The organism is Synechococcus sp. H60.2, from assembly GCF_047462315.1.
GTDB lineage: Bacteria > Cyanobacteriota > Cyanobacteriia > Thermostichales > Thermostichaceae > Thermostichus.
Map to the genome: position 1 here is coordinate 1 of NZ_JANSIZ010000010.1, position 49,354 is coordinate 49,354.

Here is a 49,354-nt window from a genome sequence, read left to right on the forward strand (position 1 = left end):
AGATGTGTATATGAGACATACAAAGAGCGCGTCAACAACCCGCTCGTGGGGCTGGTAACGCCCGAGAACGACCCCGACGCCGGCCAAAAGAAAAAGCGCTACGCCTACGACCCCCACCTTGACCCGCAACTCGTCTGGGCGGGCAAGGCCGAGCATACCTCGTTCGAGGTGCCGACCGTCTCCCTGCACGTCCACGAGCGCATCGATCCGCGCACCATCATCGAAGCGGTACGGAAGAAGAACGGCCAAGCCGAACCCGTGCAACTGGGGCTATTCGAAGAAGAACGTAAGGAACCGTTGCGCCAGGCCATTGAGTTCTACCAGCACAAGCACGGCTGGACCAACCGCCTGATTGCCGGCGATAGCCTGCTCGTGATGAACTCACTGCTGGAGAAGGAGGGGATGGCCGGCAAGGTGCAGATGATCTACATCGACCCGCCCTACGGCATCAAGTACGGCTCCAACTTCCAGCCCTTTGTGAACAAGCGCGACGTCAAGGACGGCAAGGACGAGGACCTGACCGCTGAGCCGGAGCAGATCCGCGCCTTCCGCGACACCTGGGAGCTGGGCATCCACTCGTATCTCACGTACCTGCGTGACCGGCTGCTGCTGGCGCGGGAACTCTTGACCGAAAGCGGCAGCATCTTTGTGCAGATCAGCGATGAGAACGTGCACCGGGTGCGGTGTTTGATGGATGAGGTGTTTGGAGCGGGGAATTTTGTGCGACTTATCACGTTCGCTAAAACCGGCAGCATGGTATCCAACGAGTTAGGCCGGACGAGCGATTATCTGATCTGGTATGCCAGGAATAAAGAACATCTGAAATATCGCCAGTTGTATTCTGAAAAGCTACCTGATGCCTTCTATAGTAATGTGGAGCTACCCGACGGTACCGTGCGAAAGATTACCCGGGCCGAGATGGTCGATCCGTCGCTGTTGCCAGCAGGAGCAAGGGTCTTCCAGCTTGTAAGCCTAGAGGGCTCGGGGCCGCCGGGTGAAGATACGCCACTCCAATTCGAAGGAGAAACCTTCAGGCCCAACAAGAACAGCCACTGGAAGCTGACCTATCCCGATGGCATGGAGGCGTTGAAACAAACAGGGCGCATAACTAAGGATGGCAGCAAACTTCGGTGGAAATATTTCATCGACGACTATCCGCTCAAGGTGCTGTCTGAAGTGTGGGACGACACTGCCGGCTTCAATCCAGATCAGAAGTATGTGGTTGAGACGCGCACCAAAGTCATCGAACGCTGCATCCTGATGACCACCGACCCGGGCGACCTGGTCTTCGACCCCACCTGCGGCTCGGGCACCACCGCCTATGTCGCCGAGCAGTGGGGACGGCGCTGGATCACTTGCGATACCTCACGCGTCGCGATCACGCTCGCCCGCCAGCGGCTGATGACCGCCGTCTTCGACTACTACGAGCTGGCGCGTCCCGAAGAGGGTGTGGGCAGCGGCTTCAAGTACAAGACCGTGCCGCATGTAACACTCAAATCGATCGCCAACAACCCGGAGATTGACGGCATCTATGCCCGCCTGCATCCGGCGGTGGAAAAAGCCCTGGCTGAGCTCAACGCGGCATTGAAGGGTCATCCTGTCCAATTTAAGGTTACCCAGGGCGGCCGGTCTGGCCACTTCGTGGACTTCGCCGCGCCCGACACGGCAACCTTCACCATGCCCGCCGGCCAGGTAGTCAAGGTCAACGAACTGGTGGAATGGGAGGTGCCCTTTGCGTTTCCTGCCGACTGGCCGGAAAAAGCGCGCGATCCCTTCGAGCGTTTTCATCAGGCGCGTCGTACGCTCCAAAAGGAGATCGACGCCGCCATTGCCCGCCACGCGCCGCAGGAGACGCTTTACGACCAGCCCTTTGTGGACCGCAAAAAGGTGCGCGTCACCGGCCCGTTCACCGTCGAGGCCGTGCCTGCGCCTGTGGTCAAGTCGGTGGATGAGATTTTAGAGGAGAAGCCGCAACCTGCCGACATGTCCATTGCCCGCTCCGGCGAGACCCTGCGCCAGGCCGAATGGCGCGACGAGCTGCTACGCACCGGTATTCGCGGCAAGAAGGGGCAATACATCCGCTTTGCCCGCCTAGAGCCGCTTCCTGGCTGTCGCTGGCTGCATGCCGAGGGGGAAACGCGGCCAAGCGACGAAGGGGCAAATACCGTGCGCGAGTCGGCTCCAGCCTATGACCCGATGCGCGTGGTCGTCTCCTTTGGCCCGGAATATGGCCCACTTGAGCAGCGGCAGGTCGAGCATGCCTGGGAAGAAGCACGGATGCTTGTTCCCAAACCCAAGCTGCTGATCTTTGCCGCTTTCCAGTTCGATCCCGAAGCGGCCAAGGATATTGACGAGATGAAGCCCGAGCTGGCCGGCATGCAGTTCCTCAAAGTCCAAATGAACGCCGACCTCTTGACCGACGACCTCAAGAAAAAGCGCGCCAGCAACGAATCGTTTTGGTTGATTGGGCAACCTGATGTGGAAGTGCAGCGGATCACCTCGGGTCCCGACGAAGGCAAGTTGCGCGTCGTGGTGCACGGTTTTGATTATTACAACACCAAGACCGGGCAGATTGAATCGGGTAGCGCAGACAAGATCGCTCTTTGGCTGCTCGATACCGACTACGACGGACGCAGCCTCTATCCCCGGCAGGTCTTTTTCCCAATGGCGGGCGAGAAGGATGGCTGGGCGAAGCTGGCGCGCAACCTTAAAGCTGAAATCGACGAGGAGCTGATTGAGGCGTACCGCGGTACAGTCTCGTTGCCCTTTGCACCGGGCGAGCACAAGCGCATTGCCGTAAAGATCGTGGATGACCGGGGCATCGAGAGCCTGAAGGTCATAAGAGTGGAGACATGATTGACGAGCAAGCTCTGCAAGAAATTGTTCAACGGATCGTGGCAGTGGCACAGCCCAGCCGCGTACTTTTGTTTGGCTCCTATGGCCGCGGCGACGCCGATGCTGGCTCTGACCTGGATCTTATTGTGATTGAACCAGAAGTGTCCGACCCGTATAGCGAAATGATCCGCTTGCACAAAGCTGTGGGCTCGATTGGCCCAGGGCTTGATCTGCTGGTTTATTCGGAGGCCGAATACCAACGGCGCAGTCAGGTTCCGGGCACCGTACTGTACTGGGTGCGCAAGGAGGGAAGAGCCCTCTATGAAGCCCCATCTTGAAGAGGCCTGGCGATCCCTGCGCTTGGCCGATCGCGACCTCAAGGCATTTGAAGTGTTGAAAAAAGATCCGGAGGTTCACCCTTCTATCCTCTATTTCCATGCCCAGCAAGCGGTCTTGTTTGCCCAACAGATCGAATTTACACGCACCCATGACCTGGTCAAGCTGGCGCGTCTGCTTGGTGACCGGGGCATCTTGTTGCCGGTTGAGGAAGATCAACTCCGCCAACTCAACCCTTTTGCTGTTGCCTTTCGCTACGACGACACAGAATTTGCCCCTGTTCCCCAACAAGAGGTGGCAAGTCTGCTCACAGCGATTCGCCGTTGGGCAGCGGAAGAAGTCAGTGCAGCAACGGAACGGGAGAAAAGCAATGGCTCGGACTACCATTGACCGCCTGATCATCAACTCGCCCTACGAGGAGCCGCGGCAACACTGGCGCTACAACCGCGAGACAAGGCTATTTGAACTGGTCGGAGGCCGCCGCCCGGCAGGGTACGTAGTGGCAACGCCCGGATCAAAGTCTTTCGACGATCCCGGGATCTTTGTGGAGATTCCGCTGGTCAACCAGATCCGCCCGCGCGTGAAGGCTTGGCGTGAGGCAGGCTACCCGGGTGTGACCAGTATCACCAAGCGGCTCTTGGATCACTGGCGTGACCCTGAGGAGTTCGACAGACGTCGCTTTTTCTTTTGCCAGTTGGAGGCTGTGGAGACGCTCATTTGGCTAACCGAGGCGCCGCCTGCCGAGCGGGTGGGCATTGAGATCCCTGGCGACGGTGGGGACTTTGATCGGCGGTGCTGCAAGATGGCAACTGGTACGGGCAAGACCATCGTCATGGCGATGGTGATTGCCTGGCACATCCTCAACAAGGTGGCGAACCTACAGGACGCACGTTTCTCGAAGAACGTGCTGGTCGTTGCGCCTGGGCTGACGGTCAAGAAACGGCTGGCTGTTCTAGAACCGGCGGGCGCAGGCAACTACTACGAGGCCTTCGACATTGTGCCCTCTGCCCTGCTGGACAAACTGCGGCAGGGCAAAGTGCTGATTCGCAACTGGCACGCCCTAGCCTGGGAGAGCGAGGAACAGATCAAGAAGCGCAAAAGCGTAGACAAGCGCGGCGCAAAGAGTGACGAAGCTTACACCCGCGAGGTGCTGGGCGAGATGGCGAATGCCCGCAACCTGCTGGTGATCAACGACGAGGCCCACCACGCCTGGCGCGTCAACTGGGAGGCGGAAGGTAAGTATCTGCGCCAGCATGGCTTAAGAGACAGCGCCGCAGAAGCCACAGTTTGGGTAGGCGGACTGGATCGTCTGCATCGCTCGCGAGGCATCCTGACCTGCTACGACTTTTCTGCCACCCCCTTTGCGCCGTCGGGAAAGAAGAGCAGCGAGGAGGCGCTCTTCGGCTGGATCGTCAGCGACTTTGGGCTGAACGACGCCATCGAATCGGGGCTGGTGAAGACCCCGCGCGTGGTGGTGCGCGACGACGCCGTGCCGGATGCCAAGACCTACAAGTCGCGGCTCTATCACATCTACAACGACCCCGACGTGAAGGACGACCTGAACCGCCAGGCCAAGCCAGAGGAGCCGCTGCCCGACCTGGTGCTGAACGCCTACTACTTGCTGGGCTACGACTGGCGTGAGACGTGGAAGGCCTGGAAAGCGGCTGGCCTGCCCACGCCGCCCGTGATGATCACCGTCTGTAACCGAACCGAGACAGCGGCGCGGGTGAAACACGCCTTCGACTCACGGCGCATTCCCATCGACGAGCTCTGCAACCCAGAAGGGATCCTGCACATCGACTCGAAGGTGTTAGAAGAGGCTGAGGCAAAGGAGGAGCCCACTGCAGTGGTGGAAGCCTCAGACGAGGCTGAGGATGGAGAAGAGGAAGACGCACCAGTCGAACGTCAGTTGACCAAAGCAGAGCAGGCAGAACGTTTGCGAAAGATCGTAGATACGGTGGGTAAGGTAGGGCAGCCCGGCGAGAAAATCCAGAATGTCATTTCCGTCGGGATGCTGAGCGAGGGCTGGGATGCCAAAACCGTGACGCACATCATGGGGCTACGGGCCTTCACTTCGCAACTTCTGTGCGAGCAGGTTGTGGGTCGAGGCTTGCGCCGCACATCCTACGAGGTCAACCCACAAACGGGGCTGCTCGAGCCCGAATACGTCAATATCTTCGGTGTGCCTTTCACTTTCTTGCCGCACGAGGATAGCGGAGATGGCCCGCCGCCACCACCAACACCCAAGACCGCGGTGGAGCCGGATCCGACCAAAGCAGAGTTTGAGATCCGCTGGCCAAATGTGGTGCGCATCGAGCGCGTACTTCAACCAACGTTGACTCTCGATTGGTCAAAGGTGCAGCCACTAGAACTAAACGCTGCCCAGACACCGCAGGTGGCAGAACTGGCACCAGTTCTTGAAGGCAAGCCAGACGTGACCCAGATCAGCCGCATTGAGCTAGAGCGGTTGGCGCGGGAATTTCGCACCCAGCGCATTATCTTCGCAACTGCCCGGGATGTGTTCGATCAGATGAAGCCAAGCTGGAAAGGCAGTCGCGAAATCTTGCTGGCGCAGTTGGTGCGGATTGTCGAGCAGTTCATTCGTTCTGACCGCATCTTGATCTCCCCACCTCTTTTTTATCAGGATGAACTGCGCCGCCGCCTGATCATCACCCTCAACATGTCACGAGTTGTGCAACATGTCTGCGAGGCGGTGCGGCAGGAGAACACCGAGCGGCTTACTCCAGTCTTCGACCGCGATCATCCCATCGGCTCGACAGGTCAAATGCGCACCTGGTACACGAGCAAACCTTGTGAACGCACACGCAAGTCGCACATCAACGTCTGCGTCTACGACAGCACCTGGGAAGCATCAGATGCCTACGTCCTCGACAACAGCGACGCCGTGAGCGCCTGGGCAAAGAACGATCACCTGGGCTTCGAAGTCCTGTATGTGTATGGTGGCGTAGTACGCAAGTATCGGCCAGATTTTCTTGTGCGGCTATCCAACGGCGACATGCTCATTTTGGAAACGAAGGGACAAAACACCGAACTAGACCGGGTGAAGCAGCGCTATCTGGACGAGTGGACGCAGGCCGTCAATGCCCATGGCGCGTTCGGTCGCTGGCGGTGGAAGGTGGCACGTCACCCTGGCGAGATACGGGACATTCTCTGACTTCCCTCTCCCAGAGGGAGAGGGGCTGGGGGTGAGGGCGTCAGCGGCGCGGAGCGCTGTGGAGACATCTCCGAATTTGAAATGACTATAAGATTGCAGCTTTCGCGTTCGGCTTCCCACTAGGCTAAGAGTAGTCTCAAAGCCGTTTTGCAGCAGGTGACCCATGTCCAAGGCAAAGATCGCACTGGACTTTCAGGCGCGGATCCCTCCCGGTTATCTCAACCTGATGGGATATGTGGACGAATCGGAAGTGAATGGGCCAGGCCGGCGCGCCGTGGTCTGGGTGCAGGGCTGCCTGCGGGAGTGTCCGGGCTGCTTCAACCCTGCTTCTTGGCCGTTTGAGGTCAACCAACTGGTGAAGATCACCGATCTGGCCGAGCAAATCCTCAGCAACCCCAGAAACGAGGGAGTGACCTTCTCAGGAGGGGAGCCCTTCTGGCAGGCTCCCGCCCTGGCCAGCTTGGCGCGGCTCCTGAAGGCGAAAGGGCTAACGGCGATGGCCTTCAGTGGATTCACGCTGGAAGAGTTGCGATCCCCCCAGGCTCCCCCCGGCGCCCAAGAGCTGCTGCAGGAGCTGGATATTTTGGTGGACGGGCCCTATCTGCAATCCCAGGCCATTCGCTCCCCCCACTCGCTGGTCTCTTCCCGCAACCAGCGGGTACATGTCTTTAACCCTGCCTTGGAAAACCAACTGAATTGGGCTAGCGACCAGGTGGAAATCCATATCCTCAAAGATGGAACCCGCATCGTCACCGGCTACGGCGGGCAGTTTCTCTTCGACGAGTCCGAGCGAGGCTAGCGCGCCTCCCCAGGGATCCCCTATCCCCCCACCCGCAACGGCTCGCGGCGATAGGCGGGCAGTTGCCAGCACATCTCCAGCCAGTTTTTCAGCTCCTCCGGCTGGCCCATGAGGCTCATTTCCACCAGCAAAATGGCAGCTCGATCGCCAGCTCCTTTGGATCCCAGACGAATCAGGGCAGACAGACTTTCTTCCCCCCAGCAGACGGATACCCCCTGCCGGATCAAGGCCCGAGCTGCAACGGCAATGCAGGAGGGTGGCACCTGGATATCTCGCCGCTCGTAATCGATAGTAGGCAGCATGAACGGCAACCCAAATCTTTATTATGTTTTAATCTTCTTCCCTTTTTGCCGGCTTATCCTGGGTCTTTGCGAATTGTGAAGTGATCTTTTGTAAACTTTTTGATACCGAGTAACATCATCTGGGGGTCTGAGAAAAAGGACGGGGATCCCTGCAGAAAGCTTAAAAGATAGCAGCCGTTTCTCAGCTCGACCTTCTCACAGCCGCGAGAATGGCTGCATTGGCAGGAGATGGAGAGATGCGAGCAGAAGGTTGGGAAAGCCGGGTGGGTCGCTGGTTGCCCAAAGCTACCCTTGTGGGAGTGGCGTTGATCCTGGTGGCGGCGGGCAGGCCGCTGCGCTTGGTGGGCAACGGCGAGAATATGGTGCTGTTTACCTGGGGTGGGGGAGTGAGCCCGACTGCTTTGCAGCCAGGGCTGCATTGGGTGCCGCCTTTTGTCTCGCGCACCGTTACCTTCGACGTAAAAACGCAGGCTCTGACCTGGAAGGACAACGACCCGACCGCCTATGCGCCGCGGCTGGTGGCCCTCTCTCAGGATGGGCAGCAGATTGCGGCTGAAGCGACGCTGCAATTTCGTATTCTCGATGCCCCCAAGGTCTACACCCAACTGGGGGAGAACTACTTGGATCGCATTGCCCCCATCGTCCGGTCGGTCATCTTGAATGAGACCAGCGGCTTTTCCGCCCAAGCTCTCTATTCCACCGAACGCCCGCTGCTTCAAGGACAAATTCGCGAACGGGTGGCCCTTTTGCTGAAGGAATACGGCATCGAGGTTTTGGACTTTCTGCTGCGGGATGTGGATTTCGATCCCGATTTTGTAGCCGCTATTGAAGCAAAAACTATCGCCGAAAACCAACTGGCGCAAAAACAATTTGAGATCGAGCAGGCGCGCCAAGATGCCCGCAGCATCATTGCTCAAGCCGAGGCAGAAGCCGGCCAATTGCGAGCCAAGGCCCAGGCCCTCACCCAGAATCCCAAGTACCTAGAGGTGGTGAAAGCCTCGGTTCTGGGATCCCGGCTGGAAACTTTGATAACCAAATAGAAAACCTAATAGAAAAAGGACTCCGTCCCGCTGACGCGAACAGTTTTCGGGCCTGGCCCCATCTGCTCCAGCTCTTCCCTCAGACCTCAAAACGGGATCAGCCACTATGTATTCAACAGAAGAAGCACACCAGAGTAAAGTTGGTTGGCTAACTTTGGGCGGGATTGCCCTCTTGGCAGCTTTGGGGATGCTCCGCGCCTGCCTGTATGTCACTTTGCCCGGCCATGCCACGGTGGTGTTTAATACCTTTTCTGGGTTGCAAAAGGGGCGGGTAGAATTGCCGGGAGTGATGTTCCGGATCCCGGGGATCGAGACGCCAATCACCTACAGCGTGCTCACCCGCGTTTGGGAGTTTACCAACAACCCCAACTCGGCCAATGCCATCAGCAATGCCATCACGGTAAACACTGCTGACGGGCAGGCTTTTGCCGTCGATGTGGCCATTGCCCTCAGGCCCAACCTTGCCACTTTGGACGAGCTGCACGCCACCATCGGCGAGAACTATCTTGTGACAGTGGTGGTGCCGGTAGTGCGCTCCAAGATCCGCGATATCTCTGCTTCTTTCGATTCCGAAGATTTTTACCGCAAAAGCCAACGCACAGCCATCGAGCAGCGGGCCCTGGACTTGATCCGCCAAGAGATGCCCACCGTCAACCGCGATGGCCAAGCCCTGCCCCTGATCCAGGTAGAGGGCCTCTTTCTGGGCAACCCCGATTTTCCACAAGCCCTGCGAGATTCCATTGAACGCAAACAGGTGGCCTCGATTACGGCACAAACAGCAGCAGTGCGGGCGCAAATTCAACAAAAAGAAACCGAGCGGCTGTTGATCCTAGCGGCAGCCAACCAGCGGGCCATCGAGCTAAAGGGACAGGCGGCAGCGGAAAACGCGCAACTGGCGGATCTGCTGTTTTACGAAAAGCTGCAGGAGCGCATCCAAAACCCGGCGGACTCACTGCCACCTCTGCGCATCATTCGCGTCGAGGGGGATGCCACCGTGTTCCTCAACGTGGATCCCCGACAGGCAGCCGCGCAACAGGCCCAATAGTCAGGCCTGGCCACGCCGTCGGAGCTCCCAGGGCAGGGTGGGGTGGTGGGCAGCCGGCTGCGCTTTGGCCACAACAATCACCCCGGCCACCGGGATCCCAGCGGCAACCAAGACCTGCTGCGCCGCTTGAACGGTGGAGCCGGTGGTGTAGATGTCATCCACCAACAGAACTGGGGTGGCGGGAGCGTGCTGGAGGGCAAAGGCGCCTGCCAGATTTTGCTGGCGTTGCAGCGGGTTGAGCTCATATTGGGCCGCCGTGGCCCGCACCCGCACCAAAGCTTCAGGTAAATGTCTTAGACCCGTCCGCTCACAAAAGGCTTGGCTGATCAGGGCCGCTTGATTGTAGCCCCGTTGCCGCAGGCGCTCCGCATGCAGCGGGATAGGGACGACCGTATAGTCCGAGCCGTAGGCCCTACGAGAGCCTGAAGAGGGTTGCCGGCTTTCGAGCCAACGGGATCCCAGCCATTCCCCCAAAACCGTGCCTATGCGCCGCTGTCCTTCATATTTCAGGCAATAGAGAGCCCTGCGCAGCGCTCCCCGGTGGATCCCCCAAGCATAAAGCGGCCAAGGCGAAGTGGTGACCGGCCAAGAGTCGAGCCGCTCCGCCTGCAACCGCCTCTGGCAATCTCGACAAAACACACCCCTAGCGGGGCGCTGGCAGAGCGGACAGGGAAGCGCAATCCACCAATCCAGCCACTCCATGGCCAAGTTCCACGGCTAGCCTCAGTCTAGCCGCAAGGGGAGGGCTAGAGAGCTGACAAAGTTGACGGCGGGATCCCTGCTTGCTAGGATTAGGTACTGCTGAATCATCAAGACTAGCCCTTGTAGCCAACCCATGCCCACCATTCAGCAACTCATTCGCGAAGAGCGCAAGGCTGCCACTCGCAAGACCAAGGCACCTGCCCTGAAAGGATGTCCGCAGCGGCGGGGAGTTTGCACCCGAGTGTACACGACAACGCCCAAGAAGCCCAACTCGGCTTTGCGGAAGGTGGCACGGGTTCGCCTCACCTCTGGCTTTGAAGTTACTGCTTACATCCCCGGCATTGGCCACAACCTACAAGAGCACTCGGTGGTTATGATTCGCGGCGGGCGGGTCAAGGACTTGCCTGGCGTGCGCTATCACATTATTCGGGGCACGCTCGACGCCGCAGGAGTGAAAGACCGCAAGCAAGGCCGCTCCAAATACGGGGCAAAACGGCCCAAGCCTGGCCAAGCGCCGGCCGCCACTGGCAAGAAGAAATAATAGCTTCCTCTAAACGTCAGCCTTTGTATCCTGCCTTCAGCTTCTAAGCAAGTTCCACAGCTCCTATGTCTCGCCGCAACCGTGCCCCTCGTCGTGACGTACCCCCGGATCCCAAGTACGGGAGCCGTTTGGTTACCATGCTGATCCGCAAGTTGATGATGAGGGGCAAGGCTTCTCTTGCCGCCAGGATCCTCTACGACGCCCTAGAGATTGTGCGAGAGCGCACCGGTCAGGATCCGCTACCTGTACTGGAAAGTGCTGTTCGCAACGCTACCCCCTTGGTGGAGGTGAAAGCGCGGCGGGTGGGTGGCGCTACCTATCAGGTGCCTGTGGAGGTAAGAGCAGAGCGAGGAACCTCGTTGGCGCTGCGCTGGCTAGTCACCTTTTCCCGCACCCGTCCAGGGCGCACCATGTCTGCCAAGTTAGCCAATGAGATTATGGATGCGGCCAACGAAACCGGCAACGCCATCCGCCGGCGAGAAGAAGTCCATCGCATGGCCGAGGCCAACAAAGCCTTTGCCCACTACCGCTACTGAGCCCTGCTGGCCGAGCGAAGGAGGATGTTGCTGGGATCCCTTCCCATCTGCTGAGATCTGGGCTGGATCTGGAGGAGAAGGGGCAAAAAAAGACTAGAATTGTAAAGGTTTTTTTAGTTTGCCCGAGTCGCAGGGCGACGAGGATTGGGAGGTTGACGTGGCACGCACAGTTCCCCTGGAACGAGTTCGAAATATTGGTATCGCGGCCCACATCGATGCCGGCAAGACCACGACCACAGAGCGGATCCTCTTCTATTCCGGTCTGGTGCACAAGATTGGCGAGGTTCATGAGGGAACCACGGTAACCGACTGGATGGCTCAGGAACGGGAGCGGGGCATCACCATCACGGCCGCGGCCATCACCACCCGTTGGACCAAGCGGGATCCCAAAAACCCCTCCCAACCTCTCGCTGGCGCGCCGGAATACACCATCAACATCATCGATACGCCAGGGCACGTGGACTTCACCATCGAGGTGGAGCGATCGATGCGGGTGCTGGACGGGGTAATCGCCGTCTTCGACTCGGTGGGGGGCGTGCAGCCGCAGTCGGAAACCGTCTGGCGGCAGGCCAACCGCTACAACGTGCCCCGCATCGCCTTCGTCAACAAGATGGATCGCATGGGGGCCAATTTCCTTAAGGTTTATAACCAGATTCGGGAGCGCCTCAAAGCCAACGCCGTGCCCATCCAACTGCCCATCGGGGCCGAAGACGAGTTTCGCGGCATCGTCGATCTGGTGCGCCTGCAGGCCAATATCTACATGGATGAGATCGGCAAGGACATTCGCCCTGCCCCTATCCCCGAAGAGATGAAGGATCTGGTGGCGGAATACCGGGCCAAGCTGGTGGAAGCGGTGGCCGAGACCGACGAGGCCCTAATGGAGAAATACTTTGCCGAGGAGGATCTGAGCGAAGCCGACCTCATGGCTGGTCTGCGCAAAGGCACCATCAGCGGCCAAATTGTGCCCCTGCTGTGCGGCTCTGCCTTCAAGAACAAGGGTGTGCAGATGCTGCTGGACGCGGTGGTGGACTACCTCCCTTCTCCCATCGATATTCCCGCCATCAAGGGGGTACTGCCGGACGGGTCGGAGGTATCGCGCAAGGCCAGCGATGACGAGCCCTTCTCCGCTCTGGCCTTCAAGCTGATGAGCGACAAGTACGGAGACCTCACCTTTATCCGCGTTTACTCTGGGGTGCTAACCAAGGGCACCTATGTGCTCAACTCCACCAAAAACAAAAAAGAGCGCATCTCCCGCCTGGTGGTGCTCAAAGCGGACGAGCGTCTAGATGTAGATGAGCTGCGAGCAGGCGATCTGGGAGCTGTGTTGGGCCTGAAAGATACCACCACCGGAGACACCCTCTGCGACGAAAACGCGCCGGTAATCCTGGAGTCCCTATATATCCCCGAGCCGGTGATCTCGGTGGCCGTCGAGCCCAAGACCAAGGCTGATATCGACAAACTCTCCAAAGCGCTGCAGGCCCTGGCCAAGGAGGATCCCACCTTCCGCGTCTCGGTGGATCCAGAGACCAACCAAACCATCATCTCCGGCATGGGCGAGCTCCACCTGGAGATTCTGGTGGATCGGATGCTGCGGGAGTTCAACGTAGAAGCTAACGTGGGCAATCCCCAAGTGGCCTACCGCGAAACCATCCGCAAGCCAGTTAGCCGCGTGGAAGGAAAGTTCATCCGCCAGACTGGCGGCCGCGGCCAGTACGGCCATGTGGTCATCGACCTGGAGCCAGCAGAACCAGGTACGGGGTTCGAGTTTGTCTCCAAAATTGTGGGTGGTGTCATCCCCAAAGAGTACATTCCGCCTGCCGAGCAAGGGATCCGCGAAGCCTGCGAGTCCGGGGTCTTGGCTGGCTATCCTCTGATCGATATTCGCGTCACCCTGGTGGACGGCTCCTACCACGAGGTGGACTCCAGCGAAATGGCCTTCAAGATCGCCGGCTCGATGGCGCTGAAGGAGGCTGCTCGCAGAGCCAACCCCGTCCTGCTGGAGCCAATGATGAAGGTGGAGGTGGAAGTTCCCGAAGCCTTTGTCGGGGATGTTATTGGAGACATCAACGCCCGTCGCGGCCAGATGGAGGGGATGAGTACAGAGGGTGGCATCTCCAAGGTCAATGCCAAGGTTCCCTTGGCGGAGATGTTTGGATATGCCACCGACATCCGCTCCAAAACCCAAGGGCGGGGCATCTTTACGATGGAGTTCAGCCACTACGAGGAAGTTCCTCGCAGTATTGCCGAAGCCATCATCGCCAAAAGCAAAGGAAGTGGAGTAACCAACTGAAATTAAAAGGAAGTGACGATTCATGGCACGCGCTAAGTTTGAACGTACCAAGCCGCACGTCAACGTTGGCACCATTGGTCACGTCGACCACGGTAAGACGACGTTGACCGCCGCCATCACTATGACCTTGGCTGCTTTGGGTCAGGCCACAGCCAAGCGGTATGACGAGATCGACGCGGCGCCAGAGGAGAGAGCCCGCGGTATTACCATCAATACTGCCCACGTGGAGTACCAGACGGAGAAGCGTCACTACGCCCACGTGGACTGCCCCGGCCACGCTGACTACGTGAAAAACATGATCACGGGCGCGGCCCAGATGGACGGGGCCATCCTGGTGGTCTCGGCGGCCGATGGGCCAATGCCGCAGACGCGGGAGCACATCCTGTTGGCCCGTCAGGTGGGGGTACCCAGCTTGGTGGTCTTCCTCAACAAGGTGGACATGGTGGACGACGAGGAGCTGCTGGAGCTGGTGGAGCTGGAGGTGCGGGAGCTTCTCTCCAAGTACGACTTCCCCGGCGACGAAATCCCAATTGTCAGGGGATCCGCTCTCAAGGCTCTGGAAAGGATGCAGGCCAACCCCAAAACCCAGCGGGGTGAGGATCCCTGGGTGGACAAGATCTACGAGCTGATGGATGCGGTGGACTCCTACATTCCGACGCCGGAGCGGGATGTAGACAAGCCCTTCCTGATGGCGGTGGAAGATGTCTTCTCGATCACCGGTCGCGGTACGGTGGCGACGGGCCGGATCGAGCGGGGCCGCATCAAAGTTGGCGAAACCGTGGAGCTGGTGGGATTGCGAGAAACCCGTTCCACCACCGTTACCGGTCTAGAGATGTTCCAGAAGACCCTGGACGAGGGGATTGCTGGCGACAACGTCGGCGTGCTGCTGCGGGGTATTCAGAAGAACGAGGTGGAGCGGGGTATGGTGCTGGCCAAGCCCAAGACCATTACTCCTCACACCCAGTTCGAGTCGGAGGTTTACGTCCTCAAGAAGGAAGAGGGCGGACGTCACACTCCCTTCTTCGCTGGCTATCGTCCTCAGTTCTACGTGCGTACCACCGACGTCACCGGCACCATCACTTCCTTCACGGCTGACGACGGCTCTAAGCCGGAGATGGTGATGCCCGGCGACCGTGTCAGGATGACGGTAGAGCTGATCCAGCCCATCGCCATCGAGCAAGGGATGCGCTTTGCCATTCGCGAGGGCGGTCGTACCGTAGGGGCCGGTGTGGTCTCTAAGATCCTGAAGTAAGCGGCTTTCTCCTGGCAGGGATTGGGCGCTGGTCACTCCAGGCAAGCTCGATCCCTGCCATTTTTTTGAGTACACCCTACCTTCTCTCTGACTATGGCTACCTTGACGCAACAGAAAATTCGGATCCGCCTAAAGGCCTACGACCATCGGCTGCTGGATACTTCCTGCGACAAAATTGTGGACACAGCCCGCCGTACGGAGGCTGTGCCGGTTGGCCCGATCCCTTTGCCGACGCGGCGTCGCCTCTACTGTGTGCTGCGTTCCCCCCACACGGATAAGGATTCGCGGGAACATTTTGAAGTTCGCACCCACCGCCGCATTATCGACATCTACTCCCCCTCTTCCAAAACCATCGATGCTTTGATGAAGCTGGATCTGCCGGCAGGGGTAGACATCGAGGTGAAATTGTGAGGCTCCGCTTGGGGATCCAGCGCTAGGTGAGGCAAGGGGGCAGGTGGTGACAACAGCGGTCGAGCAAGAAGGACGAGAAGAGGGCGCCGCCATTGGTGAGGGGACGGCGGCTTCTGAGCCTATCCCGGTCTTGGTGGTGGGAGCTTTGGGCAAGATGGGGCGGGAGGTGGTGCGGGCGGTGGCCCAAACCCCCGACATGAAGTTGGTGGGGGCGGTGGCCCGTTCCCAGTTGGGCGCGGACATTGGTGAGGTGTTGGGCCTGGGATCCCTGGGAGTAGAGATTACCGAGGATCTGGCAGGTCAGTTGCTGCGGCTGTCGCAGCGGAGTACCCGAGGTGTCATGGTGGACTTCACCCATCCGCGCTCCGTGTATGAAAATGTCCGCTCGGCCATTGCTTTTGGGGTGCGGCCGGTGGTGGGGACGACGGGCCTGACGTCGGAGCAGGTGGAGCGGCTGCGGGATCTGGCAGACAAGTCCGGTGTGGGCTGTCTAATCGCGCCCAACTTTGCCATCGGCATGATCCTGCTGCAGCAGATGGCTCTGCAGGCGGCCCAATATTTCGATCACGTGGAGATTGTCGAGCTGCACCACAACCGCAAAGCCGATGCCCCCAGCGGCACGGCTCTACAGACAGCGCAACGGCTGGGACAACTGGGCAAAGCCTTTAACCCGCCCGAGGTGGAAGAAAAGGAGCTGCTCCCCGGCTCGCGGGGAGGGATCCCCGGCCCCAATATCCCCATCCACAGCGTTCGCCTGCCGGGGCTAGTCGCCCACCAGGAGGTGATCTTCGGCGGCATGGGGCAGACGTTGACCTTGAGACACGACATCACGGATCGGGTGGCTTTCATGCCGGGAGTGATCCTGGGCATTCGCAAGGTGCTGCAGCTCAAGGGGCTGGTCTATGGCTTGGAGCAGGTGTTGAGCTAGCTGCTTAGGGGCGGGATCCCAGCCTCGTCCAGGATGTGCGGGATGAGGTGTTCGGCCTTGACGGCCATGAGGTGTACGCCGTGACAGATCTGGCGAGCCTGGCGCACCTGTTCGGCAGCAATGCGGATCCCTTCTGCCAGGGGATCGGGGGCATCGGCCAGCCGCTGGATGATGGCGTCCGGGATCTGCACCCCCGGCAAGTTGCGGTTGATGAAAAGGGCGTTTTTGGCGGATTTGAGCAGGAAGATGCCCGCCAGGATAGGCTTGCCGGCGGGGCGGCCCAGCTTGTCCATGAAACGCTCCAGTTGCTCGAAGTCGGTCACCATCTGGCTTTGGAAAAACTGGGCTCCGTTCTCCAGCTTGCGGTGGAAGCGCCGCTCCAGGCCGGAAAAGCTGCCGGACTGGGGTTCTACCGCTGCTCCGGGGAACAGGCAGGTGCCACCGTCGGGGAGGGGCTTGCCGTTGCAGTCGAGGCCGTTGTTGAGGCGTTGGATAAGCTGCAGCAGGCGCACCGATTCCAGGTCAAAGACCGGGCGGGCGTCGGGACAATCGCCGATGTGGATGGGATCCCCGGTGAGGGCCAACACGTTGCGCAGGCCGAGGGCGGAAGCTCCCAACAGATCTCCTTGCAGAGCCAAGCGGTTGCGATCCCGACAGGCCAGTTGCAGGATGGGCTCAATGCCCGCCTGATGCAACAGCAGTGAGGCGGCCAGGGGGCTCATGCGGGCCATGGCGCGGTTGGAGTCCGTGACGTTGATGGCATGCACCCGACCCTTGAGCTGCTGGGCAAGAGACAGCAAGGTGCTGGTGTCGGATCCCTTGGGGGGGGTGATCTCAGCCGTGAGCAGAAATTCCCCCCGCTGGATGGCTTGGGCAAAGCGCGACGGCGGTGAGCAGGTCAGGGCCACAATTCTGGGAAGACCGAAAGAAAAAGCAGTGGGTTGGCCTATTATCGACTGTTTTGGGAGGGTTTTTCCAGCCTAGGCGCTGCTCCATCTTTTCTCAGGGCTTGGCTGAGGGCGAAGGGCTGGGCAGGGGTTGCACCCGCATTTCTCCCAGCCAGAGGGGGGGATCCCCTTGGTGCAAACGCTGCTGCCAGTTTGTCGCCGCCGCGGGCGGGATCCCCTGCGGACCCAGGGCCCAGCTCCAGCCAATCACCTGGGGCCACCGCCGGGCTTCCAAGCCTTCCAAAAAGGACTGGGCAGCTTCTGCGTCGGGGGGCAGGCCGCTGAGAATCAGGGGCAACTGGGGGTTAAAGGCCACAAGGCGACAGTAGAATGCTTCAAAAGCCTCAGGATCCCCCTTCACCTCCAGGCTCAGCCAGTCCACCCCTGGCAAGGCGGCCCAGGCAGACGCTGCCTCGTTATCCGCTCCCTCCAGCTCTAGAACCCAGAGCAAATTGGCATCAGAGCGCAGGGTTTGTATCAGGTGACGGTAGGCCCGTCGTTGCAGCTCGGTATCCCCGTCCCCAGCAGCTATGGCCAGGATAATCGGGGTAGCAAAGCGCTGGATGCCCCGGGCCCAAGAGCGCAAGGTCTCATCCTGTTCGCCCGCAGCCAGGGAAGAGAGGTGGGCCGGCTGCAGCCGCAGGCGCAGGTAGGGAACGGAGCCGCTCTCCCGCAGCCGATTGGCCAGGGGCTGGGGAAAATCCTGCCGCGGATCCCAGAGGTGCTCCACCGCTGCCCAGGCAGGGGGCTGGCCGATGGCCTGGCGATAGGACAAGAGCTGCTCCCAAGTTGGCATGCCCGACCAAATGACCCCATGATAAAGCCGGCCCGTGGGGGGCGGCAGCGGCCTGCCCCGCTGAAAAGGGGCAGAATCGGGCGGGATGGGGGAGGTGAGGACAACCTGCAGCCGCAGAGACGGTGAGGGGGCAGGGGCGTCGGCCTCCGGTAGGGAGAAAGGGAAACTCCACGTGCGCTCCTCGAACCGACCTTGAGTAATCTGGCGGGCATAGAAGTCCTGAGGGGGCGGCAGCGGCTCGAGAGCCTCTTCCCCTAAGAAGGCTTTTTGGACAGCTAGGCGCACCCCCTCGCCAGGGTGAATCAGAGGCGTGGTGGTATCCAGGTGAAAGCTGCCGCTGAGGCGGGTAAAGGTCTTGTGGGGCTCAACTCGGAAAGAGAGCGTGAGCTGGTCAGGCCGATAGGTGCCCACGGCGGGGGAGGAGGGGGTGGGGAGCGGGGATCCCGGCTGCTCTGCCAAGCTCTCGCAGTCGGTGCAGGGAAGGAGAGCCTGCGGGTGGAGAGCGATGGGAGCCTTGCGGGCGGATTGCAACTGCTCAGATGTGATCACAAAGCTGGCCCAAAGGTGCTTCAAGCGGGGATCCCGGCCGGGTGGAATATCGGAGAAAGTTCGCCCTGGGGGTGTAGCCGTGCGTGTGCCGGCAGCCGTGCCATCTAGGGGCACCGTGGAGAATGCGTCGCTGGAACATCCCCCCAGCAACACCAGCGACAGGATTAGCGGCAGAGTCCCTAGGAGCAGGGGCCTAACGCTGGGTTGTAGCGGCGGCGATCCCCAAACCATGAACTCACCTCAATACACCACCCCTCCGCGTCCGCTTGGCAGCGGCTAGAGGGATTCTCGCCCAGCAGCCTCAGCCTTGGGTTTGATCCCGATCACAACTTGGCCACAGCAGAGCCCGCCGGCACCGCCCAAAGGCGAGCTCAAGGGGTTGAGCTCCGGCAACAGCCGGCTACCCCTGCGGCACTGCCGCCGCTTCCGGGTAGATGACCAACATTCCCTCGTAGAGGATTTGGCCGGGCTGCAACTCCAGGCGATCGATGCGCACGCCTGGATCCAACTGAATGGGAAAATCCGCCAGGCCGGGGATGGGGATCTCCTGCCCTTCGCTCACCCACAGGGGATTGACCAGCCGCAACTGGTTGGGGCCCTGGGCCTGTAGCCCGGTTAGCACCGTAACCGGCACCTCCACCCCCTCGGGAGTCACCAATTGGGCCTGGATGCGCAGCCGATTTTGCTCCAAGGTGACCTGGGGCTGGCGGATCAAGAAGGGCACCGCTTGACCTCCAAAGGGCAGTTGCACCTGTGCCTGGGCCAGTTGAGACTGGATGAGGGGAGCCTGAAGGGTGCGGTTAAGATCGTCTTCGGTGAGGCGCAAGCTCACCTGCACCGGCACGGGCGCCAACAGTTGCAGGGGGCTACGTCCTTGGATGGCTTCCCCTACATTGAGGCGAATATCCTGGCCCTGCAGCCGCAGGTGGCTGACCTGGAATCCCTGATAGATAAGGTTGTCTCCCGACACCTGGGCCTGGGGGATCTGGCCGTTCAAAATCTGGGCGTCGGAACCGGCGATCTGCACCTGCAAGTTGTCGACCTGCTGCACCTCAGAGCGAATCCAGGCGGCCACCAAAGGGCTGAGCAGGGATCCGGCAATCTGGGCAAATCCGGGCCAAGACCAAAACATAGTGGGCAAGCCAAGCAGCAGTGCCAATCCTAGCCGCTGCCCTGCTGGCGAGAGCCGCTGGCGGCGACGGGCTGCAAGAGAAGAGGGATCCGGGGCAGGCCGACGGCAAGACGGGAACAGCACGGGGTACCTCAGGAGCGACAACAGGCAACATTTCTCTGGCCAAACTATGACTAGGCTAAGGCAGGACTGCTCCACCGAACAGAGGGATCCCCCGCACACTTGGAGGAGCTACCCATCCGTCAACTGCCACCAAAGATACCCCAGCCGCAGGTAGTGAAGCCGCAGCCAGGGGAAAGGGAAAACGCGCGGCGGCTGGCGAAAGAGGGCGCTAATCTGGGGTCGGACGCCGGCCACCTCCTGGGCTAGGATTTTGCCCGCCCACACCGCTGTGGCCACGCCGCTGCCATGGTAGGCCAGGCCATACCACAAGCTGGGATCCGTCGGCGAAGAACCGATATGGGGGTGAAGCTGCCGCGAAAGGCAGACCAGGCCGTTCCAAGCGTACTCGATCTCCACCCCCTCCCAGGCGGGAAAGAGACGGTAAAGCTGCCGAGTCATCCAAGCCTGCAGGCGCTGTCGTTCTGCCGGAGTATTGCGGGTGCCGCCCCGCCCCCCAAACAGCAGGCGCCCGTCCGGCAGGAGACGGTAGTAGAACAGCAGCCGTCGTGTGTCGTAGATTGGCGTCGGATCCCACCAGCCCTGAGCCCTTCGCTCTGCAGGCGTCAGAGGCCGGGTGACCAGAATGTTGGAAAGCACCGGCAGGAGGGATCCCGCCAGTTGGGGATACAGAGCCCCTGGAGTGTAGCCATTGGTGGCGATAACCAGGTGCCGCGCCCGCACCGTTCCCCCCGGCGTATGGCAGAAGTGTTGGGATCCCGTCTTTTCCCAAGCGACAACAGGGCTGGCGCTGTGCAATCGCGCCCCCCACCTTTGAGCTGCCTGGGCTAGCCCTTGGATAAGCTTGAGGGGGTTGAGGCCAAACCCCACTCCGATGTGCAGAGCGCCATGGTTCTCTTGGCTATCGAAGCCCCGTTCTCGCAGCTCCTTGGGACTGAGGAGCTGGGCCGGGTAGCCGGCCACTTGGGTGTAGATTTGGTACTCGGCCTCCAATTCCCGCCAAGCGCTGGGGCGGTGGGCCACCGCGTACCAACCTTGACCCTGGGCATCTAGGGAAAAGCCCTCGGTAGTAGCCAGCTCTTGGACGGTTTCTACTGCCTGCCGCTGATCCCGGTAGTAGCGCTCCGTCTCTGCCAGGCCTATCCGCCGTACCATCTGGGTGTGGGTAAGGTAGCTCGCCCCCACGCCGCAGAAACCGCCGTTGCGCCCCGAGGCCCCCCAGCCCAGGGATCCCGCCTCCAGCAGACAGGCCGAGATACCGTGATCGCGGGCTAGGTGCAGAGCCGTCGACAGCCCCGTCAATCCTCCCCCCAGGATAGCCACCTCGGCCTCAACCGAGCCTTGCAAAGGCGCCGGATATCGCCAACTGGGATCCGCGATCGTGCTGTCCCAGTAGCTGCCAACCGGATAGGAGGGATCGTAAGTGCTGGCCGGATAAAGAGTTGTTTTCAAGCCAAAAATCATACAATCAGACAAAAGCAGCAGCTCAGCAGGTGGTCAGAGATGATGGCGCGGAGGGTACTCCCGTAGGCCAGGGCGGATCCCAGCCAAACCACCGCCACCATGGTCAGAAGCAAAGATATCCAGGCTCCTTTTTCCCGCAGACAGCCCTTGCCCTCCGGCTCAGAGCTCTCGGAAAGCAGTACCTCTACCCTTGGCTCGGAAAATCCAGAGGCCAGAACTAGCACCTACAGCCGTGGGTCATTTGCCAAGTAGCTTCACCAGCAGAATGCCGAACAAGTACAGGAACGTCACGGCGCCAGCCAAGAGACTTTGGGTGAGGGGATCCGTCGAAGGGGTGAGAACGGCTCCTGCCACCACCGAACCCAGGACAACATAGCGCCAACCCTTGAACATCTGCTCAGCAGTTACCAGACCCAAGGCTCCCAGCAGCGCCTGCAAAATCGGCACCTGAAAGGCCAAGCCAGTGCTGAACATCAGCAGCAGCACAAACTCAAAGTAGCGGTCGATGGACCAGGCCTGATCCACCACCCCTTCGCCATAGCGAATGAAGAAGTTGAGCGCCGCCGGAATGAGGAGGTAATAGGCGAAGACCAAGCCAGCCACAAACAAAAGGCTGGATCCCAACACCACCGGCCCCAGCAGCCTGCGCTCCTTCACGCTCAGCCCCGGCAAGACAAAGCGGGCAATTTGGTAAAGCACAAAGGGCGTGGCCAAGAGCAGCCCCGAATAGGCCGCCACCTTCATAGACACGAAAAAATACTCGCCCGGCGCCAGTTGCAAGAAGGTCACCCCTTGAGCAGGCACCTCCAGCAGGGCGACGATGCGGTTCACCACCAGAAAACAGGCGACGATACATAAGGCCACCGCAATTACACTGGCCAAGAGGCGGCTGCGCAACTCCTCCAGATGCTCCATCAAGGTCATCTCGACCTCGTAGGGAAACTCCGGATCTGGCACCCGAGCAGGCTCAGGCGTTGACGGAGCTTGCTGCGAGGATTCGGTCTCAGAGGCAAGGGTCATGGGCCGACGGGTAACGAAACCTTTCCCGCTATCTTAGCCCTGCCCCCCCCTCAAGGAAAAGCGCCCGCCCACTACATGCTTCTCTTGCCAAGATGCTCCTGGCAGGGACATCCTCTGCCGCTAAGCCCTGCCAGGCGGGAGCTGCCACTGCCCAAAGTTTCTGCTTCACCAGACTAGCATCCTTCCTAGTCAGAAAACGGTTGCCCCACGGCCCTGAGCCATCTCCCTGGCGCAAGCAGCCGCAAAGTTCCCCCTTCAGGTGTCATGCCAGGTCAGCAAGTCCGTCGTTCCCGCGAGCGGTTCCTAGACTTGCAGTAATCCTCTCTTTTTGGACTGCCCACCCGGCATCTACAGCCCCTTTGAGTCCAGCTAGCTGAGCTTTTGAATGGGCGCGATGCGGGGATCCAAAATTTTTCGGCCAACGGCGGGAAATTTCACGGCCAAGGTAACCTGGTCGCCACTACCAAAGATGTGAGTAATTTGCCCCTGGCCAAATTTGGGGTGTTGCAGGCGATCTCCCACCGCCCACTGCTGGGGGCCCTGACGGCGAGCGGTCTTGGCCTTGGGCGTGGCCGCAGCCATGTTGTCCGCGGAGAACGAAAGCCCCCTGGCTCTCTCCCATTGGATCAGCTCTTGGGGCAGCTCACTCAAAAATAGAGAGGGGATGGCAGATTCGCGGTTGCCGTAGAGCCGCCGTTCGCTGGCGTGGCAGATAAACAATTGCTCACGGGCGCGGGTGATGCCCACGTAGCAGAGGCGCCGTTCTTCTTCCAAAGCAGCGGGATCCTCCAAAGCCCGAAAATTGGGAAATAGTCCCTGCTCTACCCCCACCAAAAATACGACCGGGAACTCCAGCCCTTTGGAAGCGTGCAACGTCATCAACGAAACTTTCTCAGCTCCCTCCTGAAGGTTGTCCAAATCGGAAGCCAAAGACACATTGCTCAAGAAAGCCTCAAGGCTGGCCTCCTCCTGTTCTTCTTCAAATTGACGGGCGGCGTTGTAGAGCTCCATTACGTTGGCGACTCTTTCCTCAGCCTCTCCCTGGGCCTTGAGATCTGCCAGATAGCCAGAATCCCGCAGCAATGCTTCCAAAAGAGTGGCAGCAGAAACCTGAGCCACTTGTTTGTGCCAATGTTCGATGAACCGGACAAACTGGATGACCGGCTTGGCGGAACGCCCCACCAAGTTGGTTACAGCAGCCTCGTCGCTGAGGAGAGTCCACAGGGGCACATTTAAGGCAGCCGCCGCTTCGGTTAGCTTGTCCAGAGTCGATTTGCCGATACCCCGCCGCGGCACATTGATAATGCGCAGCAGGCTAAAAGAGTCAGCAGGGTTGAGCACAGCCCGCAAATAGGCCAGCACATCCTTAATTTCTTTGCGATCGTAAAATCGCGGCCCGCCCACCACGGTGTAAGGGATCCCCCAGCGCAGCAGAACCTCTTCAAAGGGGCGAGACTGGGCATTGGTGCGGTAGAGAATGGCAAAATCTCCCCAGGAAAAGTTGGGATCTTGGCTGTGTAACCTGCGGATGGTGTTGACTACAAACTCAGCCTCAGCGATCTCGTCCTCCGCTTGGTAGCAAACGATGGGATTGCCCAAGGGGCGAGTTGGCCGGAGAACTTTATCAATGCGCTCGGTGTTTTTCTCAATGAGGACGTTAGCTGCCTGCAAAATAGTAGCTGTAGAGCGATAGTTTTCCTCCAGCTTGATCAGGGTGCGGGTATCGTCATCTGGGAGGCCATCGCCAAAGGTCTCTTGAAACTCCAGCAAAATGGTGAAGTCTGCCCCACGAAAGCGATAGATGCTTTGATCTGCATCTCCCACGACAAAGATCGACCGGTTTTTCCAATCCAACTGAGATCTGCGGGTCTCGCCGTTGGTGACCAGCAGCCGGATCAGCTCATACTGGGTGCGGTTGGTGTCTTGGTACTCGTCCACCAGAATGTGCCGGAAGCGCTGGTGCCAGTAAGCCAAGACCTGCTCATTTTGGCGAAACAGCTGTACCGGGATCCAAATTAAGTTGTCGAAGTCGAGGGCGTTATTGGCCGCCAGTTGATCTTCGTAGAGCTCGTAAACCTGAGCCAGGATGCGGCCCCGGAAGTTGGGCTGGTGGCGCTCCAGATCGGCGGGAGTCCAACCCTGGTTTTTGGCCTTGCTGATGGCGTACCGCACCGATCTTGGATCGAACTGGCGCTCATCTAAATTGAGTTGCTTAGTTACAATCTCTTTAACCAGGGATTGGGCGTCCGACTCATCGAAAATTGAGAAGTCACGAGTCCACTTGCGTCCCTTGGGATCCTGGTACTTTTCAATCTCCAGGCGCAAGACTTGGGCAAATAGGCTGTGGAACGTGCCGATCCAGAGGGGCTTAATCCAGCGGCGGTAAACGCTGGACTTCAAGCGCGTTGCCTGGGCCGGCTCCAGTTGCGCAAGTGGGATCCCAAACTGCTCCTGTGCCTCCTGCTCGGCAAAAAGCTGCTCGATGCGCTCCTTCATTTCGCGGGCGGCCTTGTTGGTGAAGGTAACAGCCAAAATCTCCTCCGGATCCACCCGATAGTGGCGGATGAGGTAGGCGATGCGGTGGGTAAGGGTGCGCGTCTTGCCGGAACCTGCCCCCGCCACCACCAGCAAGGGGCCGCAAAAGTGTTGCACCGCTTGGCGTTGAGAAGGATTGAGGCCATCCAACAAGGAGCCAGAAGTCATATCTGCCGCCAACGAGAAACTGCTTTCCATTATGGGCGCAGCCTGGCTGGCAACCCAACAGGCTTGGGAAGCCCAAAAGGTACTCTAGAGCGCCAAAGCTAAAGATGAAGATTGGTTAAGATTTGGCCAGCTCACCCCAGAACTTGCTGCTATGAAACGAGTTTTGCTTAGTTGCGGGGCCCCACCTAATTGCTGCCCGCTTGGCTTTCCAAAAAGACTGGTCGCTTTGGGGGTTGCTACCTTTGCTCTCCTCTCCGCGGGCCCGTTGGCTCCAGCTCAAGCCGGCAACTGCCCCAGCAACGGCAACCCCAACGCCCCTCTTACCCTGCAGCTGGAAAGCATTGCTGGGGATCGGCTCGACTTAAGTCAGTACGACGGCCTGCAGGTGGTGATCTTGACCAACAGCCAAACCCGCTCCCAAGCGGAGGCCCTCTCCAAAAGTTTGGCCCTGGAGTTTGGGCAAAATCCCCGCCTGCGCCAGATCGTGCTGATAGACGGCAGGGGGCTGCTGCTGGTGCGCAATTTGGTTTTGCAGGCCATTCGAGACAGCGTGCCGACGGATCCCCGCTTGGTTTCTCCGTTTGTCTATGTCTCGGTCGATTTCGAGGGATCAGCCATCCAAAAACTGCAGGAGGTGGCTGCCGAGGTGCTGCCCGGGATCGATTTTCGCCGCCAGGCCGCCTTGCTGCTTTTGGACAGTCAAGGCACCCTCCTGAGCGGGTTCGCCGATCTGGAGCAATCTAACCTCCGCATTCGCCAGTGCATTCGCACGCGCGTTTGACGGCCTTGGATCCCGCTTTTCCCCTGCCTCTTCCCAACCGCTAAACTGGTTTAGCAAAGCTATGGACAACCTTAAAACGGCTGGGTGCCGGGATCCATGCGCCACCAGCTCAAGACCTTAAACCAAATCCTCGACTACAAGCTAGCCGATCTGCGGCTGTTTGGCCGCGCCGAGCTGAAGGGTCAGGTGCTGAATGTGCTGCTGGAACGGCTGCCCGGCGATGTGGTGGACACGCTGCAGGTGATGGAGGTGGTGCGCAGCGCTGTCGAGGCCTCACTGCTGCAGGGGTTGCGCAAAGTCAACGTCTACCTCTGGTGCCGTGGTCAAACTGAAGCAGCGCCGGAGTGGAGTGAAAGCTTTGTGGTTGAGCCGTTGACCCTGAGCAGGCCGGAGGGAGCTTGGAGCCGCGCCTCCAGCTACCGGCAAGACTATCCCACCATGCGGGTGCTGCTTTTTGGCTTGGGCCTTTGCCTGGGTGGCCTCTACCTGCTGGGCTGGGAGCGGACGAGCGGGATCGACTGGATCCCAGTGGCGTTGGCCTTCGGCTTGGGGGTGATCTTCCCCTGGCTCAAACGCTCCCTCAACCAGTGGGTTCATCCTCTGTTCCTACGCCTCGGCCTGGGGCTGGGGCTGGTCTTGTTGGGCCTGGCAGTGGCGTTGATCTGGCGGCAGGGTTGGAGCACTGCCTATGGGATTCTCACCCTGCTGGCTCTTCTCCTGCTGGGGCTGGGATCCTGAGACCTCTCAATCGGCGGTGGTGCCGCTGAAAACGGGCAGGGCTGGCCCTGTCATCCACACGTGTTGGGTGTCAAGATCCCAGCGAACCTCCAGGCTGCCTCCCGGCAGCTCTACCGTGGCTTGGGGCTTGGCCCGCTCTTCCAAGACGGCAGCTACTAGGGCGGCACAAGCCCCTGTTCCACAGGCCAGCGTCGCCCCTGCCCCTCGCTCCCAAACCCGCAGCCGCAGGCGGTTAGGGCTGAGCACCTGCACGAATTCGGTGTTGGTGCGCTCCGGAAAGGCGGGGTGATGCTCAAACAGGGGGCCTACCCTTTCCAGATCCAGCTCTTCCAGGGATCCCTCCTCCTCGAGAAAGACCACGCAATGGGGGTTGCCCATGCTCACCGCCGTCACCGGCCACTCCCGCCCGGCCACTGGGAGCGGTTGCCGAATCACCTTCTCCTCTGGCCCGGCCAGCGTGGTGGGAATCTGCTGGGCCAACAGGCGAGGGATCCCCATGTCCACTGTCACCAGGCCATCGGGCTGCACCCGCGGCACAATCCGCCCCGCCAAGGTGTGGATCTGGTAGGCACCATCCTGAGCGGGGATCCCCAGATCCTGTAAAAAGCGGGCCAAACAGCGGATCCCGTTGCCGCACATTTCCGCCTCCGAGCCGTCGCTGTTGAACAGGCGCATGCTGAAATCGGCCCCCGCCTGCCCCGGCAGCAGGAAGATAACCCCATCTGCCCCCACGCCAAAGCGGCGGTTGCACAGGGCAACGGCCTCTTCTGGAGTCAGACAGGGCTGGGACTGGTGGCGGTTGTCCACCAAGATGAAGTCGTTCCCCAGGCCTTGGTATTTGTGGAAGGGGAGACGAGAGGGTAACCGAGCAGGCATGCACTGGAACCGCAAAACGACCGGCTTCAATCCTCGTGCATCTCGTAGGGATCCTGCAAGTTTTTGGCAGGGGGGCCAAAGGCCGTGTAGATGGCAAAGGCGGTGATGCAGATGGTTGTCGCCGCAATGGCCACAACCAGCGAAAGGGTGGATTCCATAGCTAACTCTTCAATTCTGAGAGAATCTTCCTACATATTACACAAGTTTACAATTCATTGCCGGCGGCAAAGGGAAGTGACCAGATTCTGTTAGCGTGATTTTAAAAGGAGGCTGTCTGGCTGGGATCTGCCGCCGTGCTGACCTCCGACTGGGTAAACCTGTCCTCTCTTTGACCTAGCGCGAGAACCTATGGCTATTCGTACCAAACTGGGCGATCTGCTGCGTCCCCTCAACTCGGAATACGGCAAGGTGGCCCCTGGCTGGGGCACCACACCTCTGATGGCGGTCTTTATGGTGCTGTTTGGCATCTTTTTGCTGATCATCCTGCAGATCTACAACAAGTCGCTGCTCCTGGAAGACATCAACGTCTCCTGGGAGAGCCTCAGCTTCTAGTTCTTCTGGCTGCCGCGGGCTGTCTAGGTGGTGTACTCGGCGTTGATGCGTACGTAGTCGTAGCTGAGATCGCAGCCCCAGGCAACGCCCTGGCCAGATCCCTGGTGGAGATCCACGGTGAAGATTACTGGGTCTCCTTGCTTTAGGTACTCGGAGGCTGCCTGGCGATCAAAAGCCAAAGGCATTCCCCCCTGCAACAGCAGAAAATCCCCCAGGCGAACCTCCAAGCGACGGCTGTCAAAGGGGATCCCAGACCGCCCAGCAGCGGCGGCCACTCGTCCCCAGTTGGGATCATTGCCAAAAACTGCTGCCTTCACCAGGGGAGAGCTGGCGATCACGCGGGCCATCTGCCGGGCCGACCTATCGTTGGGAGCTCCCTGCACCCGGATCTCCAGCAGCTTGGTGGCCCCTTCCCCATCGCGGGCAATGGCCTTGGCCAGGTCAATGCAGACCTGAACGACCATCTCCGCCAGAGTCTGGGCCGCTTCCGTGCTGGCCTGCAGGGGGGGGATCCCGCTTTGGCCATTGGCCAGGGCCAGTACCATGTCATTGGTGCTAGTATCCCCGTCCACGGTGATTTGGTTAAAGCTGAGGTCGGCAGCCTGCTGGAGGAGCTGCTGCCACAGGTGGGGATCTACAGCCGCGTCGCAGGTCAAGAAAGCCAGCATCGTCGCCAAGTTGGGGTGGATCATGCCGGATCCCTTGGCAATGCCTCCCACCCGGATGGTGTAGCCGTCGATCTCGGCCTCTAGGGCTGTACTCTTGGTTACCAGGTCAGTGGTGAGGATGGCGCGGGCGGCGCTCTCTCCTCCTGTGGGCGAGAGGCTGTCGATCAGGCGGGGCAGGGCTGCCTCGATTTTGGCCATTTCCAATTGCCGCCCGATCACCCCTGTCGAGGCAGTGAGCACCTGTTGGGCCGGGATCCCCAGCCGTTCTCCTACCCAGAGAGCCAGTTGGGTGTTGTTGCGCTCCCCTTCTTCTCCTGTACAGGCGTTGGCTTGGCCGGCGTTGCAAAGGATGGCCCGCACCGGTTGCCCTTGGGCGAGGATCCTTTGGTTATAGGTAACACAAGCGGCCTTGACCTGGTTGGTAGTGAAAACGCCAGCCCCCACTGCATTGCAGTCAGAGACGATCAAAGCCAGATCGGCAGCTCCAGAGGGCTTGAGGCCGGCAGCCACGCCAGCAGCGCGGAACCCTCGTGGGGCGGTAACGGCGCCTGCAACCCGTTTAAATTGGGATCCCATAGATTCCGGGGCCAGGGGGTGATTGGCATTATCATACCGGCTTGCCGCTCAGATCGGGGTTCAGGGTCAGGGCTGGCAACTGGCAAGTTTTGCCCAAGAAACTCTCTGGAAACCACATCTGAGGGAGGGCGGGGGTTGACCCTCCCACCGCCTAAAGGTGGGGAATTCTTACGCCGTTCAACAACGAACTCGTAAAGACGCTGTCAAGACACCTCTAGACAGTTCCTTGAGGCAAAGCTCCAAGGTTCTGCTTGCTTTTCTGTTCGCGTCAGCGGGACGGAGTCCTTGCAGGTTGGCTGAGATGTTAGTCTCTCCCGGACACTTGCCACTGGCTGAGTTTTTCACCGTTTTAGGGGCTCGCCTGGGAACAGTACCACCTTGGTAGCAACCATACCATTGATGAGCAACTAAAGTTGCTGACGGGATTTTCCGTCCCGCCCTCAAGTCCAGGGCTACCCAGCTATCCCTCTGTGTTTTTTAATGGTACTGAGCGTCCTTCTCTTTCTGGATGGAGAAGGGATCCCTTTGTCTTCTGGTCTGGGAACCACGAGCCATGTCTGCCCCTGTCATTACCCTTAACCATGTCAGCAAGGTCTATTCCAATGGCACGGTGGCTTTGCAAGACATGAACATGGCCATCCAGGAAGGGCAGTTCGTCAGCTTGGTGGGGCCCTCTGGCTGCGGGAAAAGCACGGTGCTGCGGCTGATTGCTGGGTTGGGCCACCTAACCACGGGATCTATCGAATGGGGGCAAAACACCTCCCAGGGGCAACCCAAATTGGCCTTTGTGTTTCAGGAGCCGGCCCTCATGCCCTGGGCAACGGTGATGGACAACGTGCGCCTACCTCTGAAGTTGGCTGGTGAGCCCCAGCCCAAAGCCGAACGAGAGGTTCTGGAAGCCCTCCACCTGGTGGGCCTGCGGGGGTTTGAGCGCAGTTTTCCCCGCGAGCTGTCCGGCGGTATGCGCATGCGGGTTTCCATTGCCCGCGCCTTGGTAACCAAACCCCAGGTGCTGCTCATGGACGAGCCCTTCGGCGCCTTGGACGAGATTACCCGCAGCAAGCTGAACAGCGAACTGCTGGAGTTGTGGCAGGAGAAGCGCTGGACGGTGATTTTTGTTACCCACAACATTTACGAGGCTGTCTATCTGTCCAACCGCGTGGTGGTGATGGCAGCCCGCCCTGGGCGGGTGGTGGCGGATATCCCCATTGAGGCACCCTACCCCCGCTCGGAAGAGTTTCGCACCTCGCCCCTTTACAACGACTATTGCCGGGAGGTCGCGACCCGTTTGCGGGAGGCCATGCGCGACACGGATCAGGATCCCTACCTGTGCCCCCTCTCTGCCGGACGGCTGCGCTGACGGGATCCCCCTTTGGCGGCATTCCTGGTCTTAGAGCCCTTGATTCCCCCTCCACCATGCTAAGTCCTTTCAGTTTCCTTCTCGATTGGCTGTCTCACCGGCTGGGATCCCTGCTTGGCACACCGGAGCGCTCCTCTGGGCCCTGGCTGGATAGCGATCTGCCGCGACTGAACAGCGCGGTGGAAGAAAAACTCAGGCCCCAACCCACTGATGCGGCTAAGGTGTCTGGCTCTGCGCCGCCGACCTCCGGGCAAGGATTGGATCTGCGCAAGTGGTTCAACCTGGATGTGATTGCCCCTGGGATCGTCGGGATCCTTTTTCTGGTGGGCTGGGAAGTGGCTGTGCGGCTAACGGGGGTGCCCCCCTATCTATTGCCGGGGCCGATTTTGGTGGTGCAAACCCTGGTGCGAGACTGGGGATCCCTTTTTCCTTCCCTTTTGATCACCCTGCAAATTACGGTGGTGGCGTTCCTTTTGGCCACGGTCTCAGGGCTTTTGTTGGCGATTTTGTTTGCCCAGAGCAAATGGATTGAGCGCAGCCTCTTTCCCTATGCGGTGATTTTGCAAACAACGCCCATTGTTTCCATCGCGCCGCTGATCATCATCTGGCTGCGCAACAATACGTTTGCTGCAATGGTGGTTTGCGCTTGGATTGTCGCCTTTTTCCCAATTATCTCCAACACCACCCTGGGATTAAACAGTGTCGATCACAACCTGCTCAACCTGTTTCAACTGTACAAGGCCAATCGCTGGCAAACCTTGATCTACTTGCGTCTGCCCAGTGCTCTGCCCTATTTTCTGGGGGGCCTGCGCATTAGCGGTGGCCTTTCTTTGATCGGGGCCGTGGTGGCGGAGTTTGTCGCCGGCACCGGTGGGCAACGGGCCGGGATCGCCTACCAAATCTTGATCTCTAGCTTTAATTTGCAGGTGCCTCGCATGTTTGCCGCCTTGGTGCTGGTTACCGGCCTAGGGATCCTGATCTTTGTGGCTTTGAGCGCTTTGTCAGACAAGATATTGGGCAGATGGCACGAGAGCGCTGTGCGCCGCGAGAACTGATTTTTGCCATAGAGCCGGCAGAAGCGGTTTCGCAAAAGGCAAAAACTGGGAATTCCCGGCAACAAAAAGGCTCAGGTTGCAGACCTGAGCCCATCTTGACCTGTTATTGGCAGATGCCAGGAACCAGACTCGAACTGGTGACACGAGGATTTTCAGTCCTCTGCTCTACCAACTGAGCTATCCCGGCTCTGGAACCATTATTTTAGGATGCCGAGAGGGCTTTTGGCAACGGGTGGCGACCCTCACTTTAGCCAATTAGCTTTTCCAGGGCATCCATCTGGGGGATACAGAGGATGTCCCGCTGCCGATCCCGGCGGATCAGGTCCTCCTGCTCCAGCTTGGCAAGGACGCGGGTAACCGTTTCCCGGGCAAGGCCACTCAAGCTGCTCAGCTCCCGATGGGGCAAATTGGGGATTTCTACCCCCTTGCGACCGACCCACCCCCGCGACTCCGCCAAGAAGAGCAGGATATCGGCGACGCGAGCGACGCTGCTGGCCTCCCGCAATTGCAGGCGACGGTTGATCTGCCGTAAACGTCGCGACATGAGCTGGGCAAGGCGGATGGCAACCTGCGCATCGGCAGCCAAAAGAGCCAGAAAGTTCTGGGCCGACAGACAGCAGACCTTGGTGGCTGTCAGGGCAATCACATCGCTGGAGCGGGGCGCCTCGTCCAAGGCGGCCATTTCCCCGAAGATCTCCCCTGGGCCAAGAATGGTGAGGGTAACCTCCCGGCCCTCCAGATCGTGAGTGCGAATCTTGACCCAACCCTCTAGGATGAAATAGACGGCGTTGCCCCAGTCGTTCTGTAACAGGATGGCCTGGTTAACAGGGTGGGAGCGCAGCGACATCTGGCGAGCCAGCGGCTCTAGCACTTCAGGGGAAAAGCCTTCAAACAGAAACATCAGGCGTAAATCTTCAGCCCTTACCTCGCTCACCCTTGGCTCCTCCTGCACCGCCTCGATTCTTGCTCAACTCTCTTCCCAGAGAAAAACTCTTCACCTGACCGCCGCCTGGGATCCGGATCCCTGTTTAACAGGGGCTGCGGCCAGCCTCTAACCTGGAAACGGCAGAATGCACTTTGCTGGTAACCATTCTCCCGAGGTTGGTCAGTTTGAGTCGAGACCTAGCTCCGCTGCAGTTGCGCTTGCCAATCTTGGCTGGTATCCAAAACCTGTAGAAAACGCCGCTCCCCCTCGGAAAAGTCCTGCCACTGCGCCTGCTGCTGGGCAAGGAGATCGGCGGTGGCATCGGCAATGTCGGCGACGTTCAGCGGCTCACCCGGGCCCGATGAAGGGAGTGTTCGCCGTTGTAGGCGCTCTCGGAGGACAGGTTCAGGAGCATGGCAGTAGAGGATGCGCAACGGGATCCCGCACTGTTGGGCCTGTTCAATCGCCATGCCCCGCAGCGCTTGCCGGTCAAACTTGGCGTCCAGAATCACGCTGTAACCTTCCCGGGCCAACTCCACTCCCAACTGCACCAGGCGGCGGTAAGTCTTGTCGGTCATCTCGGGCGTATACACCTCTGGCCCCCCGCGCTGCCGCAGAGGGATCCCGGCCAAGTGCTTGCGCACGGCGTCGGAGCGAATGTGGATCGCTCCCCGCTGCCGGGCCAGGTAGCGGGCCACCGTACTTTTGCCTGCTCCCGACAGGCCAGCCATCAAAAACAACTGCCCCTGTTTGGGAAGGGTGTATTCCCAGGCCAGGCGGTAGTAGCGGGCGGCAGTGTGGAAGGCATTGGCTTTGGAAGCTTCCGAGGCGGCAGGATCGTCCAGCAAAAAAGAGGTGACCTTGGCCCGCACATAGGCCTGGCGATTGAGGTAAATGGGCAAGATCTTCAGTCCCTCCCAGTCACCCGTTTCTTCCAAATAGGTGTTCAAATAGGCATTGCCCAGATCGGGGCGGTGGCGAGCGTCCAAATCCATCACCGCATAGGAGACGTCGTACATCGTATCCACAAAGCGGAAGGCCTCGTTGAACTCAATGCAATCAAACAGCAAGATCTGGCCTTCCCACCAACAGAGGTTGCCAAGATGTAGATCCCCGTGGCCTTCGCGGATGCGGTCTTGGGCCATCCTCTGGTAAAACAGCTCCTGCCGCTCGGCAAAAAAGCGATCCGTGTAGGCTTGCGTCTCCCGATATTGATCAACCGTCTGAGGGCCGCCGATGTAGCGCTGGGTTTGGGCGTAATTCTCGTCGAAGGCCTCCCGCACCCGCTCTGGCCGGCCAAAGCTGCGAATGTAGTCGTTGGTCTCCGCCTGGGCGTGAAAGGCCGCCACCGCCCGCCCTAGCTCCTCCATCAAGGCTGGGGTCAGCTCCCCCCGCTCGAGGAGGTTGCTGAAGAGTTGCTCTTGGGGAAACTGCCGCATTTTGAGGGTGTACTCCACGGGCTCGCCACTGCCGTCAAGCTGAAACCGGCCCTTGGCTTGCACAATGGGCAACACCTGTAGATAAAGCCCCGGCGCGCCGCGCTGGTTCAGGCGCAGCTCTTCTTGACAAAAGTGGCGTCGCCGCTCCAGGGTGGTGAAATTCAAAAAGCCAAAATCCAGAGGCTTCTTCACCTTATAGGCGTAGTCCCCTGTCAAGAAAACGTAGGAAATGTGGGTTTGGACGAGCTGAATCGGCTCCCGCACCGGATGGGGGTAAAACCCCGGCTCCAACATCGCTTGGATTAGCGGCGGCAGGTGGGCATCGGCCATAAAGATGGAGACGGAAAAGTCAGGGATCCCCATTTTCCTCCAAATTGCCCTCAGCTTAGTCTCCCAAGGGCAGGGCGGCCGCTTGCGGTGAAAGACGGATAACGCTAATCCCCTGTTTGACCAAAGTATCTTGAGCGGCAGCAGAAAGGGCGTAGGGCCAGACCAGATACTTCGTGTTGATGTAGTCTCGCCCCCGTTTGGCCAGGCTCACCTGTTCAGAGAGCATGCGCACCTCCGGTCCGCGGGTGATGATGGCTTCGGCGCGGCGGATGCGTTGCATCAGTTGGCTGAACAGCTCTTGGGGCTGCTGTACGAAGACCACAATGGCCAAGTCACAGGGGTTGTAGTAGTTGCCGCTGCCGCAGAGGAGCAGGGCCTCGCTGGCGAGAACAAGGGTCTCCTGGTCTCCCAGAACCACCACCGGGTAGAGAAAGGTGCGCACGTCCTCCGGTTGCCAGTGATTGAAGGAGTAGCTGTCCACCTCTCCCCGCACCCAAGAGGAGATGGCCGGAAAAACCGCTTCGCTCAGCAGCCGATAGGCCGTCTGCGGTCGCCCTAGCCAGCAGAGGGCATTCTCGTAGAAACTCTCGTTCTCCAACAGGTGAGGGGTGAGAGGAGTGGCCATAGACTCGGATCCGGGCAGGGCCTCCTCCAGCATGCCTAGTCGGAGATGGTTAAGGCAATTTTGCCCAAAACGGATCCCTGTTCCAGCAGCCGGTGAGCGGCAGCCGCTTCGGCCAGGGGAAAGGTGTGGCTGAGCCGGATGTGCAGTTGGCCTTGGTCAATGAGGCGGGCGCACTGCCGGAGGATCTCCGCCTGGTTTTGCCGGGCAACGATAAGGTTCTTCAGCATCGGGGTGAGCATCAGCTCAAAGCTCACTCGCAAGTTGCGGTCGCGGGCCACCCGCCAATCGGTCTCTGGGGCTGGCGCCAGCAGGGTCACGAGATCGCCGTACACGCGCACGGCAGGGAAGGTCTGCTCCAGCACTGGGCCGCCAAGGGTATCGAGAGCAAGATCCACTCCCTCCTCCTCCGTCCAATCCAGAACGGCTCGCACAAAGTTGGTCTGGCGATAGAAGATGGGCAAGCTGGCTCCCAGGGAACGGACAAACTCGGCCTTTTCCGGCGTGCTCACAGTGGTAGCCACTTGGCATCCCCGCAGACGGGCCAGTTGGATGGCCACATGGCCGACACCCCCTGCCCCGGCGTGGATAAGCACCTTTTGGCCAGCCTGCAACCGTCCCCGGTCGTAGAGGGCTTCCCAAGCGGTGATCAGCACCAGGGGGGCAGCGGCAGCCTCGGCAAAGCTGAGGGACTTGGGCTTGGGAGCGACAAAGCGCTCATCGACCACGATCAGCTCGGCGTAGTTCCCCGCCTGCCTGCCCAGGCCGCCGTGGCAGAAGTAAACTTCGTCTCCAACTTGAAACTGCCTGACCCCAGATCCTACGGCTTCTACAACGCCGGCACCATCACATCCCAAAATGGCCGGCATCTCTTCGGGGTAGAAGGTGCCTCGCCGCCGCAGCTTGGTGTCGATGGGGTTGACGCCGGCGGCCCTAAGGCGGACACGTAGCTCCCGCTCGCCGCGGATCTCAGGGTCGGGCACCTCCTGAAGCTGCAAAACCTCCGGCCCCCCGGGCACGCTCATGAGGATGGCTTTCATCTTCTCAGGTGTTCAGGCTTGGTTTGGCTCGACCTGCTGCCCCGCACTTGCCACTGCGCTACCGAGGATACACCGGCAAGGGGGTCTCTGAACAATGGTTAGCTTAATCGGCGGGAAGCCCCGCATCGTATTGGTGAATTGTGTTGACTCAAGAGCCAATCCGTGTCGGGATGAAAGCCGTTCGTCTTACAATTGAGCAAAACAAGTTAAATCTCTGGAGAGTTTCCCGCCGTGGGTTGCATGATAGCAGCACGCTGAGACCTCTGTATACACAAGTCTGGGAAGCGTGAAGCCCATACGCTATCGGTTGGCGCAGCGTGGCGTAAGCCATGTTGTGTTGACTCAACGAAGATGAGTGTCGGGAGTTGTTCACTAGCATAAGCCAAGAGAACCGCGCCTGGGAAGGCAGGGATCCCTTACATTGCCCAGAAGGATAGCTTGCTAGCCCCGCGCCCGTAAGCAACTTTAGGTGCTCGTCAATAGTATAGTTGAGTATACTTGCCGAGAAGGCGTACCGTTCCCAGGCGAGCACCTAATCACGGTGAGAAACCCAACCGGTGGCAAGTGGCTGGGAGATGACAACGTCTCAGCCAACCTGCAAGGACTCCATCCCGTTGACGCGAACAGAAAAGTAATCAGAACTTGCGGCTTTGCTTCAAGATCCTGTCTAGAGGCGTCTTGACGAGTTCGTTGTTGAACGGCGTAAGAATCTCCCGCCTTTGGGCGGCGGGAGTGTCAATAAGCTTCGGAGTTGTGGAGGCAAGCGCTAGCCCATGCCCGTAGGTGGTTCTGGCTCTCTCGGCGGCAAGGCGCGGTCAAAAGTAAACAGAGCTGGCCTTGGATCGGCCTCCTGGCTCTGCTGGGGTAACCCAGCCTATTGGGATGCTGCTGGGTTAATGCTCTTGGGGAGCCTGCTCATCGTCTACCGCTGGCGGGGCACCCTGCCGCTGTTGATTAACCCCGCCTACGTAAACGTGGCTCTGCTGGCCGGCCTGTGCCTACTGGGCCTGGGGATTAGCCGGTGGCGGGGGGCCAAAGTCGCGCCCTCGGAAAGCCATATCTCCCTGTTGGGGCCGCGCCTGGGGGCGGCGCTCTTGATCCTGACGGCGCTGCTGGGGTTTTGGGTCGAGCCCCGTCCCCTCTCCAGCCAGACGGCCCTCAACCGGGGGGTATCTCCCTATCTGGGTGCCTCTCGCAGCCAGCCGCAGGCTTTTCGTCCCAAGATTGACCCACGCCAGCGCACCCTGCTGGACTGGGTGCGCACCCTGGATGTCTACCCAGATCCCTATACCTATGAAGGCCAGCCGGTGCGGGTGCAGGGGTTCGTCGTTCCTGACGAGCAACCTGACCACTTTGTCATCGCTCGCTTTTTGGTGAGTTGCTGCGCTGCCGATGCCTACCCGGTCGGCTTGCCAGTGCGCTGGTTCCGCTCGGAGGAGCTGGCTCCGGACAGTTGGCTGCGTCTGGAAGGACGAATGGCCGTGGAGCAACGGGATGGCCAGCCTCAGTTGGTAATCCTGGCCGAGCAGGTGGAACCAATGCCGGTGCCGGCCAATCCCTACGCCGACGAGTAGGTTAGATGTCGGTTTCGCTGAGTTTAGCGCTCATGTAATCGAAGGGCTCGGCCACAAAGCTGTAATCCTCGTCGGAGCCGAGCAGCTCCAGGGTGCGCTGCTTCATGTTCTGGATCCCGATCACCGTCGGAGCAATCGGCACCCCCAGGGAGTTGTAGGTTTCCCGCAGGCCAGCCAGGACGCGCTCGTCCAAGATGCTGGTATCAGCAGCCACCAGGGCGTAGGAAGCGTAGCGCAGGAAGTAGTCCATATCCCGCAAACAGGTGGCGTAGCGGCGGGTGGTGTAGGCGTTGCCACCCGGACGGATCAGATCTGGCACCTGGGCAAACATAGCCGCGGCAGCCGTCTTGACAATGTCCACCGAGTTGAGGTTAATCACCTTCACGGCCTTGATGCGCCGCAGACCCGAATCGTAAAAGGCCTTGAGCGCGTCCATGGCATTCCGATCCAGGTAGCGGCCTGTCAGGTCGTAGGTTTTGATCAGTGTGGTTACGGCATCCCGCATATCCCCAACTCCGTTCCTGTAACTCTATGTAAAAGTAGCTTGAGATGAGAATTTTGCCGGCAACGTCCAAAGGCCAGCCTTGGAAAATCGAGCCAAAGCCCAACACCGGCAGCGCTCCAAGCTCCCCACTTGCCCCCAGAAGTTTAGCATGCGGGGGGTTCTTTCCTGCCTTCTCCTGAGACAATGGCAGATGTTGTTACGAAAATGTAACCTTTCTGCAACGCTCTAGGGATCCGGCCGCAGCACCCGCAGTGGCCTGAGCAGCCTGCCTTGGCAGTGTCCCAACCCTAAGAACGCTCCTTGTTGGCTCTTCACCCGCAGAGTCTCGGCAGTGGCCTGAGCAGGATCCAGGGGAATGGCCTGACCTTGTTGCCAGCGCTGCGCCTCAGCCGGAGACAAGGATACTGAGTCCCAACCGCGAAATCCCCACTCAATCGGCAGCAGGGCGGCGGCGGGATCGGCGGATCCCTGCCACTGCTCCAGGGGCAGGCTCTCTTGGATGCGAAAGGGGCCACTTTGCAACCGTCGCAGGCGGCTCATCAAGCCTCCGCAGCCCAATTTCTCTCCCAGGTCGCGGGCGAGGGCGCGGATGTAGGTGCCAGGGCCACAAGCAATCTCCAGATCCACTTCCGGGAACTCGCCAGGGCGCCAGCCCAGGATCTGCAGGTGCCGAATCACCACCCGCCGCGGCTCCAGCCCCAGTTCTGCTGCCTTTGCCCCGGCCCGGGCCAGCTCATAGAGCTTTTTCCCCTGCCGCTTGATGGCGCTGTAAAGGGGCGGCACCTGCTCAATCTCGCCGACAAACTCCCGCAAACAGGCCGCCACCTGCTCGCAGCTCAGCTCCGGACAAGGGAATCCCACCTGGATCTGCCCCTCGGCATCGTCGGTGTCGCTGCGCTGCCCGAAGCGGAAGGTTGCCCGATAGACCTTATCCCCCGGCAGAAAGGCCAAAAAGCGCGTCGCCCGCCCCACGGCAATGGGCAGAACTCCCGTTGCCGCCGGATCCAAGGTGCCACCATGCCCCACCTGGCGCGTGCGCAAGACCCGCCGCACCACCGCCACACAGTCGTGGGAGGTGAGCCCTGCTGGTTTATCCAGGTTGAGAAAGCCCTCCAGGGATCCCATGCTGCGCATCACCCATCAGTAATTAAAATTAAGATTTGTAACCGAACTGCCGCAGCGCTTAACATAGGGTTAATTTCTGTCTGCGAGCTTGAAGCACCTATGGCGCAATCTGGCCTATTCCCTCAGCCTATCTGGCAACGCCTGTTGATGATCGCCCCTTTTTTCCTGTGGGGCTCGGCGATGGTGGCAATGCGAGATGCCCTCTCCGAGACCACTCCTCTCTTCATTGCCATTCTGCGGCTGTTGCCAGCCGGGATCCTGGTTTTGGCCTTTCGGCTTTGGCAAGGGCGGGCCTCTGAGGCATCTCAGCCCTGGCATCCCCAGGGGCGGCGAGGGTGGCTGTGGGTCCTGGCCTTCGCCCTGGTGGACGGCACCTGTTTTCAGGGATTTTTGGCGCAAGGGTTGAGAGAGACCGGCGCCGGGCTGGGATCCGTACTGATCGACTCGCAGCCGCTGGCGGTGGCTTTGATGGCCAACTGGTTTTACCGCGAGCGGATGGGATCCCTGGGCTGGCTGAGTCTGGGGCTGGGTGTGGTCGGCATTGGCCTTATCGGCCTCGGCGGGGAAGGATCCCTGCAGGTGGGCGCTGGCGTCGTCTGGATGTTGCTGGCTTCCCTGTCGATGGCCATCGGCACCGTGATGATGCCCAAGGTGGCGGAGGTGGCGGATCCGGTGTTGGCGACGGGCTGGCACATGGTGTTGGGCAGCCTGCCCTTGATCCTGCTCTCGGCGCTAACAGAAAGCGAGCAATGGCAGCACCTGAGCGGCGCCCACTGGCTGGGCCTGCTCTATGCCTCCGTGTTGGGGAGCGCCGTGGCCTACGCCCTCTTCTTCTATTTCGCCTCCCAGGAAAACCTCACCGAATTCAGCTCCCTCACGTTTCTCACCCCCATCTTTGCCCTTCTCTTCGGCAGCACCTTCCTGGGCGAGACCCTGACCCGGCTGCAGTGGGTGGGAGTGGGCATTACCCTGGTCTGCGTGTATGTCATCAACCACCGGCAGGAGTGGCAGGAGCGCCTGCGCTTGGCCTGGCCAGGGATCCTCTCGGAGCTGGGCCTGGAGTTCAGCACCGTCGAGATCCGCGATGGCCGGCCCGACTAAGGGAGCCTTCTCCTAGGGGGGCAGGAACCCCATCGCCTCCCGCACCCTTTGCAGCGTTGGCTCGGCAACAGCGCGAGCCTTGGCGGCATTTTCCCGGATCAGCGCCAGCAGATAGTCTGGGTTGCTCCAGAGCTCTCGGTAGCGCTGCTGAATGGGCTCTAGGGTGGCGATAATGCTGTCGGCGAGGAGGGGTTTGAACTGTCCCCACCCCATCTCAGCGCACTCAGCCGCCACCTCCTCCTTGCTTTTGCCGGAGGTGAGCATGTAGATCGTCAGCAAATTGTGGGCCTCCGGGCGTGCCGGGTCGTCGAAGGTGATGCCCCGAATCGAGTCGGTCTTGCATTTTTGGATCTTCTTGCGGATCGTGTCGGGGTCGTCTAGCAGGTGAATGCGGCTGAAATCCGAGGGATCCGACTTAGACATTTTGCGGGTGCCATCGGTCAAGCTCATGATCCGCGCCCCCTGCGGGCGAATCAGCGCCTCTGGGATCACAAACACCTCGCCAAAGCGGTCGTTAAAGCGGCGGGCAATATCCCGACACAGCTCAATATGCTGCCGCTGATCCTCCCCTACCGGCACATACTTGGGCTGGTAGAGGAGAATATCCGCCGCCTGCAAAATCGGGTAGCTGAACAGGCCAACGCTGGTCTCCTCCCCCTGTTTCTCTTTTTTTTCTTTGTATTGGATCATGCGTTCCGCCCAGTTCATGGGGGTAATGGTGGTGAACAGCCAGGCCAGCTCTGTGTGGGCGGGCACGTGGGACTGCACAAACAGCACACAGTGCTCCAGGCTAAGGCCACAGGCCAGGTAGAGGGCAAACAGAGAACGGGTGCGCTCCCTCAGCAGCTTGGGATCCTGGGGCACAGTAATGGCATGTTGATCCACAATGCAAAAGAAGTTCTCGTAGTGCTCCTGCTCGGCCACCCAGTTTTTAATGGCCCCCAGGTAATTGCCCAGGTGCAACTCGCCGGAGGGCTGGATTCCAGAAAGCGTGCGGGGCTTGGACATAGGAAAAGCAATCTCAAACGCCAATAAGAGGGGGGACGAGAACCCAGAAAGTCTTTGTTCAGGATATCAAGAGAGCTGCAACCCGTTGGTTTATGAGGGAAGAAAGACACCAACCCGAAACCATGGCAGACCCGGAGCCAGAACTGCTGCGTGCTGCCAACCACTACGTGCTGCTGATCCCAGGCCTGCCGGAGCAATTTCTCACCCCTGAGGAATTGCAGGAGTTCCTTGTGCAACTGCTGCAGGAGTATCCCCACCTGGTGGATGCAGATCTGGCCCGCTACCCCACCCCTCAAGCCCAGGCGCAGCGGCTTATCGACACAGCCTGTGAGGTGGAGGTCTCTCCCGGCGAAACCGTGCAGTGGCACCCTGTACGCCTGCGCAAGCGCCCCTCAGCTTCTTCTCGCCCAGGCCAGCATCCGGCTTAAGGCCACGCTCGGGATCCCACAGGCATGCTACAACGCAAAGAAGAGATACCCAGTCCTGCGCTCTAAGGGGGTCAATCATGCCGCGCAGCATGAAGAACGACAACTTCATCGACAAAACCTTCACCGTCATGGCTGACCTGATCCTGAAGCTGATGCCGGGGGTGAGTCCTGAACAGAAGAAGGCCTTTGCCTACTACCGGGACGGCATGGCGGCCCAGAGCGAGGGAGAATATGCCGAGGCCCTAGAAAACTACCGAGAAGCCCTGGCCCTGGAGCAAGACGACGAAGACCGCAGCTACATCCTCTACAACATGGGCCTGATCTACCAGAGCAATGGCGAACTGGACAAAGCCCTGGAGTACTACCACCAGGCCCTGGAGCTGAATCCCCGCCTCTGTTCTGCCCTAAATAACATTGCCGTCTTGCTGCACCACAAGGGCGAGCAGAGCCTGCAGGCCGGGGACGAGGAGACAGCAGAGGCCCTGTTCGATGAGGCAGCTCAATACTGGATCCGGGCCATTCGCATTGCGCCCAACAACTATATCGAGGCGCAAAACTGGCTCAAGACCACGGGACGCGCCAACCTGGAGCTGTATTGAGCTTTCTCCCAAGTGCCTGAGTTTAGCTAGACTGGTTAGACAATTAAAAGCTAGCTGAGTAACCCGGTAACCTGCCGGCAGGAGGGGAAGATGCTGAAACGCGAGGAAGTACGACACGTCGCCCACCTCGCGCGGCTGGAGCTAACCGAGGAGGAAGAAATCCAGTTCACCCAACAACTGGCAGACATCCTGGCCTATGTGGAACAACTGAAAGAGCTGGATACAGAAGGGGTAGAGCCCACCTTTCACGTGTTGGACATGGAGTTGCCCACTCGCCCCGATGAAGTGGAGCCCTACCCCGACATTGAAGGGATCCTGGCCAACGCCCCCGACCGCGCTGACATGTTCTTCAAGGTGCCTCGCATCCTCGAGGAGGAAGACTAGCCACCTTGCAGTGCGGCTACGAGCCACAACAGCTTTTGCTCTTCGGCGGGGGAGGGGGCACATCCAGGGCCGGGTTGCACTCAAAGAAGCCCAACGGCTTGAGCAGAAAGCCAATGTAGCTAACCGGCATCACCGGCCAGTCTTCGGTGCGGGGGAAGTGGTTGCAGCCAAAGCTGTACCAGAGCACCAGGCGGGTATTTTCTAGGGAGCGGTTGGCTTGTGTCCATTTCACCAGCCCTTCCCCACCGGGGTGTTGGTTGGGGTAGTCCCCCGCCGGGAACTTCTCGCCAGGATGATAGGGCGTGGCCCAGAGGTGGTGGGCCAAATACCCTGCCCGTCGATACAGCCAGGAGTCGGGGTGGGCCAGGAACCGGACATTCTCTCCTGGGAGCAACTTGTAGGCCACCGGCTGCCCCAGGTGGTTGTGGCGGTTGGGGTTGACAATCTTCCAGTAGCGCCCCCGCAAGGGATCCACCGTTTGCTTGGCTTCCTGCTCAGTGCTCAACAAGGTGGAGCGGGCGCGGAAGGCGTTGCCGTAGGGGTTATCCGGCCCCAAGGGCAGCGGCTCGGCGTGGACTTCGTAGAGGGAGTTGCCCGGCCCATCCACCGCCATGTCCAGGCGCACGGTAAAAAAGTGCTGGTGGTTGAGGCCAGACAATTGGGGCGCTACCAAGACGCCAAACTCCGGTTCCTCCCCCGGCAGGGTGGCGCAGGTGTTGATGATGCCGGTGAGCTTGGCCTCGAACTCCAGCGTGCCGTCCTGGTAGAAGTACCAGAAAAAGCCGTAGTCGTAGTTGCCGATGGTGGTAAAGAAAGAGAGCACCAGCCGCCGCGAGCGCCGCACCTGAGCTCGCTCCGTGCGCCAGTCGGTGTGCTTCCAGAGCACGCCAAAGTCCTCCTCGTGCATGCAGATGGCATTTTTGAGGAGCATGGGCTCACCGCTGTTGCTGGGCAGCCAGGCATCGAAGTAGTAGATCTCCCCCAGGCAGTCGCAGCCCAGGCGCAGGGAATTGGCCTGCATGCCGATGCCGTATTCCCCCACGTCAAAGGCGTTCTTGCGACAGTGGGGATCCCGTGGATCCCCGTAGGGCACCACCATCTCGGCTACCGAAGCCCGATAGAGGATGGGGCGAAGGCGGCCCTGATCCTCATAGCTCACCTGATGCAGCACCAGCCCCTCGCGGGGGTTAAAGCTGATGCGCAGATCCCACTTCTGCCAGCGGATGTGGTGGCCTTCTACTTGGAAGCTCACCCCTTGGGGCTGAGTAATTTCCAAAGGCTTCAAATCTCGGCGAAACTCTTTGAAGAAGATCTCGTCAAAATTGCCATCTTCCGGGGGCAGAGGCCAGGGGCCGCGATCCTCCACCTTGATCACCTGCATTTGGTTGAGGTCAATCCAGGGGTAGAGGCCTTCGAGGGGACGGGCATAGCCATTGTCGTAAGGGGAAGTGCGCAGGAAACACAGACCCCGCACCAGCCGCCGCCCCTCTTCTTCCGGGATCCCAAAGTAGCCCACCGTCCAGTAGTCCACCATCACCCGCTCCACATCGGCAATGCCCCGCCGCTGCAGGGCGGCCAGAAATTGGGGATCCTCCTTGAGCAAGCGGTCACAGGCGTAGACCTCATCGTCCAAAAGGGGCGGCTGCACGCCGGGGACGAGCTGCCAAGAGCACACCTGCTGCCGAGAGAGGGAGACCACCGCCTCGTAGGTGCTGCCCTCGGCGGGATCCAACAGCACCACAAACGCCTGCCGATCCCAGGGTTGGCCCGGTTGCCAAGCTTCCATCCAGGGCCGCTCCGGCTCCTGCAGTTGGATGGTGACAAAGCGGCAGCGGGAAGCAAGAGGGCGCTCCTGACGCAGGATTTTGACCACTTGCCGGATTTCTTCGCCATTCAAGGGATCCAGGGGGTGGCTTGGCCATTCGGGCCGGACAGCCGCGGTTGTCCCAGAAAGCGGTCGCTCCTGCTCTTGCAGAGCAGGCTGAGGACTGCGAGGAAGTTCACAAATCACAGAAATAACCTTGAATTCTACAGAAAATGAATTGGCTGGGTGACGATCCGTTGAAAAATGCCGCAGGGATCCCCTTGCCTGTCACCCCAGGCGCTCTAAGCTAGCCATCAGCCCGTACAGGACAACCTGGCCGTTGCCACAAGCAACTTTGGCGACCTTGGCCGGCAAGAGGATAGGCTCAAAGAATCCGTTCTTGGGGACAACCTCACCTTCGCCAGCTAGCCCAACCTGAGGTTATCCCCATCCGTTGGGTTGTCTCTGCCCGCTAACCAAAGGAAGAGGGCAGCGGCACCTTGAGCAGCCGCGTTACCGCAAACCGAAAAATATCGAACAATCGCCAGAAACTAACTATAGGCTTCCGAGGGAAAAGATCCCAGCTCAAAATCAGCAGCAATTTTTTTAGGCCAAACGTGGCATAGGGCAGCATAAAAAAGAATCAACGCTTCACGCAGGCTGAGGGCGCAGCCGCAAGGAAGGAGCTTGATGCAGCACTGCTCTCTTCTCAACGCGAACTCATTTCGGCTTGCCCTAACCCCACCTGCTAGGGGGATCCCCAGTGTTGGGATCCAAGGCGCAACTGCCCATTACTATAGCAGAGGCTCCCCCCTCGGCCACAAGCTGCGGGCAAGAGTCGGCTCTCCGGATCTGAAGTTTAGCGTGAAGTAAAGATCTTGTATTGGCTAACACATCTTTGAGCAGAGTACTGAAATCATGCTTAAAGCTAAGGATTTCTGGCAAGAGGATCGAGGATCGTCCACAATGAGGTAGCGCTGGTGGAACAACCAACCGTTTTGGTGGGGGAGATGGCTTCAGCTCAACACCGCCTGGTGCCGGTGTGGCCAGAAGACGGCGGCTTTTATCCAGAGCATCTCTTTTTGGCTCTGGAGGCCATCCAACTGGGCTACTGGCAACTGGATCTGCGCAGCGGGGAGCTGAGCAGTTCCCCTCAGTGCAAGGCCAAGTACGGACGGGATCCCGGCGAGGAGTTCACTCTGGAGATGTTTTTCGAGAGCGTTCACCCCGAAGATCGCCAGAGGGTGAAGGAAGCTTTCCAGTTGGCGGGGCCCAGGGCAATGGAGGGGGATTCCAACTTGGCAGTTGAGTACCGTGCCCATCTCGCAGACGGGCAGGTGCGCTGGCACCTCTCTCAGGGGATTGTGCTCCTGGGGCCGGAAGGAGATCCGAGCCATGTGGTCGGGGTAACCCTGGACATCACCGAGCGCAAGCAGGCCGAGCTAAAGCTGCAGCAACAGGTGCAGCGGGAAAAACTGTTTAACCGGCTCATTCAAGCCATCAGCACCTCTTTGGATCTACCCGCCCTCTTTGAGGTAGCGGTGCAGGAAGTAGGCCAGGTTTTGCAGGCAGCGCGGGTTACCCTTTACCAATATCTGCCTACCGAGAAGGTGTGGGTGGGCATTGCCGGCTATGTTCGCTCCCCCGATGTGCCCAGTGCTCTCCACCTGCGCATACCGGATGATCCAGAGATTCCAGCCATCCAGCACTTCAAGTGGCTGCAAGTTTTTCACGTGGCGGATCCCAAGCAAGTTTCCGATCCCTTTGCATTGCAGGAAAGGCAAGACTGCCAGCTCGGCCCTTGGCTAGGGATCCCGGTGGCCTGTCAAGGGAAACTTTGGGGCGCTCTAGCCCTGAGACGCCTGATCTCTGAACCAGATTGGCAAGAGGAAGAGATCGAGTTGGCCAGGGCAATTGGCAATCACCTGGCAGTCGCCATTCGACAGGCGGAACTTCATCAAAGGCTGCAGCAAGCCAACGCCGAACTGGATTACCAAGTGCGGGTGCGCAACGGCCAACTGCAGCAAGCCTACGAAGACGAGGCCCTGCTGCAACTGATCACGGAAGAAATTCGCTCCAGCCTAGACGAGCACAAGATTTTGGAAACCGTGGCGCAGGAACTGGCCCTCAGCCTTGGCCTTTCCGGCTGCATGATTGCCCTCCATGACCCAGAACGACAGGTTAGCGTTTTGGCCTTGGATTATCGACCTGGAGAAGGGATCCGCCGTTTTCCCCTGGGGATCCCCTTTGCCGATTTTGCCGAGGTGCTCCAGCAGCTTCAGGGTGGGCAGTTCTGCTATTTCAGCAACCTTGGCCACCCCTGCTGGCCCAGCTACGACCGCCACACGCTGCTGGTACTTCCCATTTGCGATGCTCAGGAAGGCGAATCTCTCCTGCTGGGAAATATTTGCGGCTCGCGTCCGCCGGGGCAGGTGTTTGGCGAGCGGGAACAGCGCTTGATGCGGCGGGTGGCCAGCCAGTGTGCGATTGCCATTCGCCAGGCCCGGCTTTTCCAAACCGTGCAGCAGCAGGTGCAGCAGTTGCAGGAGCTCAACCACCTCAAGGATGAGTTTCTGCACATGGTCTCCCACGAGATGCGCACGCCTCTAACCAACATGAAGCTGGCAATTGCTTTTCTCTCCAAGGCCAACCTGACGGAGCGGGAGCAGCGCTACTTGCAGATTTTGGAGATGGAGACCAACCGCGAGCTGGACTTGATCAACGAGCTGTTGGAATTGCAAGCTATTGAAGCCGGAAACAGGGATCTCAATCTAACCTGGTTATCTCCTCAGGAGTGGATCCCCAATCTTTCCGAGCCCTTCCGGCTGCGAGCTGCCCAGCAGAACCAACAGCTTCAGTTGGAATGGGATCCCGACCTTTTGCCCCTCTGTACGGATGAGAGCCTGCTGTCGCGGGTGGTGGGCGAACTTTTGAACAACGCCTGCAAGTACACGCCGGCTGGGGAAAGCATCTGTTTGCGCTTTAGCCAGACCCATCAACAGAACCGTCCCGGCTGGCTGATCGAGGTGCGCAATACGGGAGTGGAAATTCCTCCAGAGGCGCTGCCCCATGTGTTTGAAAAGTTCTACCGCATCCCACAGTTGGATCGCCGCAAGGCCGGAGGGACAGGCCTAGGCCTGCCGCTAGCCCAAAAGGCTATGGAGATGTTAAAGGGATCCCTGACTGTAGAAAGCCACTCTGGTCAGGTCATCTTTCGGGTGTGGTGTCCATCCCAAAGTCGATTGCCCCAAAACTCACCCGCCAAGCAAGACACTCAGCGCCTTGCGCAGGACTCGAACCTGCAACCATCGACTTAGAAGGTCGGTGCTCTATCCATTGAGCTAGCAAGGCAAGCTGCAGAGCCATTATATCCTTGGAGGAGTTTCCTCTCCGAGGTCGGCTACACGGCTTAACCCACTCCCTCAATGCCCCCTAAGGAGCTTCAGTTACGGATCCCAGTCGCTAAAGTTATAACGAAGGTCTTGGGAGAACCGGGATCTCGATGTCATTGCCTCCTGATCCTAGCTCAGTTGATGCCAAGAAGGCTGCTCGCGTCTGGGAGTCGGGAAACCCTCCCGGCCTGGAATCTCTCTCTCCGCCGGCCAGGCGCCTGTTGCGCCTCTACCATGGCGGCAGCTTTATCTTTCTGGGCCTGTTGTGGCTGCTGGTCGGGATCCCCAGCCTTTGGGCGCTGCGGGCAGATATCGTCCGTCTGTGGGACCATTTCACCTGGACGGGCCTGCGCTATGCCCTGTTTTACCGGCCCGGCTGGCCCACCTTCGGCCTTTTGCTGTGCGTCAGCTTCACGCTGGGGATCTTGATCGCCCAAAGCCGCTACGAGCTGTTTGGGCTCTATCCTATTGAGCGCTTGATGCTGGAGCGCCAGTCCCGCTGGATTTTGTCTTTGCCCGCCTGGCATCCGCTGCGGCGCTGGCTGGCACGCACTTTCAAGTGAACAACTCCCGACACCCATCTTTGTTGAGGAAGCAACCAATACGGTGCGGACTAAGCTAAATGCGCGGGATTCCCCACCGTCTATACGGTGGGGCAGTTTATCTGCCAGACTTCGCCAGCCGGAATAGGAGCTGGGATCCCTCTGCCCCGTCTCAAGAGGGAGCGAGGCAAGGTTCAGCCGGCGGTGCCTCCCTTTTGGATCAGCTCAAGAGCCGGTGTCTTCAAGACGGATCCCGGCAACAGCCAGAAGAGTTGCTATCGAGGTCGGCTGGTGATCCCCCACGGGCGGGCGGCGTTGGGCGATAGCCGATAATAAACAAGTAGCATCAGGGGTTGCTGGATATGCTAGAGACCATCTTTAATGCGGCCAATTGGTTTGCTTTGCCTTTTTGGGCTTTGATGATCCTGCTGCCGGGCTGGAAAGTGACCCATAGGGTGATGGAATCACTTTTGCCCATTGCCCTTTTGGCAACGGTTTATCTCTATCTTCTGGTTACCGGGTTTAATGCAGATACTCTCCAGGAGTTTTCCAATCCTCAACTCTCTCTGAGCAGCCTGACTTCTCTATTCAGCCAGCCCTCGGTCATGGCGACGGGATGGGTTCACTACATTGTGATGGATCTATTTGTGGGCCGCTGGATCTTCTTGGAAGGCTGGGAAAAGCGAGTTTGGACAACTCACTCTCTGCTTTTGTGCTTGTTTGCTGGGCCGGTGGGTTTGCTCTCCCATCTGCTCACGGTGACCGTGGTGCAAGGGATCCGAAAGGGCCGGCCTGGGGTTGTTGGAGCGGATCAAAGTGCAGAAGTGCCGCAAGAATCCTCATGAACTACCCCACCGCGCAGGCGGGGGGGGTTTCCCCATCCGCTTTACGGCGAGATTTTTGTCTCTTCCTCTGCCCCAGTTGCTTCATGGATCCCGTGTACCGGGTCTCTGAAGTAGAGCTGAAGCATCCAAGACTCACGAGGCGGGTTCCCAGCCCCGGTTGCT

Annotated in this window: 46 protein-coding genes and 2 tRNA genes; 26 read left to right on the forward strand and 22 right to left on the reverse strand. The window is 59.6% G+C overall.

The window, feature by feature from the left end:
* Positions 1–45 precede the first annotated feature (45 nt).
* From NW845_RS02690 to NW845_RS02710, 5 genes are all read left to right on the forward strand, one after another.
* On the forward strand, positions 46–2,856 hold the full coding sequence (locus NW845_RS02690; RefSeq protein WP_414376711.1) for a site-specific DNA-methyltransferase: 2,811 nt from the start codon (positions 46–48) through the stop codon (positions 2,854–2,856).
* Entirely contained in the window at positions 2,853–3,173 is a 321-nt protein-coding gene (locus tag NW845_RS02695) for a nucleotidyltransferase domain-containing protein (RefSeq protein ID WP_414376713.1), read from the forward strand. The genes NW845_RS02690 and NW845_RS02695 overlap by 4 nt, the downstream gene beginning before the upstream one ends.
* Entirely contained in the window at positions 3,157–3,561 is a 405-nt protein-coding gene (locus NW845_RS02700; protein WP_414376715.1) for a HEPN domain-containing protein, read from the forward strand. Before NW845_RS02695 ends, NW845_RS02700 begins: the two co-directional genes overlap by 17 nt.
* Positions 3,542–6,346, forward strand: a complete 2,805-nt coding sequence (locus NW845_RS02705) for a BPTD_3080 family restriction endonuclease (protein ID WP_414376717.1) — start codon at positions 3,542–3,544, stop codon at positions 6,344–6,346. Before NW845_RS02700 ends, NW845_RS02705 begins: the two co-directional genes overlap by 20 nt.
* Before the next feature lie 163 nt (positions 6,347–6,509).
* The gene (locus tag NW845_RS02710; protein WP_414363843.1) at positions 6,510–7,145 is read left to right on the forward strand and encodes a 4Fe-4S single cluster domain-containing protein; all 636 of its coding nucleotides are present in this window, start codon (positions 6,510–6,512) and stop codon (positions 7,143–7,145) included.
* Positions 7,146–7,165: 20 nt separating this feature from the next.
* Here the strand turns inward: NW845_RS02710 and NW845_RS02715 are convergent, their stop codons facing one another.
* Entirely contained in the window at positions 7,166–7,447 is a 282-nt protein-coding gene (locus tag NW845_RS02715) for a hypothetical protein (RefSeq protein WP_414376719.1), read from the reverse strand.
* Between the two features lie 236 nt (positions 7,448–7,683).
* Here NW845_RS02715 and NW845_RS02720 point away from each other — a divergent pair, with 236 nt between their 5' ends.
* Both NW845_RS02720 and NW845_RS02725 read left to right on the forward strand, forming a co-directional pair.
* Positions 7,684–8,487: a prohibitin family protein gene (locus NW845_RS02720; RefSeq protein WP_414338532.1), complete on the forward strand. Its 804-nt coding sequence runs from the start codon at positions 7,684–7,686 to the stop codon at positions 8,485–8,487.
* 106 nt (positions 8,488–8,593) lie between these two features.
* Positions 8,594–9,532: a prohibitin family protein gene (locus tag NW845_RS02725; RefSeq protein ID WP_414333480.1), complete on the forward strand. Its 939-nt coding sequence runs from the start codon at positions 8,594–8,596 to the stop codon at positions 9,530–9,532.
* Here NW845_RS02725 and NW845_RS02730 read toward each other — a convergent pair whose 3' ends face one another.
* Positions 9,533–10,234, reverse strand: a complete 702-nt coding sequence (locus tag NW845_RS02730) for a ComF family protein (RefSeq protein ID WP_414376721.1) — start codon at positions 10,232–10,234, stop codon at positions 9,533–9,535.
* Positions 10,235–10,367: 133 nt separating this feature from the next.
* Here NW845_RS02730 and rpsL point away from each other — a divergent pair, with 133 nt between their 5' ends.
* The 6 genes from rpsL to dapB all read left to right on the forward strand — a co-directional run bounded on the left by rpsL (position 10,368) and on the right by dapB (position 16,192).
* Positions 10,368–10,775 (forward strand): 30S ribosomal protein S12, encoded by a 408-nt coding sequence (rpsL, locus tag NW845_RS02735; protein WP_414363846.1) that lies wholly within the window; start codon positions 10,368–10,370, stop codon positions 10,773–10,775.
* Positions 10,776–10,840: 65 nt separating this feature from the next.
* Entirely contained in the window at positions 10,841–11,311 is a 471-nt protein-coding gene (gene rpsG / locus NW845_RS02740) for a 30S ribosomal protein S7 (protein ID WP_414363847.1), read from the forward strand.
* A 157-nt stretch (positions 11,312–11,468) separates the two neighbouring features.
* On the forward strand, positions 11,469–13,601 hold the full coding sequence (gene fusA / locus NW845_RS02745; protein ID WP_414363848.1) for an elongation factor G: 2,133 nt from the start codon (positions 11,469–11,471) through the stop codon (positions 13,599–13,601).
* A 22-nt stretch (positions 13,602–13,623) separates the two neighbouring features.
* Entirely contained in the window at positions 13,624–14,853 is a 1,230-nt protein-coding gene (gene tuf, locus NW845_RS02750) for an elongation factor Tu (protein ID WP_414363849.1), read from the forward strand.
* 93 nt (positions 14,854–14,946) lie between these two features.
* Positions 14,947–15,264 carry a 30S ribosomal protein S10 gene (rpsJ, locus tag NW845_RS02755; RefSeq protein ID WP_011430161.1) on the forward strand — a complete coding sequence of 106 codons (318 nt, stop codon included), beginning with the start codon at positions 14,947–14,949 and terminating at the stop codon, positions 15,262–15,264.
* A gap of 91 nt (positions 15,265–15,355) precedes the next feature.
* Entirely contained in the window at positions 15,356–16,192 is an 837-nt protein-coding gene (gene dapB / locus NW845_RS02760) for a 4-hydroxy-tetrahydrodipicolinate reductase (protein WP_414376747.1), read from the forward strand.
* Here dapB and NW845_RS02765 read toward each other — a convergent pair.
* From NW845_RS02765 to pcrA, 7 genes are all read right to left on the reverse strand, one after another.
* A complete protein-coding gene (locus NW845_RS02765) occupies positions 16,189–17,100 on the reverse strand; it encodes a methylenetetrahydrofolate reductase (protein WP_414363850.1) in 912 nt (303 codons plus the stop codon). The two genes, dapB and NW845_RS02765, sit on opposite strands and share 4 nt — an antisense overlap.
* 94 nt (positions 17,101–17,194) lie before the next feature.
* A complete protein-coding gene (locus NW845_RS02770) occupies positions 17,195–18,715 on the reverse strand; it encodes a hypothetical protein (RefSeq protein ID WP_414376723.1) in 1,521 nt (506 codons plus the stop codon).
* A gap of 169 nt (positions 18,716–18,884) precedes the next feature.
* A complete protein-coding gene (locus tag NW845_RS02775; protein WP_414376725.1) occupies positions 18,885–19,739 on the reverse strand; it encodes a DUF2993 domain-containing protein in 855 nt (284 codons plus the stop codon).
* A 108-nt stretch (positions 19,740–19,847) separates the two neighbouring features.
* Positions 19,848–21,188 carry an NAD(P)/FAD-dependent oxidoreductase gene (locus NW845_RS02780; RefSeq protein WP_414376727.1) on the reverse strand — a complete coding sequence of 447 codons (1,341 nt, stop codon included), beginning with the start codon at positions 21,186–21,188 and terminating at the stop codon, positions 19,848–19,850.
* Between the two features lie 8 nt (positions 21,189–21,196).
* Positions 21,197–21,424, reverse strand: a complete 228-nt coding sequence (locus tag NW845_RS02785; protein WP_414370722.1) for a hypothetical protein — start codon at positions 21,422–21,424, stop codon at positions 21,197–21,199.
* A 13-nt stretch (positions 21,425–21,437) separates the two neighbouring features.
* Positions 21,438–22,220, reverse strand: a complete 783-nt coding sequence (tatC, locus tag NW845_RS02790) for a twin-arginine translocase subunit TatC (protein WP_414363854.1) — start codon at positions 22,218–22,220, stop codon at positions 21,438–21,440.
* A gap of 369 nt (positions 22,221–22,589) precedes the next feature.
* A complete protein-coding gene (gene pcrA / locus NW845_RS02795) occupies positions 22,590–24,923 on the reverse strand; it encodes a DNA helicase PcrA (protein WP_414376729.1) in 2,334 nt (777 codons plus the stop codon).
* 265 nt (positions 24,924–25,188) lie between these two features.
* Here pcrA and NW845_RS02800 point away from each other — a divergent pair, with 265 nt between their 5' ends.
* Both NW845_RS02800 and NW845_RS02805 read left to right on the forward strand, forming a co-directional pair.
* A complete protein-coding gene (locus NW845_RS02800) occupies positions 25,189–25,704 on the forward strand; it encodes a hypothetical protein (protein WP_414376731.1) in 516 nt (171 codons plus the stop codon).
* Between the two features lie 96 nt (positions 25,705–25,800).
* Positions 25,801–26,442, forward strand: coding sequence for a hypothetical protein (locus NW845_RS02805; protein ID WP_414363857.1), 642 nt, complete (start codon positions 25,801–25,803; stop codon positions 26,440–26,442).
* Between the two features lie 6 nt (positions 26,443–26,448).
* Here NW845_RS02805 and dapF read toward each other — a convergent pair whose 3' ends face one another.
* Both dapF and psbN read right to left on the reverse strand, forming a co-directional pair.
* Complete coding sequence (dapF, locus tag NW845_RS02810; protein WP_414370727.1) at positions 26,449–27,318, reverse strand: diaminopimelate epimerase; 870 nt, start codon at positions 27,316–27,318, stop codon at positions 26,449–26,451.
* Between the two features lie 26 nt (positions 27,319–27,344).
* On the reverse strand, positions 27,345–27,476 hold the full coding sequence (gene psbN / locus NW845_RS02815) for a photosystem II reaction center protein PsbN (protein WP_414363859.1): 132 nt from the start codon (positions 27,474–27,476) through the stop codon (positions 27,345–27,347).
* Positions 27,477–27,666: 190 nt separating this feature from the next.
* On the opposite strand from psbN, the gene psbH reads away from it, so the two are divergent.
* Positions 27,667–27,870 (forward strand): photosystem II reaction center phosphoprotein PsbH, encoded by a 204-nt coding sequence (psbH, locus tag NW845_RS02820; protein WP_011430181.1) that lies wholly within the window; start codon positions 27,667–27,669, stop codon positions 27,868–27,870.
* Positions 27,871–27,893: 23 nt separating this feature from the next.
* Here the strand turns inward: psbH and argJ are convergent, their stop codons facing one another.
* Positions 27,894–29,114, reverse strand: coding sequence for a bifunctional glutamate N-acetyltransferase/amino-acid acetyltransferase ArgJ (gene argJ, locus NW845_RS02825; protein ID WP_414376733.1), 1,221 nt, complete (start codon positions 29,112–29,114; stop codon positions 27,894–27,896).
* A gap of 553 nt (positions 29,115–29,667) precedes the next feature.
* Here argJ and NW845_RS02830 point away from each other — a divergent pair.
* Positions 29,668–30,474 carry an ABC transporter ATP-binding protein gene (locus NW845_RS02830; RefSeq protein WP_414376735.1) on the forward strand — a complete coding sequence of 269 codons (807 nt, stop codon included), beginning with the start codon at positions 29,668–29,670 and terminating at the stop codon, positions 30,472–30,474.
* Positions 30,444–31,529, forward strand: coding sequence for an ABC transporter permease (locus tag NW845_RS02835; protein ID WP_414376737.1), 1,086 nt, complete (start codon positions 30,444–30,446; stop codon positions 31,527–31,529). The genes NW845_RS02830 and NW845_RS02835 overlap by 31 nt, the downstream gene beginning before the upstream one ends.
* 114 nt (positions 31,530–31,643) lie before the next feature.
* Here the strand turns inward: NW845_RS02835 and NW845_RS02840 are convergent.
* From NW845_RS02840 to NW845_RS02860, 5 genes are all read right to left on the reverse strand, one after another.
* Positions 31,644–31,716: transfer RNA gene (locus NW845_RS02840), tRNA-Phe, on the reverse strand.
* Positions 31,717–31,776: 60 nt separating this feature from the next.
* On the reverse strand, positions 31,777–32,430 hold the full coding sequence (locus NW845_RS02845; RefSeq protein WP_414363876.1) for a Crp/Fnr family transcriptional regulator: 654 nt from the start codon (positions 32,428–32,430) through the stop codon (positions 31,777–31,779).
* A gap of 221 nt (positions 32,431–32,651) precedes the next feature.
* A complete protein-coding gene (locus tag NW845_RS02850) occupies positions 32,652–34,223 on the reverse strand; it encodes an AAA family ATPase (protein WP_414376749.1) in 1,572 nt (523 codons plus the stop codon).
* A gap of 55 nt (positions 34,224–34,278) precedes the next feature.
* Positions 34,279–34,848: a hypothetical protein gene (locus tag NW845_RS02855; RefSeq protein ID WP_414363863.1), complete on the reverse strand. Its 570-nt coding sequence runs from the start codon at positions 34,846–34,848 to the stop codon at positions 34,279–34,281.
* A 35-nt stretch (positions 34,849–34,883) separates the two neighbouring features.
* The gene (locus NW845_RS02860; protein ID WP_414363864.1) at positions 34,884–35,885 is read right to left on the reverse strand and encodes a zinc-dependent alcohol dehydrogenase family protein; all 1,002 of its coding nucleotides are present in this window, start codon (positions 35,883–35,885) and stop codon (positions 34,884–34,886) included.
* Between the two features lie 896 nt (positions 35,886–36,781).
* On the opposite strand from NW845_RS02860, the gene NW845_RS02865 reads away from it, so the two are divergent.
* The gene (locus NW845_RS02865; RefSeq protein WP_414376738.1) at positions 36,782–37,459 is read left to right on the forward strand and encodes a TIGR03943 family putative permease subunit; all 678 of its coding nucleotides are present in this window, start codon (positions 36,782–36,784) and stop codon (positions 37,457–37,459) included.
* 1 nt (position 37,460) lies between these two features.
* Here the strand turns inward: NW845_RS02865 and apcB are convergent, their stop codons facing one another.
* Positions 37,461–37,964 carry an allophycocyanin subunit beta gene (gene apcB / locus NW845_RS02870; protein WP_414363866.1) on the reverse strand — a complete coding sequence of 168 codons (504 nt, stop codon included), beginning with the start codon at positions 37,962–37,964 and terminating at the stop codon, positions 37,461–37,463.
* Between the two features lie 225 nt (positions 37,965–38,189).
* A complete protein-coding gene (gene truB / locus NW845_RS02875; RefSeq protein WP_414376740.1) occupies positions 38,190–39,089 on the reverse strand; it encodes a tRNA pseudouridine(55) synthase TruB in 900 nt (299 codons plus the stop codon).
* A gap of 99 nt (positions 39,090–39,188) precedes the next feature.
* On the opposite strand from truB, the gene NW845_RS02880 reads away from it, so the two are divergent.
* Complete coding sequence (locus tag NW845_RS02880; RefSeq protein WP_414363868.1) at positions 39,189–40,190, forward strand: DMT family transporter; 1,002 nt, start codon at positions 39,189–39,191, stop codon at positions 40,188–40,190.
* A 12-nt stretch (positions 40,191–40,202) separates the two neighbouring features.
* Here the strand turns inward: NW845_RS02880 and trpS are convergent, their stop codons facing one another.
* Positions 40,203–41,198: a tryptophan--tRNA ligase gene (trpS, locus tag NW845_RS02885; RefSeq protein ID WP_414363869.1), complete on the reverse strand. Its 996-nt coding sequence runs from the start codon at positions 41,196–41,198 to the stop codon at positions 40,203–40,205.
* Positions 41,199–41,290: 92 nt separating this feature from the next.
* Here trpS and NW845_RS02890 point away from each other — a divergent pair, with 92 nt between their 5' ends.
* The 3 genes from NW845_RS02890 (at position 41,291) to gatC (ending at position 42,609) form a co-directional block, all read left to right on the forward strand.
* A complete protein-coding gene (locus tag NW845_RS02890; protein WP_414370736.1) occupies positions 41,291–41,626 on the forward strand; it encodes a chlororespiratory reduction protein 7 in 336 nt (111 codons plus the stop codon).
* Between the two features lie 77 nt (positions 41,627–41,703).
* The gene (locus NW845_RS02895) at positions 41,704–42,225 is read left to right on the forward strand and encodes a photosystem I assembly protein Ycf3 (protein ID WP_011430196.1); all 522 of its coding nucleotides are present in this window, start codon (positions 41,704–41,706) and stop codon (positions 42,223–42,225) included.
* 90 nt (positions 42,226–42,315) lie between these two features.
* On the forward strand, positions 42,316–42,609 hold the full coding sequence (gatC, locus tag NW845_RS02900) for an Asp-tRNA(Asn)/Glu-tRNA(Gln) amidotransferase subunit GatC (protein WP_414363871.1): 294 nt from the start codon (positions 42,316–42,318) through the stop codon (positions 42,607–42,609).
* Between the two features lie 16 nt (positions 42,610–42,625).
* Here gatC and NW845_RS02905 read toward each other — a convergent pair whose 3' ends face one another.
* A complete protein-coding gene (locus NW845_RS02905; RefSeq protein WP_414376741.1) occupies positions 42,626–44,620 on the reverse strand; it encodes a primary-amine oxidase in 1,995 nt (664 codons plus the stop codon).
* Between the two features lie 803 nt (positions 44,621–45,423).
* Here NW845_RS02905 and NW845_RS02910 point away from each other — a divergent pair.
* Positions 45,424–47,730, forward strand: a complete 2,307-nt coding sequence (locus NW845_RS02910) for a GAF domain-containing protein (protein ID WP_414376750.1) — start codon at positions 45,424–45,426, stop codon at positions 47,728–47,730.
* Here the strand turns inward: NW845_RS02910 and NW845_RS02915 are convergent.
* Positions 47,692–47,764, reverse strand: a tRNA-Arg gene (locus NW845_RS02915). The genes NW845_RS02910 and NW845_RS02915 overlap by 39 nt on opposite strands.
* Positions 47,765–47,915: 151 nt before the next feature.
* Here NW845_RS02915 and NW845_RS02920 point away from each other — a divergent pair.
* Complete coding sequence (locus tag NW845_RS02920) at positions 47,916–48,368, forward strand: hypothetical protein (RefSeq protein ID WP_414376743.1); 453 nt, start codon at positions 47,916–47,918, stop codon at positions 48,366–48,368.
* A gap of 341 nt (positions 48,369–48,709) precedes the next feature.
* Entirely contained in the window at positions 48,710–49,192 is a 483-nt protein-coding gene (locus NW845_RS02925) for an ABA4-like family protein (RefSeq protein WP_414376745.1), read from the forward strand.
* The last annotated feature ends 162 nt before the right edge of the window (positions 49,193–49,354 follow it).

What these genes read in the sequence shown, in the direction of transcription:
- NW845_RS02695 (WP_414376713.1), top strand. Translation starts at nt 2,853, where the DNA reads ATGATTGACGAGCAAGCTCTGCAAGAAATTGTTCAACGGATCGTGGCA.
- NW845_RS02700 (WP_414376715.1), top strand. Translation starts at nt 3,157, where the DNA reads ATGAAGCCCCATCTTGAAGAGGCCTGGCGATCCCTGCGCTTGGCCGAT.
- NW845_RS02705 (WP_414376717.1), top strand. Translation starts at nt 3,542, where the DNA reads ATGGCTCGGACTACCATTGACCGCCTGATCATCAACTCGCCCTACGAG.
- NW845_RS02710 (WP_414363843.1), top strand. Translation starts at nt 6,510, where the DNA reads ATGTCCAAGGCAAAGATCGCACTGGACTTTCAGGCGCGGATCCCTCCC.
- NW845_RS02715 (WP_414376719.1), bottom strand. Translation starts at nt 7,447, where the DNA reads ATGCTGCCTACTATCGATTACGAGCGGCGAGATATCCAGGTGCCACCC.
- NW845_RS02720 (WP_414338532.1), top strand. Translation starts at nt 7,684, where the DNA reads ATGCGAGCAGAAGGTTGGGAAAGCCGGGTGGGTCGCTGGTTGCCCAAA.
- NW845_RS02725 (WP_414333480.1), top strand. Translation starts at nt 8,594, where the DNA reads ATGTATTCAACAGAAGAAGCACACCAGAGTAAAGTTGGTTGGCTAACT.
- NW845_RS02730 (WP_414376721.1), bottom strand. Translation starts at nt 10,234, where the DNA reads ATGGAGTGGCTGGATTGGTGGATTGCGCTTCCCTGTCCGCTCTGCCAG.
- rpsL (WP_414363846.1), top strand. Translation starts at nt 10,368, where the DNA reads ATGCCCACCATTCAGCAACTCATTCGCGAAGAGCGCAAGGCTGCCACT.
- rpsG (WP_414363847.1), top strand. Translation starts at nt 10,841, where the DNA reads ATGTCTCGCCGCAACCGTGCCCCTCGTCGTGACGTACCCCCGGATCCC.
- tuf (WP_414363849.1), top strand. Translation starts at nt 13,624, where the DNA reads ATGGCACGCGCTAAGTTTGAACGTACCAAGCCGCACGTCAACGTTGGC.
- rpsJ (WP_011430161.1), top strand. Translation starts at nt 14,947, where the DNA reads ATGGCTACCTTGACGCAACAGAAAATTCGGATCCGCCTAAAGGCCTAC.
- NW845_RS02770 (WP_414376723.1), bottom strand. Translation starts at nt 18,715, where the DNA reads ATGGTTTGGGGATCGCCGCCGCTACAACCCAGCGTTAGGCCCCTGCTC.
- tatC (WP_414363854.1), bottom strand. Translation starts at nt 22,220, where the DNA reads ATGACCCTTGCCTCTGAGACCGAATCCTCGCAGCAAGCTCCGTCAACG.
- pcrA (WP_414376729.1), bottom strand. Translation starts at nt 24,923, where the DNA reads ATGACTTCTGGCTCCTTGTTGGATGGCCTCAATCCTTCTCAACGCCAA.
- NW845_RS02805 (WP_414363857.1), top strand. Translation starts at nt 25,801, where the DNA reads ATGCGCCACCAGCTCAAGACCTTAAACCAAATCCTCGACTACAAGCTA.
- dapF (WP_414370727.1), bottom strand. Translation starts at nt 27,318, where the DNA reads ATGCCTGCTCGGTTACCCTCTCGTCTCCCCTTCCACAAATACCAAGGC.
- psbN (WP_414363859.1), bottom strand. Translation starts at nt 27,476, where the DNA reads ATGGAATCCACCCTTTCGCTGGTTGTGGCCATTGCGGCGACAACCATC.
- psbH (WP_011430181.1), top strand. Translation starts at nt 27,667, where the DNA reads ATGGCTATTCGTACCAAACTGGGCGATCTGCTGCGTCCCCTCAACTCG.
- argJ (WP_414376733.1), bottom strand. Translation starts at nt 29,114, where the DNA reads ATGGGATCCCAATTTAAACGGGTTGCAGGCGCCGTTACCGCCCCACGA.
- NW845_RS02830 (WP_414376735.1), top strand. Translation starts at nt 29,668, where the DNA reads ATGTCTGCCCCTGTCATTACCCTTAACCATGTCAGCAAGGTCTATTCC.
- NW845_RS02845 (WP_414363876.1), bottom strand. Translation starts at nt 32,430, where the DNA reads ATGTTTCTGTTTGAAGGCTTTTCCCCTGAAGTGCTAGAGCCGCTGGCT.
- NW845_RS02850 (WP_414376749.1), bottom strand. Translation starts at nt 34,223, where the DNA reads ATGGCCGATGCCCACCTGCCGCCGCTAATCCAAGCGATGTTGGAGCCG.
- NW845_RS02855 (WP_414363863.1), bottom strand. Translation starts at nt 34,848, where the DNA reads ATGGCCACTCCTCTCACCCCTCACCTGTTGGAGAACGAGAGTTTCTAC.
- NW845_RS02860 (WP_414363864.1), bottom strand. Translation starts at nt 35,885, where the DNA reads ATGAAAGCCATCCTCATGAGCGTGCCCGGGGGGCCGGAGGTTTTGCAG.
- NW845_RS02865 (WP_414376738.1), top strand. Translation starts at nt 36,782, where the DNA reads ATGCTCTTGGGGAGCCTGCTCATCGTCTACCGCTGGCGGGGCACCCTG.
- apcB (WP_414363866.1), bottom strand. Translation starts at nt 37,964, where the DNA reads ATGCGGGATGCCGTAACCACACTGATCAAAACCTACGACCTGACAGGC.
- truB (WP_414376740.1), bottom strand. Translation starts at nt 39,089, where the DNA reads ATGGGATCCCTGGAGGGCTTTCTCAACCTGGATAAACCAGCAGGGCTC.
- NW845_RS02880 (WP_414363868.1), top strand. Translation starts at nt 39,189, where the DNA reads ATGGCGCAATCTGGCCTATTCCCTCAGCCTATCTGGCAACGCCTGTTG.
- trpS (WP_414363869.1), bottom strand. Translation starts at nt 41,198, where the DNA reads ATGTCCAAGCCCCGCACGCTTTCTGGAATCCAGCCCTCCGGCGAGTTG.
- NW845_RS02890 (WP_414370736.1), top strand. Translation starts at nt 41,291, where the DNA reads ATGAGGGAAGAAAGACACCAACCCGAAACCATGGCAGACCCGGAGCCA.
- NW845_RS02895 (WP_011430196.1), top strand. Translation starts at nt 41,704, where the DNA reads ATGCCGCGCAGCATGAAGAACGACAACTTCATCGACAAAACCTTCACC.
- gatC (WP_414363871.1), top strand. Translation starts at nt 42,316, where the DNA reads ATGCTGAAACGCGAGGAAGTACGACACGTCGCCCACCTCGCGCGGCTG.
- NW845_RS02910 (WP_414376750.1), top strand. Translation starts at nt 45,424, where the DNA reads ATGGCTTCAGCTCAACACCGCCTGGTGCCGGTGTGGCCAGAAGACGGC.
- NW845_RS02920 (WP_414376743.1), top strand. Translation starts at nt 47,916, where the DNA reads ATGTCATTGCCTCCTGATCCTAGCTCAGTTGATGCCAAGAAGGCTGCT.
- NW845_RS02925 (WP_414376745.1), top strand. Translation starts at nt 48,710, where the DNA reads ATGCTAGAGACCATCTTTAATGCGGCCAATTGGTTTGCTTTGCCTTTT.